58 protein-coding genes and 1 other RNA gene (2 of these 59 only partly in view) are annotated in these 54,964 nt (G+C 64.4%); 39 read left to right on the forward strand and 20 right to left on the reverse strand.

Annotated elements, in window-relative coordinates:
* From ureC to ACELLULO517_RS01560, 8 genes are all read left to right on the forward strand, one after another.
* Positions 1–405, forward strand: partial view of an urease subunit alpha gene (ureC, locus tag ACELLULO517_RS01525; protein WP_227305136.1) — the final stretch only. The gene continues 1,302 nt to the left of window position 1, outside the view; the window shows 405 of its 1,707 coding nt (coding positions 1,303–1,707); its start codon lies off the left edge, out of view; it ends in the stop codon at positions 403–405.
* A 237-nt stretch (positions 406–642) separates the two neighbouring features.
* Entirely contained in the window at positions 643–1,146 is a 504-nt protein-coding gene (locus ACELLULO517_RS01530) for an urease accessory protein UreE (RefSeq protein ID WP_227305139.1), read from the forward strand.
* Positions 1,064–1,816, forward strand: a complete 753-nt coding sequence (locus tag ACELLULO517_RS01535; RefSeq protein WP_227305142.1) for an urease accessory protein UreF — start codon at positions 1,064–1,066, stop codon at positions 1,814–1,816. The genes ACELLULO517_RS01530 and ACELLULO517_RS01535 overlap by 83 nt, the downstream gene beginning before the upstream one ends.
* Complete coding sequence (gene ureG / locus ACELLULO517_RS01540; RefSeq protein WP_227305146.1) at positions 1,813–2,439, forward strand: urease accessory protein UreG; 627 nt, start codon at positions 1,813–1,815, stop codon at positions 2,437–2,439. The genes ACELLULO517_RS01535 and ureG overlap by 4 nt, the downstream gene beginning before the upstream one ends.
* A gap of 104 nt (positions 2,440–2,543) precedes the next feature.
* The gene (locus ACELLULO517_RS01545; protein WP_227305148.1) at positions 2,544–3,122 is read left to right on the forward strand and encodes a hypothetical protein; all 579 of its coding nucleotides are present in this window, start codon (positions 2,544–2,546) and stop codon (positions 3,120–3,122) included.
* Positions 3,123–3,204: 82 nt separating this feature from the next.
* Positions 3,205–3,531, forward strand: coding sequence for a cupin domain-containing protein (locus ACELLULO517_RS01550; protein WP_227305150.1), 327 nt, complete (start codon positions 3,205–3,207; stop codon positions 3,529–3,531).
* On the forward strand, positions 3,528–4,037 hold the full coding sequence (locus ACELLULO517_RS01555) for a GNAT family N-acetyltransferase (protein WP_227305153.1): 510 nt from the start codon (positions 3,528–3,530) through the stop codon (positions 4,035–4,037). Before ACELLULO517_RS01550 ends, ACELLULO517_RS01555 begins: the two co-directional genes overlap by 4 nt.
* A gap of 28 nt (positions 4,038–4,065) precedes the next feature.
* Positions 4,066–5,364, forward strand: coding sequence for a D-amino acid dehydrogenase (locus ACELLULO517_RS01560; RefSeq protein ID WP_227305169.1), 1,299 nt, complete (start codon positions 4,066–4,068; stop codon positions 5,362–5,364).
* On the opposite strand, the gene ACELLULO517_RS01565 is transcribed toward ACELLULO517_RS01560, so the two are convergent.
* Positions 5,349–6,866 carry a sensor domain-containing diguanylate cyclase gene (locus ACELLULO517_RS01565; RefSeq protein ID WP_227305171.1) on the reverse strand — a complete coding sequence of 506 codons (1,518 nt, stop codon included), beginning with the start codon at positions 6,864–6,866 and terminating at the stop codon, positions 5,349–5,351. The two genes, ACELLULO517_RS01560 and ACELLULO517_RS01565, sit on opposite strands and share 16 nt — an antisense overlap.
* A 193-nt stretch (positions 6,867–7,059) precedes the next feature.
* Positions 7,060–7,398, reverse strand: coding sequence for a TIGR02300 family protein (locus tag ACELLULO517_RS01570; protein ID WP_227305174.1), 339 nt, complete (start codon positions 7,396–7,398; stop codon positions 7,060–7,062).
* A 113-nt stretch (positions 7,399–7,511) separates the two neighbouring features.
* Between ACELLULO517_RS01570 and aroA the strand changes: the two genes are divergently transcribed.
* The 15 genes from aroA to ACELLULO517_RS29025 all read left to right on the forward strand — a co-directional run bounded on the left by aroA (position 7,512) and on the right by ACELLULO517_RS29025 (position 19,973).
* Positions 7,512–8,873: a 3-phosphoshikimate 1-carboxyvinyltransferase gene (gene aroA / locus ACELLULO517_RS01575; protein WP_227305176.1), complete on the forward strand. Its 1,362-nt coding sequence runs from the start codon at positions 7,512–7,514 to the stop codon at positions 8,871–8,873.
* Positions 8,870–9,529 carry a (d)CMP kinase gene (gene cmk, locus ACELLULO517_RS01580; protein WP_227305179.1) on the forward strand — a complete coding sequence of 220 codons (660 nt, stop codon included), beginning with the start codon at positions 8,870–8,872 and terminating at the stop codon, positions 9,527–9,529. The genes aroA and cmk overlap by 4 nt, the downstream gene beginning before the upstream one ends.
* 301 nt (positions 9,530–9,830) lie before the next feature.
* Positions 9,831–11,516 carry a 30S ribosomal protein S1 gene (gene rpsA, locus ACELLULO517_RS01585; RefSeq protein WP_264481289.1) on the forward strand — a complete coding sequence of 562 codons (1,686 nt, stop codon included), beginning with the start codon at positions 9,831–9,833 and terminating at the stop codon, positions 11,514–11,516.
* A gap of 108 nt (positions 11,517–11,624) precedes the next feature.
* The gene (gene sppA, locus ACELLULO517_RS01590) at positions 11,625–12,539 is read left to right on the forward strand and encodes a signal peptide peptidase SppA (RefSeq protein ID WP_227305186.1); all 915 of its coding nucleotides are present in this window, start codon (positions 11,625–11,627) and stop codon (positions 12,537–12,539) included.
* 89 nt (positions 12,540–12,628) lie between these two features.
* The gene (gene ihfB, locus ACELLULO517_RS01595) at positions 12,629–12,934 is read left to right on the forward strand and encodes an integration host factor subunit beta (protein ID WP_227305188.1); all 306 of its coding nucleotides are present in this window, start codon (positions 12,629–12,631) and stop codon (positions 12,932–12,934) included.
* A gap of 6 nt (positions 12,935–12,940) precedes the next feature.
* A complete protein-coding gene (locus ACELLULO517_RS01600; RefSeq protein ID WP_227305191.1) occupies positions 12,941–13,192 on the forward strand; it encodes a hypothetical protein in 252 nt (83 codons plus the stop codon).
* A 183-nt stretch (positions 13,193–13,375) separates the two neighbouring features.
* Positions 13,376–13,738: a lipopolysaccharide assembly protein LapA domain-containing protein gene (locus ACELLULO517_RS01605; protein WP_227305193.1), complete on the forward strand. Its 363-nt coding sequence runs from the start codon at positions 13,376–13,378 to the stop codon at positions 13,736–13,738.
* 4 nt (positions 13,739–13,742) lie between these two features.
* Entirely contained in the window at positions 13,743–14,444 is a 702-nt protein-coding gene (pyrF, locus tag ACELLULO517_RS01610; RefSeq protein WP_227305196.1) for an orotidine-5'-phosphate decarboxylase, read from the forward strand.
* 5 nt (positions 14,445–14,449) lie between these two features.
* On the forward strand, positions 14,450–15,139 hold the full coding sequence (locus ACELLULO517_RS01615) for a phosphoribosylanthranilate isomerase (protein WP_227305199.1): 690 nt from the start codon (positions 14,450–14,452) through the stop codon (positions 15,137–15,139).
* A complete protein-coding gene (gene trpB, locus ACELLULO517_RS01620) occupies positions 15,136–16,371 on the forward strand; it encodes a tryptophan synthase subunit beta (protein WP_227305202.1) in 1,236 nt (411 codons plus the stop codon). The genes ACELLULO517_RS01615 and trpB overlap by 4 nt, the downstream gene beginning before the upstream one ends.
* A complete protein-coding gene (gene trpA, locus ACELLULO517_RS01625; protein WP_227305205.1) occupies positions 16,368–17,198 on the forward strand; it encodes a tryptophan synthase subunit alpha in 831 nt (276 codons plus the stop codon). Before trpB ends, trpA begins: the two co-directional genes overlap by 4 nt.
* Positions 17,199–17,236: 38 nt before the next feature.
* A complete protein-coding gene (gene accD, locus ACELLULO517_RS01630; protein ID WP_227305208.1) occupies positions 17,237–18,133 on the forward strand; it encodes an acetyl-CoA carboxylase, carboxyltransferase subunit beta in 897 nt (298 codons plus the stop codon).
* A gap of 13 nt (positions 18,134–18,146) precedes the next feature.
* On the forward strand, positions 18,147–19,454 hold the full coding sequence (locus ACELLULO517_RS01635) for a bifunctional folylpolyglutamate synthase/dihydrofolate synthase (RefSeq protein ID WP_227305212.1): 1,308 nt from the start codon (positions 18,147–18,149) through the stop codon (positions 19,452–19,454).
* Positions 19,455–19,511: 57 nt separating this feature from the next.
* The gene (locus ACELLULO517_RS01640; RefSeq protein ID WP_227305214.1) at positions 19,512–19,691 is read left to right on the forward strand and encodes a hypothetical protein; all 180 of its coding nucleotides are present in this window, start codon (positions 19,512–19,514) and stop codon (positions 19,689–19,691) included.
* A gap of 3 nt (positions 19,692–19,694) precedes the next feature.
* Complete coding sequence (locus tag ACELLULO517_RS29025; protein ID WP_227305217.1) at positions 19,695–19,973, forward strand: type II toxin-antitoxin system RelE/ParE family toxin; 279 nt, start codon at positions 19,695–19,697, stop codon at positions 19,971–19,973.
* 5 nt (positions 19,974–19,978) lie between these two features.
* Here the strand turns inward: ACELLULO517_RS29025 and crcB are convergent, their stop codons facing one another.
* The 4 genes from crcB to ACELLULO517_RS01665 all read right to left on the reverse strand — a co-directional run bounded on the left by crcB (position 19,979) and on the right by ACELLULO517_RS01665 (position 22,835).
* The gene (gene crcB, locus ACELLULO517_RS01650) at positions 19,979–20,374 is read right to left on the reverse strand and encodes a fluoride efflux transporter CrcB (RefSeq protein WP_227305220.1); all 396 of its coding nucleotides are present in this window, start codon (positions 20,372–20,374) and stop codon (positions 19,979–19,981) included.
* 20 nt (positions 20,375–20,394) lie between these two features.
* Positions 20,395–21,261: a polyamine aminopropyltransferase gene (gene speE / locus ACELLULO517_RS01655; RefSeq protein ID WP_227305224.1), complete on the reverse strand. Its 867-nt coding sequence runs from the start codon at positions 21,259–21,261 to the stop codon at positions 20,395–20,397.
* Between the two features lie 94 nt (positions 21,262–21,355).
* Positions 21,356–21,817, reverse strand: coding sequence for an adenosylmethionine decarboxylase (speD, locus tag ACELLULO517_RS01660; RefSeq protein ID WP_227305227.1), 462 nt, complete (start codon positions 21,815–21,817; stop codon positions 21,356–21,358).
* 178 nt (positions 21,818–21,995) lie between these two features.
* Positions 21,996–22,835 carry an alpha/beta fold hydrolase gene (locus ACELLULO517_RS01665; RefSeq protein ID WP_227305230.1) on the reverse strand — a complete coding sequence of 280 codons (840 nt, stop codon included), beginning with the start codon at positions 22,833–22,835 and terminating at the stop codon, positions 21,996–21,998.
* Positions 22,836–23,050: 215 nt separating this feature from the next.
* Between ACELLULO517_RS01665 and ACELLULO517_RS01670 the strand changes: the two genes are divergently transcribed.
* From ACELLULO517_RS01670 to ACELLULO517_RS01680, 3 genes are all read left to right on the forward strand, one after another.
* Positions 23,051–25,402, forward strand: coding sequence for a penicillin acylase family protein (locus ACELLULO517_RS01670; protein WP_227305232.1), 2,352 nt, complete (start codon positions 23,051–23,053; stop codon positions 25,400–25,402).
* On the forward strand, positions 25,399–25,866 hold the full coding sequence (locus tag ACELLULO517_RS01675) for an RDD family protein (protein WP_227305235.1): 468 nt from the start codon (positions 25,399–25,401) through the stop codon (positions 25,864–25,866). The genes ACELLULO517_RS01670 and ACELLULO517_RS01675 overlap by 4 nt, the downstream gene beginning before the upstream one ends.
* Positions 25,867–25,927: 61 nt before the next feature.
* Positions 25,928–26,743 (forward strand): arginyltransferase, encoded by an 816-nt coding sequence (locus ACELLULO517_RS01680; protein ID WP_227305238.1) that lies wholly within the window; start codon positions 25,928–25,930, stop codon positions 26,741–26,743.
* Between the two features lie 90 nt (positions 26,744–26,833).
* Here the strand turns inward: ACELLULO517_RS01680 and ACELLULO517_RS01685 are convergent, their stop codons facing one another.
* From ACELLULO517_RS01685 to ffs, 6 genes are all read right to left on the reverse strand, one after another.
* On the reverse strand, positions 26,834–27,298 hold the full coding sequence (locus ACELLULO517_RS01685) for a CsbD family protein (protein ID WP_227305241.1): 465 nt from the start codon (positions 27,296–27,298) through the stop codon (positions 26,834–26,836).
* A gap of 122 nt (positions 27,299–27,420) precedes the next feature.
* Positions 27,421–27,882 carry a glycine zipper family protein gene (locus ACELLULO517_RS01690; RefSeq protein ID WP_227305244.1) on the reverse strand — a complete coding sequence of 154 codons (462 nt, stop codon included), beginning with the start codon at positions 27,880–27,882 and terminating at the stop codon, positions 27,421–27,423.
* 158 nt (positions 27,883–28,040) lie between these two features.
* On the reverse strand, positions 28,041–28,634 hold the full coding sequence (recR, locus tag ACELLULO517_RS01695; protein WP_227305247.1) for a recombination mediator RecR: 594 nt from the start codon (positions 28,632–28,634) through the stop codon (positions 28,041–28,043).
* A 21-nt stretch (positions 28,635–28,655) separates the two neighbouring features.
* Complete coding sequence (locus ACELLULO517_RS01700) at positions 28,656–28,979, reverse strand: YbaB/EbfC family nucleoid-associated protein (protein ID WP_227305250.1); 324 nt, start codon at positions 28,977–28,979, stop codon at positions 28,656–28,658.
* A complete protein-coding gene (locus ACELLULO517_RS01705) occupies positions 28,979–30,988 on the reverse strand; it encodes a DNA polymerase III subunit gamma/tau (protein ID WP_227305252.1) in 2,010 nt (669 codons plus the stop codon). The genes ACELLULO517_RS01700 and ACELLULO517_RS01705 overlap by 1 nt, the downstream gene beginning before the upstream one ends.
* 91 nt (positions 30,989–31,079) lie before the next feature.
* An RNA gene (gene ffs / locus ACELLULO517_RS01710) (signal recognition particle sRNA small type) lies at positions 31,080–31,177 on the reverse strand.
* 70 nt (positions 31,178–31,247) lie between these two features.
* Between ffs and nudC the strand changes: the two genes are divergently transcribed.
* On the forward strand, positions 31,248–32,189 hold the full coding sequence (gene nudC, locus ACELLULO517_RS01715) for an NAD(+) diphosphatase (RefSeq protein ID WP_227305255.1): 942 nt from the start codon (positions 31,248–31,250) through the stop codon (positions 32,187–32,189).
* 52 nt (positions 32,190–32,241) lie between these two features.
* Here nudC and ACELLULO517_RS01720 read toward each other — a convergent pair whose 3' ends face one another.
* The gene (locus tag ACELLULO517_RS01720; RefSeq protein ID WP_227305258.1) at positions 32,242–32,832 is read right to left on the reverse strand and encodes a hypothetical protein; all 591 of its coding nucleotides are present in this window, start codon (positions 32,830–32,832) and stop codon (positions 32,242–32,244) included.
* Between the two features lie 143 nt (positions 32,833–32,975).
* Between ACELLULO517_RS01720 and lptF the strand changes: the two genes are divergently transcribed.
* The 5 genes from lptF (at position 32,976) to rsmA (ending at position 39,768) form a co-directional block, all read left to right on the forward strand.
* Positions 32,976–34,145, forward strand: a complete 1,170-nt coding sequence (gene lptF, locus ACELLULO517_RS01725; RefSeq protein WP_227305261.1) for an LPS export ABC transporter permease LptF — start codon at positions 32,976–32,978, stop codon at positions 34,143–34,145.
* A gap of 5 nt (positions 34,146–34,150) precedes the next feature.
* Positions 34,151–35,263 carry an LPS export ABC transporter permease LptG gene (gene lptG / locus ACELLULO517_RS01730; protein ID WP_227305264.1) on the forward strand — a complete coding sequence of 371 codons (1,113 nt, stop codon included), beginning with the start codon at positions 34,151–34,153 and terminating at the stop codon, positions 35,261–35,263.
* A gap of 89 nt (positions 35,264–35,352) precedes the next feature.
* Positions 35,353–37,563, forward strand: coding sequence for an LPS-assembly protein LptD (locus ACELLULO517_RS01735; RefSeq protein WP_227305281.1), 2,211 nt, complete (start codon positions 35,353–35,355; stop codon positions 37,561–37,563).
* 34 nt (positions 37,564–37,597) lie between these two features.
* The gene (locus ACELLULO517_RS01740; RefSeq protein ID WP_227305284.1) at positions 37,598–38,908 is read left to right on the forward strand and encodes a peptidylprolyl isomerase; all 1,311 of its coding nucleotides are present in this window, start codon (positions 37,598–37,600) and stop codon (positions 38,906–38,908) included.
* Positions 38,905–39,768 (forward strand): 16S rRNA (adenine(1518)-N(6)/adenine(1519)-N(6))-dimethyltransferase RsmA, encoded by an 864-nt coding sequence (gene rsmA, locus ACELLULO517_RS01745; RefSeq protein WP_227305287.1) that lies wholly within the window; start codon positions 38,905–38,907, stop codon positions 39,766–39,768. Before ACELLULO517_RS01740 ends, rsmA begins: the two co-directional genes overlap by 4 nt.
* Here rsmA and ACELLULO517_RS01750 read toward each other — a convergent pair.
* On the reverse strand, positions 39,765–40,568 hold the full coding sequence (locus ACELLULO517_RS01750; protein WP_227305289.1) for a DUF4142 domain-containing protein: 804 nt from the start codon (positions 40,566–40,568) through the stop codon (positions 39,765–39,767). The genes rsmA and ACELLULO517_RS01750 overlap by 4 nt on opposite strands.
* A gap of 212 nt (positions 40,569–40,780) precedes the next feature.
* Between ACELLULO517_RS01750 and ACELLULO517_RS01755 the strand changes: the two genes are divergently transcribed.
* From ACELLULO517_RS01755 to ACELLULO517_RS01780, 6 genes are all read left to right on the forward strand, one after another.
* A complete protein-coding gene (locus ACELLULO517_RS01755; RefSeq protein ID WP_227305291.1) occupies positions 40,781–42,673 on the forward strand; it encodes a transketolase-like TK C-terminal-containing protein in 1,893 nt (630 codons plus the stop codon).
* A gap of 39 nt (positions 42,674–42,712) precedes the next feature.
* Positions 42,713–43,726 carry a type I glyceraldehyde-3-phosphate dehydrogenase gene (gene gap / locus ACELLULO517_RS01760; protein WP_227305293.1) on the forward strand — a complete coding sequence of 338 codons (1,014 nt, stop codon included), beginning with the start codon at positions 42,713–42,715 and terminating at the stop codon, positions 43,724–43,726.
* 276 nt (positions 43,727–44,002) lie between these two features.
* Entirely contained in the window at positions 44,003–45,190 is a 1,188-nt protein-coding gene (locus ACELLULO517_RS01765; RefSeq protein WP_227305296.1) for a phosphoglycerate kinase, read from the forward strand.
* On the forward strand, positions 45,187–45,879 hold the full coding sequence (locus ACELLULO517_RS01770; protein ID WP_227305299.1) for a fumarylacetoacetate hydrolase family protein: 693 nt from the start codon (positions 45,187–45,189) through the stop codon (positions 45,877–45,879). The genes ACELLULO517_RS01765 and ACELLULO517_RS01770 overlap by 4 nt, the downstream gene beginning before the upstream one ends.
* Positions 45,880–46,012: 133 nt before the next feature.
* The gene (locus ACELLULO517_RS01775; RefSeq protein ID WP_227305301.1) at positions 46,013–46,822 is read left to right on the forward strand and encodes an exodeoxyribonuclease III; all 810 of its coding nucleotides are present in this window, start codon (positions 46,013–46,015) and stop codon (positions 46,820–46,822) included.
* Positions 46,819–47,562: an SDR family oxidoreductase gene (locus tag ACELLULO517_RS01780; protein WP_227305304.1), complete on the forward strand. Its 744-nt coding sequence runs from the start codon at positions 46,819–46,821 to the stop codon at positions 47,560–47,562. Before ACELLULO517_RS01775 ends, ACELLULO517_RS01780 begins: the two co-directional genes overlap by 4 nt.
* Positions 47,563–47,816: 254 nt before the next feature.
* Here the strand turns inward: ACELLULO517_RS01780 and ACELLULO517_RS01785 are convergent, their stop codons facing one another.
* Genes ACELLULO517_RS01785 through secD form a run of 3 tightly spaced genes read right to left on the reverse strand, consistent with a single transcriptional unit; the run spans position 47,817 to position 51,892 of the window.
* Positions 47,817–49,286: a tetratricopeptide repeat-containing glycosyltransferase family protein gene (locus tag ACELLULO517_RS01785; protein ID WP_227305307.1), complete on the reverse strand. Its 1,470-nt coding sequence runs from the start codon at positions 49,284–49,286 to the stop codon at positions 47,817–47,819.
* Between the two features lie 42 nt (positions 49,287–49,328).
* The gene (gene secF / locus ACELLULO517_RS01790; RefSeq protein ID WP_227305310.1) at positions 49,329–50,303 is read right to left on the reverse strand and encodes a protein translocase subunit SecF; all 975 of its coding nucleotides are present in this window, start codon (positions 50,301–50,303) and stop codon (positions 49,329–49,331) included.
* Between the two features lie 11 nt (positions 50,304–50,314).
* Positions 50,315–51,892: a protein translocase subunit SecD gene (gene secD / locus ACELLULO517_RS01795; RefSeq protein WP_227305312.1), complete on the reverse strand. Its 1,578-nt coding sequence runs from the start codon at positions 51,890–51,892 to the stop codon at positions 50,315–50,317.
* A 229-nt stretch (positions 51,893–52,121) separates the two neighbouring features.
* On the opposite strand from secD, the gene ACELLULO517_RS01800 reads away from it, so the two are divergent.
* The gene (locus ACELLULO517_RS01800; RefSeq protein ID WP_227305315.1) at positions 52,122–53,105 is read left to right on the forward strand and encodes a Gfo/Idh/MocA family protein; all 984 of its coding nucleotides are present in this window, start codon (positions 52,122–52,124) and stop codon (positions 53,103–53,105) included.
* Here ACELLULO517_RS01800 and lpxB read toward each other — a convergent pair.
* The 3 genes in view from lpxB to ACELLULO517_RS01815 are tightly spaced (each overlapping or abutting the next) and all read right to left on the reverse strand, a layout consistent with a single transcriptional unit that may run on beyond the window.
* On the reverse strand, positions 53,089–54,264 hold the full coding sequence (gene lpxB / locus ACELLULO517_RS01805; protein WP_227305318.1) for a lipid-A-disaccharide synthase: 1,176 nt from the start codon (positions 54,262–54,264) through the stop codon (positions 53,089–53,091). The genes ACELLULO517_RS01800 and lpxB overlap by 17 nt on opposite strands.
* A complete protein-coding gene (locus tag ACELLULO517_RS01810) occupies positions 54,264–54,719 on the reverse strand; it encodes a GNAT family N-acetyltransferase (RefSeq protein ID WP_227305320.1) in 456 nt (151 codons plus the stop codon). Before ACELLULO517_RS01810 ends, lpxB begins: the two co-directional genes overlap by 1 nt.
* Positions 54,716–54,964 carry the final stretch of a carbon-nitrogen hydrolase family protein gene (locus tag ACELLULO517_RS01815; RefSeq protein ID WP_227305323.1) on the reverse strand. The gene runs 627 nt beyond the window's last position, so the window shows 249 of its 876 coding nt (coding positions 628–876); its start codon lies off the right edge, out of view — the gene reads right to left on this strand; the stop codon is at positions 54,716–54,718. The genes ACELLULO517_RS01810 and ACELLULO517_RS01815 overlap by 4 nt, the downstream gene beginning before the upstream one ends.

Below are 54,964 nucleotides of genomic sequence, written 5' to 3' on the forward strand. Positions count from 1 at the left end.
TGGACACCGGCTTTCTTTGGCGTGAAGCCGGACATGGTGCTGAAATCCGGCACCATCGCCATGGCGATGATGGGCGACCCGAATGCGTCCATCCCGACGCCGCAGCCCGTGCATAGCCGGCCGATGTTCGGCAATTTCGGCCGCTCGCTGACGCTCTCCTCCGTGCTGTTCGTCTCGGGTGCGGCGATCGACGCCGATCTTGGGACGCAGCTTGGCCTGTCGCGGGAATTGGTCGCGGTGAACAATACGCGTGGCGGCATCGGCAAGGCGAGCATGGTGCATAATGATGCGACGCCGGATATCGAGGTTGATCCGGAAACCTATGAAGTGCGCGCGGACGGCGTTCTGCTCACCTGCGAACCGGCGACTGTGCTGCCGATGGCGCAGCGGTATTTTCTGTTCTGATGATGAGGGCTTGCCACTTCACAATCGTCATCCCTGGCCTTGTGCCGGGGATCTACCCGCCTGGGCGCCTTCACGGAGAAGCCGGGACAAGCCCTTCCTGTATCGTCACGCTCGGGCTTGACCCGAGGGTCCACTCGTACGCTTGGGCGCCGCAGCGCATGGATGCCCGGGTCAAGCCCGGGCATGACGAGATGGGGTTCGGGGATGAGCTGGCGAGCGTGACTATGGAAAAGAAAAATGCGCGCCACTGAATACCTTGCCGCAGGCTCCTGGAAACCAGCCGATGCGGCAGACGCCGTGCTGCTGGACCATGACCATCGGCACCGCCGCCGCTTTTTGCTTAAGACTTTGTCTGGTCAGGAATGCCTGCTTGATCTCGCGCAGGCCGTCGCGCTGAAACATGGCGACGGCTTGAAGCTGGAGGATGGCCGTATCCTCGCCGTGCAGGCCATGCCGGAACGTGTGCTGGATATCCATGCCCATGACGAAGACGCGCTGATGCGCATCGCTTGGCACTTAGGCAACCGGCATCTGCCGGTGCAGTTCCTGCCCGGCGAAATCCGCATCCGCTACGATCATGTGATCGCGGAGATGGTGGAGCTTCTCGGCGGCCATGCCGAGGAAAATGAAGCGCCCTTCGACCCTGAATCCGGCGCCTATGCGCCGGGTACCGGCGGCGGGCATCACCACCACCATGGCGACGACGACCATGACCATGGTCACCACCATCACCATGACTGAGCCAGCCTCCCTCAGCGACGACGGCTTTCTGAAGCTGTTGACCTGGCTGTCGCCTGCCTTCCCGACCGGCGGTTTCGCCTATAGCCATGGCATCGAATGGGCCGTGGAAACGGGCGATGCTAAATCAACCGCCGGCATCGTCGGCTGGATCGTCGATATTCTGGAGCAGGGCAGCGGACGGACGGATGCCATTCTGCTGCGCCACGCGCATCGCGCGGCGGGTGACGCCGAAGCCCTGGCCGAAATCGCAGCGCTTGCGGCAGCCCTGCCCGGCTGTCGCGAACGGCTGCTGGAAACGACCGCTCAGGGCAATGCCTTCATCGCCGCCGCGCGCGCCTGGCCGCATCCGATCCTGCAACAGCTTGGCGATGACATCGCCTATCCGGTCGCGGTCGGCGCCATCGCGGCCAGCCACGGCATTGCCGAGGAACGCGCGACCTTGGGCTTTCTGCACACTTTCGCCGCCAATCTGGTCTCGTCCGCCGTGCGCATCATTCCGCTCGGACAACAGGCCGGTTTGCGCATTCTGGCGGCGCTGGAACCCGTTCTGGTCGCGGTCTGCAACGACAGCCGCCACCAGACGCTCGACGATATCGGCAGCAGCAGCATCCGCGCCGATCTCGCGGCCATGCATCACGAAACCCAATATACGAGGTTATTCCGCACATGAGTTCTTCGCCCCACGGCCCGCTTCGCGTGGGCATCGGCGGTCCTGTCGGCACCGGCAAGACCGCTCTCATGGATGCGCTGTGCAAGACGTTGCGCGATACCTACAATATCGCGGCGATCACCAACGACATCTACACCAAGGAAGATGCGGAGTTCCTGACGCGCGCCGGCAGCCTGACGCCCGACCGCATCCTGGGGATTGAGACCGGTGGCTGCCCGCATACCGCCATCCGTGAAGATGCCAGCATCAACCTTGCCGGCGTCTCCGACCTCAACAAGCGCTTTCCCGGCCTGGACGTGATCCTGATCGAAAGCGGCGGCGACAATCTGGCAGCGACCTTCAGCCCCGAGCTCGCCGATATCACGATCTATGTCATCGACGTCTCGGCCGGCGACAAGATCCCGCGCAAGGGCGGACCGGGCATTACCCGCAGCGATCTGCTGGTCATCAACAAGATCGATCTGGCGCCCTATGTCGGTGCCAGCCTGGACGTGATGGATCGCGATTCGCGAAAGATGCGCGGTGAGCGGCCCTTCGTCTTCACCAATATCCGTGCAGGACAAGGGGTGGCCGATATCGCGGCCTTCATCGAGCGCCACGGCGGTCTTTCGCGGGCGGCTTAGTTTTTATCGCGTCATCCCCGGCCTTATGGCTGGCGGAAATTGTCAAAACCCTGGCGCATTCAGCCATTCCTCTGAGGAGCGATTCCCGTCTAGGCTCAGCCGGAATGGTCAATGTCGCCAATATCGTTGCGCGTCAGCCTTTGCTCCAGCCCACCGCCCAGGTGCTGGCCGCAGGTGCTGTGGCTGGCATTCTGACAATGGCGGTCAGCAGTTTCGGCCTGTTCGATATGCCTCTGATGGCCGGTTGCGGCCCCGGCATGCTGCAGGCGAGCCTGGCCGTCGCACTGCGCGTGACGGCCAGCATGGTCGTCATCGGCATCCTGACCGCGCGCCCTCAGATGATCTGTTCGCGTCAGGGGCTGCTGACGCTGGCCGCTTGGATTCTGGGCCTGACGGTTTTTGCCGTCCTTGATCAGCACGCAGTGACGATCAGCCTGACGCTGACCGATCCTCTCGCAGGACCGTTGCTGCGTGCGACGCCTCTGCTGGTCGGACTGCTCGCCGCTTCCCTCGCACCGCGGGGTCAGAAAATCTGCATCGCCGCAATGATCGTCATGACCCATGCCGGTCTCATGACTTGGCCCTGGATGGCCCTCTGCGCCGCGCTGACCGCCTGGACCGAGACCAGGCGCAGCCGCGAATGTGGCCTGCGCCGGTCGCAACGCCCCCGACTTTCTGTTTGAGTTTCCGCTGCTTAGACTGATCCCACCTAGGCGGATGGAGGCTGAATTGGCTGAAACGCTGAAAGCGTCTCTGGCTGCGTTTATGACGCGCCTGCCCGGGCCACCGGATGCTGTTTGGCCCGAGGGCGTGCCTTTCGCCGATGCCTTCCGACACGGAACCATGTCCGTCGAAATCTTCGCGCCCCGCGGCACCGACCGGCAAGCGCCGCATGCGCAGGATGAGCTTTACGTCGTCGTCAGCGGCCAGGCGCGTTTCGACCACAACGGCGTCGTCATGACGGCCGAGACCGGCGACGTGCTGTTCGTACCCGCCGGCGATCCGCATTTCTTTCTCGATATGAGCGCGGATTTCGCGACCTGGGTCATTTTCTGGGGACCCCGCGGCGGCGAGAAGGATGCGCCGTCATGACCGATCATTTCATCCGGGCGGAGCCGGGCGATCTGGAGTCGATCATCACCCTCACCCATGCGGCCTACCTGCCCTATACGGTCATGCTCGGTGCACCACCTTTGCCGGTCACGACAGATTACGCGCCGCGCATCGCGGCTGGCGAAGTCTGGCTGCTACACCGCGGCGACGCGGTCGGCAGCGACCCCGTCGCGCTGACCGGTCTGCTTGTCCTGGAGCTGCACGAGGATCACGGCATGATCTACAGCGTCGCCGTCGCCCCCGGCTTTCAGGGACAAGGGCATGGCGTGCGTCTGCTGCGCCATGCCGAAAAGCTGGTGCGCGACGCCGGCCATGGCGAAATCCGGCTTTATACGAATGCGCGGATGGAGCGGAACATCGCCCTTTATCAATCCTTCGGCTATCGCGAGACCGGACGCCGCCCCAACCCTCATCGTCCCGGTTGGTTCATCGTCGACATGGCCAAGCCCCTCAGCCGCCCGCCTTGGCAGGGTAATTGCACCTGATCCGCAAGCGATAGAGGGAGCATGAGCCTTGAAGCGGATTGCCATTGTCGGTGCCGGCGTCACGGGCATCACCACCGCCTATAGTCTGTTGAAGCGAGGCTTTGACGTGACGGTCTTTGACCGCCACCGCTATGCCGGGATGGAGACGTCCTTCGCCAATGGCGGCCAGCTTTCGGCCAGCAATGCGGAAGTGTGGAATTCCTGGGCGACCCTCTTCAAAGGCGTCAAATGGATGCTGAAGACGGATGCGCCTCTGCTCGTGAACCCGGCACCCTCCTGGCATAAATACAGCTGGATGGCGGAATTCGTCGCCCAGATCCCGCATTATCGCCGCAATACGATCGAAACCGTGAAGCTCGCCATCGCCTCCCGCCGTTTTCTGGATGAGACGGCCGAGACGGAAGGCATCGATTTCGACCGCGAGCCGCGCGGCATCCTGCATATCTATCGCGATAAGAAGAGTTTCGACGGTGCTGCCCGCGTCAACAAGCTCTATGCCGAAGGCGGGCTAGATCGTGTCGCTGTGACGCCCGCGGAAATCCGCGCCATCGAACCCGCGCTGAGCGGGGATTTCTACGGCGGCTTCTTTACGGAATCAGACTACACCGGCGACATCCACAGCTTCACGCGCGGTCTGGCTGCCGTCTGCGCCAAACGCGGCGCGACCTTCCACCACGATGTCACGGTCGGGCAATTGGAACACACTCAGGCAGGCGTCGATGTGACCTGGACGCCAGCCCATGCTTCCGGACCCGTGGAAAAAGAAAGATTTGACGGCATTGTGATCTGCGCCGGTGTCGCGAGCAGGCAATTCGCGGCTCAGCTGGGCGACCGCGTCAACATCTACCCGGTGAAGGGCTATTCCATCACCATCCCGCTGATCGGGCCGGAAAGCCGCCGCGCCGCACCCTGGGTCAGCCTGCTGGACGATGGCGCCAAGATCGTTTCCAGCCGCTACGAAGACCGGCTGCGCGTCGCCGGCACGGCGGAGTTCAACGGCTATAACCGCGATATCCGCGCGGACCGCATCCGCCCGCTGGAACATTGGACGCGGCAACTCTTCCCCGGCATTGATACCAGCGGTGCCATTCCCTGGGCCGGGCTCAGGCCGATGCTGCCGAGCATGCTACCGCGTGTGGGGCCGGGCCGGGCGCCAGGGGTCTTCTACAATACGGGCCATGGCCATCTCGGTTGGACGCTCTCTGCTGTGACCGCCGAAATGGTTGCCGACAGCATCATGAATAACGCCGCGCTTGGCGCTTCCCAGGCGCCGGGCATGACGATGCCCAAGCCGCGTCAGGCGGGGCCAACTCAGGCGGCGGGCTGAGAGCCAGCCAGGGTGATCCGATTGCGGCCATCGGTTTTGCTTTGGTAGAGCGCAGCATCGGCGAGCGCGACCAGCTGTTCCACCGTCGCTGCACCTCCCGGCACCGCATTCGCAACACCCACGCTGATCGTGACCACACCATGAATCGGCGCGTGCTCGATCGCCAAGGATGCAAGCTGTGCCTGGATCTTTTCGGCAATCAGCATGGCGCCATCACGATGCGTGTCCGGCAGGACGACTGCGAATTCCTCCCCGCCATAGCGCGCCGCGATATCGCCGGGCCGGCGTATCGTTTCCTCGATGCAGCGGGCAAGCATGCGCAGCACATTGTCGCCGGATTGATGGCCGTAGTGATCGTTATATTGCTTGAAATAGTCAGCATCGATCATCAGCAGCGAGATCGGCTTCAACGACCGCCGGCAACGCCGCCATTCCCGCGCGATATTCTCGTCGAAACCGCGTCTGTTCAATAGCGCTGTCAACTGGTCGGTGCGGGCAAGCTCCTCCAGCTGATGGTTCAATTCGTGCAACTGCCGATCCTGCAACAGTTTGCTGCGAAGCTGCTGAATGACGGCGACCGTCAGCGCCACCACAACCACCGCCAGAAAGCCGACCGCGACCAGTAGCACGATGGCGCGTTCGTTCCAGCCCTGGAAGATGTCTTCCTTCGAGAGACCAACGAACACAAACAGCGGCAGATCACCGACGCGGCTTGCGGTGACAAGGCGGTAATTGCCGTCTATGGCCGACTTACGCTCGTCGTGAAAAATCGCGCCGGGCTTTTGATGTTCCAATGCCGCTGGGACAGGGATCGGAAGACAGAGCTTGTCCGGCGGCAAAGGCTGGCGTGCCAGCAGGATATGGTTGGCGTCGATCAGCCCGATAATGCCACGATCCCCAAGTTTGATCTGGCTAAAGACGCCCTGAATCCATGACATGGGCAGCATAGCGATGACATTGAGGGGCTGGCCCAGTCGTGGATCGCGCACCCTACGGATCAACGCGACCTCCGGCTCATGCGGCCGCGCCTTGACGACACTGCTGATGCCGAGCCCGTTGCTGCCGAAGCTTGCCGTTGCCAGCACGTTCGGAAGAGCCCGCACATATTTGCTGGTGATTTCAGGACGGGAACTGATGAGTACCTGCCCGGTGGCATTCACGATAATGATATCGCCGGCACTTTCCCGCTCCGCGAGACCACCAAAGAGAGTCTCGGCATCCGGCAGCACGCCGTCTTGAACAGAGGGCGATGCCAGTGTGGAGACGATGTCCTGCAAACGGATATCGTAGCGGCTGATCTCGATTTCGACGGTTTGTTCGGCCAGGACGAGAATATTCTCGGCCATCAAATTGGCGCGATAAATGAGATCGGCCCGGGCTTCGAGCAGAACCAGAATACAGCCAGCGATGAGGACGACAATCGCCACGCCGATGACCGCGGCGATCCCACGAAAGGATACCAACCCGGCGGCAAAGTCAGACTTCAGCTTTGCCTCAGGCATCGCCCAACGTCTCGGTTTCCCACTCAATGCCACCGCAGCCGCCGTCATGGCATCTCAGGGCGGTCTTTATTAACGGCTTGAGAGCGCATCGCCAAATCGGCGGACGCTGATTTGGCGCGACGAGGGTCCGGAGACTGCTTTGGAGACCATGCTGCCCCGCGGATGAACCGACGAGGCAGCCGGTCAGCGGACCTTACTGGTCGCGCTCGTCCGAGTCCTTCTCGACCTCGATCTCCGTCTCGATCGCATCATCGTCATCGTCAAGATCGGCGCTCTCGTCGAGCACGTCGTCATCCTCGGCGATCTCTTCGGCCTCGACGGCCTCGACATCGCCCTCTTCTTCACGCGCAGCCGGGACCGGCTTCTTCAAGCGCCGGTCATCGACCGGCGTACCACCACGCTTCAGGCGCGGCTGTTCGGGCGGCTGTTCGGTACCGCATTTCGGGCAGCTGGGCGTCGCCTTGCCCAAATCGTAGAAGCGTGTCCCGCAGGAGACGCAGGTGCGCTTTGCGCCTAGTTCAGGCTTAACCATCGGGAGCCTCGTCAGGGTAGCCGGGTTCGGAAAGGGGGCGGCCTTGCCATCCCCGGAGCGCGCTGTCAAACCCCGTTTCTTCGCATTTGCCTTACCCGCGTCAAGAGAAGCCGATGGATCATTCCCCAAAGACCGCCCAGACAGCGGCACAACCCCTGACAAGCCGGCCGGGAACGACCCCTCTGGCGGGCCAGATTCGCGTGCCCGGCGACAAATCCATCAGCCATCGCGCCCTGATGTTCGGGGCGCTCGCCGATGGCGAGACTCGCATCACCGGTCTGCTGGAAGGCGAGGACGTGCTGCGCACCGCCGACGCCATGCGGGCGCTGGGCGCGGACGTGACGCAGCTTGGCGCCGGCCAATGGCATGTCCGCGGTCAGGGACGTGGCCGCCTGCAGGAGCCGAAAGACGTGCTCGATATGGGCAATTCCGGCACGGCGGCGCGGCTGATCTGCGGCATTCTGGCCAGCCACCCGATTTTCGCTGTGCTGACGGGGGACGGCAGCCTGCGCAGCCGGCCGATGAAACGCGTCACCGACCCGCTGTCCGGCATCGGCGCCCGATTCGCGGGCCGCGCCGGCGGGCGCCTGCCTTTGGCGATCGAAGGCACGGCCACGCCGACGCCGCTCGTCTACCGTCTGCCTGTCGCCTCAGCCCAGGTGAAGTCCGCGATCCTCCTCGCCGGCCTCAATGCCGAGGGCGAGACGGTCGTGGAAGAACCCGAGGCAACTCGCGACCATACCGAAAACATGCTCCGCCATTTCGGCGCGACCGTCTCGGTCGAAGTTCAAGGCCATGGGCGTGTGGTTCGTCTAGTCGGCAAGCCTCGCCTGACCGCCGCCGATATCGTGGTGCCGGGCGATCCGTCCTCGGCGGCCTTTCCCATCATCGCGGTGCTGATCGTGCCGGGCTCTGCCGTCACCATCGATAATGTCGGCCTCAACCCGCTCCGCACGGGCCTGTTCACGACATTGCAGGAGATGGGCGCAGACCTGACGGTCGCCAATGAGCGCATCGAAGGTGGCGAACCCGTGGGCGATCTCATCATCCGTGCCGGCGCGCTGCAGGCGGTCGAGGTGCCGCGCAGCCGCGTGCCCAGCATGGTCGATGAATTTCCGGTCCTCGCGGTCGCCGCGGCCTTTGCGAGCGGCACCAGCCGGTTCCGCGGCCTGTCCGAATTGCGGGTGAAGGAAAGCGACCGCCTGACCGCCACGGCCGCCCTGCTCTCGGTCAATGGCGTCAGTGTCGAGATCGAGGGCGACGACCTTGTCATCCACGGCAGCGGGGGAAAGCCACCCGCCGGTGGCGGCAAGGTCGAAACGCATATGGACCATCGCATTGCGATGTCGGCTCTCGTGCTGGGCCTCGGCACGGCAGCCCCGGTCACCGTCGATGACGCCGCCTTTATCGAAACCAGTTTCCCGCATTTCGCGGACCTGATGCGCGGCCTCGGCGCGGATATCGTCTCCGCATGAGCGACGGATTGCATAGCCTTGACGACCGCCCGCTGACGGTCGCGATCGACGGGCCGGCTGCCTCGGGCAAGGGTACTTTGGCCAAGCGTCTGGCAGTTTTGCTCGGCGTGCCGCATCTCGATACCGGTCTGCTCTACCGCGCGGTCGGGCGCCGCGTGCTGGACGACGGCGCCGACCCTGCCGATGCCGAAGCAGCCACGGCCGCGGCCGTCGCCCTTGTGCCGGCGGATCTCGGGCGCAGCGATCTGCGCGGGCCCGTGGCGGATGCCGCCGCCGCCAAGGTCGCCTCCGTACCCGGCGTGCGCGCGGCCCTGCTGGAATTTCAGCGGCGCTTTGCGCAGAGCGGTGCCGTGTTGGACGGGCGCGATATCGGCACCGTGGTGCTGCCGGACGCCCAGGTGAAGCTTTTCGTCACCGCCGGGCTTGATGTCCGCGCCCGGCGCCGGCATCAGGAACTGATGGCGCGCGGTGGCAATGTCCCCGATTTTGAGATGATCCGCGCGGAAATGGCCGCGCGGGACGAAGCTGACCGCACACGGGCCGCGGCCCCTTTGCGCCCAGCCGATGACGCAGCGATTCTCGATACGAGCAGCCTGGACGCGAGTGAAGCGCTGGCGCGGGCGGAAGCGATCATTCGTTGGAAGCTTGGCGTATAAGCGCCTATCGGCCGGTCGCGCCGAGATTGCAAAGGCGATGCGTCCATAATCGCGTGGCTTTTGCTTGACTCGTAGCCCACTCGGCGTATGTCTCCGCCCAAACCGCGTGCGTGGTGATTGCGCGCAGACGGTTCGCTCTTTCAACCGGTCCGCAAGATCTGCGGGCAAGCCGTGTCGGCCGGGGATCGTCCCTTAAGGCCCAGATGCGCAGACCCTGTGCGGCTCCTCCTGGTGCCGCACGCTTCTGATCAAGGACAGAAACAGCCACATGTCAGCCAGTTCCGACCTCCGCCCACGCGATATGTCCGCGGAGGAGGATTTTGCGTCCCTTCTCGATGAAACCCTCGGCCGTGACACCGGCTTCGACGGTTCCGTCGTCTCCGGCCGCGTGCTTCGCGTCACCGACGATGCCGTCATCGTCGATGTCGGCCTGAAGAGCGAAGGCCGCGTCCCCCTCAAGGAATTCGGCCCGCCGGGCCAGAAGCCGGAAGTCGCCATCGGCGACGTCGTCGAGCTTTATGTGGAGCGTTACGAGGACCGCGACGGTTCCATCGTGCTGTCCCGCGAGAAGGCCCGCCGGGAAGAGTCTTGGACGAATCTTGAGAAGGCCCACGCTGCCAACCAGCGCGTGAACGGCACGATCTACAGCCGCGTCAAGGGTGGCTTCACCGTCGACCTCGGCGGCGCTGTGGCGTTCCTGCCGGGCAGCCAGGTCGATATCCGCCCCGTGCGCGACGTCGGGCCCCTGATGGGCACCCCGCAGCCGTTCCAGATCCTGAAGATGGATCGCGCTCGCGGCAATATCGTGGTGTCGCGCCGCGCCGTTCTGGAAGAGACCCGTGCGGAGCAGCGCAGCGAGCTGATCCAGGGCCTGAAGGAAGGCATGGTGCTCGACGGCGTTGTGAAGAACATCACCGATTACGGCGCTTTCGTCGATCTGGGCGGTGTGGACGGCCTGCTGCATGTCACCGACATCGCCTGGCGCCGCATCAACCACCCGAGCGAAGCTCTGCAGATCGGCCAGCCCGTCAAGGTGCAGGTCATCCGCTTCAACCAAGAGACCCAGCGTATCAGCCTCGGCATGAAGCAGCTTGAGATTGATCCGTGGGAAGGTGTCGCGGCCAAGTATCCGCCGGGCGCGAAGTTCACCGGCCGCGTGACGAACATCACCGACTACGGCGCCTTCGTGGAGCTGGAGCCGGGCGTCGAAGGTCTGGTGCACGTTTCCGAAATGTCCTGGACGAAGAAGAACGTCCATCCGGGCAAGATCGTGGCCACCAGCCAGGAAGTCGACGTGCTGGTGCTGGACGTGGATGCGTCCAAGCGCCGTATCTCCCTCGGCCTCAAGCAGGTTCAGCGCAACCCGTGGGAGCAGTTCGTCGAGGAGCATCCGGTCGGTACCGAGATCGAAGGCGAAATCCGCAACATCACGGAATTCGGCCTCTTCATCGCGATCACCGCGGATATCGACGGCATGGCCCACATGTCCGACCTGTCCTGGGACGAAGCCGGCGAGCAGGCGATCACCCGCTTCGAGAAGGGCAATGTCATCAAGGCGAAGGTTCTCGACGTCGATGTCGAGAAGGAACGCATCAGCCTCGGCATCAAGCAACTGCGTGATGATCCGGCGGCCGGCGTGTTCGATCGCGTCCACAAGGGCGACATCGTCACCTGCGTCGTGACGGCCGTGCAGGCCAATGGCGTCGAAGTCTCGGTCGACGAAGTCCTGACGGGCTTCATCCGCCGCGCCGAACTCGCCCGCGACAAGGGCGACCAGCGCCCCGACCGCTTCGCCGTCGGCGAAAAGGTCGATGCCAAGATCATCTCGGTGGACCGTGCTGCCCGCAAGCTCGCGCTCACCATTCGCGGCAAGGAAATGGACGAGGACAAGCAGGCCGTTCAGGAATACGGCTCTGCCGACTCCGGCGCTTCGCTTGGTGACATCCTGGGTGCGGCGATCCGTCGCCGTAACCAGCAGACCGACTGACCAAGGCTAATCTCTCGACCTGGGCTCTAGGGCCTGGGTAGATAGGGGCCGCGGGTGGTGCGACAGCACTGCCCGCGGCCTTTTTCGTTTGGGTTGGATAAAACGCGCATGAGCCTGGAAACCGATCTCATCCTCGACCGGCATCGGCTGAAGCGCCGGCTGATCACCTGGCGCGTGATCGCGATCCTGGCCGTGCTATTCGCGGCTCTCGCCGTCATCGGTCGCGCCGATTTCCAACTGCCCGGCGACCGCTATGTCGCGGTGCTGCACGTGAACGGCATCATCACCGATGACGAGAAGCGCGTGCGCGCCGTCTCCCGCCTCGCCGGTGACAGTGACGTTGCGGCACTGATGGTGGAGATCGATAGCCCCGGCGGTTCCGTCGCGGGCGGCGAAGCGCTGCATGATGCCGTCGCCCGGGTGGCGGCGGTAAAGCCGGTCGTCACCGTCATGGGCGGCACGGCGGCCTCCGCCGGTTATATGATCGCGGTGCCGGCGGCCCGCATCTTCGCGCGCAATGCGACCATCACCGGCTCGATCGGCGTCATTATGGAGGCGCCGGAATTCTCCGGCCTACTGGATAAGCTTGGCATCGACGTGCAGACCCTTGTCTCCGGCCCGCTCAAAGGCCAACCCAGCTTCTCGGCGCCGATGACGCCCGCCGGCCATGTCGCACTGCAATCCCTGCTCATGGACCTGTATGACCAGTTCGTCGGCATGGTGGCCGATGGGCGCCATATGAGCGTCGATGACGTCCGCAAACTGGCCGACGGCCGCGCCTATACCGGCCGTCAGGCAATCGGGTTGCACTTGGTGGACCAGATCGGCGGGGAGGATGACGCCCGTGCCTGGTTGGCCTCGGCGAAAGGAATCCCCGCGAGCCTGCCCTTGCGCGATGTGCATCTGCGAAAGAAGGGCGTTTCGCTTTTCGGAATTCGGCTGAACGGATTAGCTAATCTCTTGTTTTCCCAGACAGTTCCGCTTGACGGCGCGGTGGCACTCTGGCAGCCTTCGACTGACTGACACGCCTTGGACGACGGGTCGGCACCGTGGCCTCGTCTTGGCGACTAGCGACGTGACGTTCCGCTGAGAAAAGGGTGAAGGCCAGCCGCATGACGAAGTCTGAGCTGATCGCCGCACTCGCTGAAGCCAATCAGCACCTCACCGCCAAGGATGTGGAAACGATCGTCGGCACCATTTTCGACCAGATCAGCGTCGCCCTGGCGCGCGGGGAACGGGTGGAGCTGCGCGGGTTTGGCGCCTTCACCGTGAAGCAGCGCGTGGCACGCACCGGCCGCAACCCGCGCACGGGCGAGGCAGTCGCGGTGGATGAGAAGGTCGTGCCCTTCTTCAAGGCCGGCAAGGAACTGCGCAGCCGCGTCAATCGCGGACCCATTCCCGGTGGCAAGGGTGAATAGCCACACTTGGTGGCGCTCAAGCGCCCTTTGGGCAAAACCGCGCGCAACGAGAAACTGAAGCTCGCGGCCAGTTTCTTCAATTCCCTCGCTGTCAGTGCGGTCGTGGCCGCTTTCGTGGTACCAGGGGTTGCGATTACCGAGCATGCTCCTCCTTATCATGTGAGCTGGTCGCTGATTTTTGTGGTAGGATGCTGGTGTGTCGTCGGTATATTCGCCCATCTCGTCGCTCAGGCGATTTTAGAAAAATTGGTCGATTGAATGTCTGCTGAGACAATCTCCTGGGTCACCCCGCTGGCATTGATCGTATTACTGGCTGGTGCTCGATGGTGGATCCGCCACCACTGAGCTGTCGCACCGATTTACCGGACCTCACCGCAATCTGACGGAAGCGTTGACTGGGGCGGAGTTTCTCATTCCGCGCTGATCGCATACACTCCCGCCATGCTCCGCTTGATCCCTGCTCTCATCCTCGTCCTCATTCTGATCGTTTTCGGCCTGTCGAACCGCGAAGCGGTGACGCTCGGCTTCTGGCCGACGAATTACGCGGCAACCGTGCCACTGTCGGTCGCGATTCTGATCGGCATGGCCCTCGCCTTCCTGCTGGGCGCCGCCATCGTATGGCTGGACCATATCGGCCTCGGCCGACGTGCCCGCCGGGCGGAGGCGCAGGTCCGCCGCCTTCAGGCCCAGCTGGCCGAGGCGGAGCTGAGGCAAAAGCCGCCGATCATCGCCACCATGCCGCCTGCCCGCATGCCTGTATTGGCCGGGACCGTCACCGGCCCTTTGCCCCCGCCTGAGGCCTAAGCCCATGACTAAGCCCGCCAATCCCATTATCGCCGCGATCGACACGACCGATCTCTCAACCGCAATGCGCTGGTCTCAGCAGCTCAACGGGCAGGTCGGCATGCTGAAGCTCGGGCTCGCCTTCTACCTCGCCCATGGCGCGGCGGGCGTACGCCAGGTCACCGAAAAGCCCGTCTTCCTAGACCTCAAGCTGCATGACATTCCGAACACCGTCGCGGGCGGTGTCACCGCCGTGCTGTCGCTGGGCGCCGCAATGCTGACGCTTCATGCCGGCGGTGGTACCGCGATGATCGCCGCCGCCCGCAATGCGGCTGAGACAGCCGGCGGCGCGCGTCCGAAACTGCTGGCGGTCACCGTTCTGACCAGCCTGTCGGCTGAGGCATTGGCGGAGACGGGTGTCGCCGACAACCCGTCTCAGCAGGTGCTGCGCCTCGCCAAGCTGGCGTTGAAATCCGGCGCTGACGGGCTTGTCTGCAGCCCGCTGGAAGTCGCCATGCTGCGCGCCGAAATCGGGCCCGAGCCGCTGCTCGTTGTCCCCGGCATCCGGCCTGCGGGTGCCGCCGTCGGCGACCAGGCCCGCACGCTCACCCCGCGCGAGGCGATCGGTGCCGGCGCCGATTGGCTCGTCATCGGCCGGCCGATCACCGGTGCCGCCGATCCCGCGCAAGCTGCGGCGGCCATCGCCGCTGACCTCGAACAGGGGTAGGCAGCATGCGTGTGAAGATCTGCGGCATGAATGATGCCGCGGCCTATGAAACGGCGGTCGATGCCGGTGCGGATTACGTGGGCTTCGTTTTCTTCCCACGCTCCCCGCGCTTCGTCACGCCCGCGCAGGCGGCTGCCATCCGCGCGGTTCGACCCGGAAGCCCGCCTGCCGTCGGTCTTTTCGTGAAGCCCGAGCTGGATCAGATCGCCGCGGTGCTGGAGACGATGCCGCTGGATATCTTCCAGATCTATGGCACGCCCGAGCTGGCACAGGCTATTCGCGCGCGTTTCGGCCGACCGGTTTGGCTGGCGCGCGGCGTCTCGTCGCGGGGTGAGCTTCCGGCGGCTGAAGATGCGGGCCAGGGACTGGACGCGTTGATGATCGAAAGCAAGCCGCCGCCGGGCGCGGATCGGCCGGGCGGTAATGCGACAGCGCTGGATTGGTCCATCCTCGCCGGTTGGACGCCCGCTCTGCCCTGGCTGCTGGCCGGGGGGCTGACGCCCGAGAATGTCGCGGAGGCCATCGCGGCCTCCGGTGCGATGGCCGTCGACGTCTCCTCCGGCGTCGAAAGCAGTCCGGGCGTCAAGGATTTGACGCGCATCAGGAATTTCATCACGGCGTCACGAAACGCGGCTCCTGGCCTTTCGGCTAGCACGGACGCGGAGTATGAGAGCACCGGTCAGGGGGTCTCGTGAACCAGCATTTCTCTCCAGGTCTAGCCGGCGGCCAGAACAGCCTGCGCAATTTGCCGGATGATCGCGGACGCTTCGGCAAGTTCGGCGGTCGCTTCGTGGCCGAGACGCTGATGCCCGTCATCCGCGAGGTCGAGAGCGCCTATCTCGCCATCAAAAACGACGCCGCCTTCCATGCCGAGCTTGACGGCTACCTGAAGAATTATGTCGGCCGCCCCAGTGCCCTTTGGTACGCCGAGCGCCTGACCGAGCATCTGGGCGGTGCGAAGATCTATCTGAAGCGCGAGGACCTGAACCATACGGGCGCGCACAAGATCAATTCCTGCATGGGCCAGATTTTGCTCGCCCGCCGCATGGGCAAGACCCGCATCATCGCTGAGACCGGCGCCGGCCAGCATGGCGTCGCGACGGCCACCGTCTGCGCGCTGTTTGGCCTGCCCTGCGTGATTTATATGGGCGCCACCGATGTCGAGCGGCAGAAGCCCAATGTCTTTCGCATGAAGCTGCTCGGCGCTGAGGTTCGTCCGGTTTCGGCCGGCGCCGGCACACTGAAGGACGCGATGAACGAGGCGCTGCGCGACTGGGTCGCCAATGTCGACGATACCTATTACCTCATCGGCACGGCCGCCGGCCCACATCCCTTTCCCGCTATGGTGCGGGACTTCCAATGCGTCATCGGCAATGAGGCCCGCGCCCAGCTGATGGAGGCCGAAGGTCGTCTGCCGGATGTCGCCATCGCCTGTGTGGGTGGTGGATCCAACGCCATCGGCCTGTTCCATCCCTTCCTGGACGAGCCCGTGCGCCTGATCGGCGTCGAAGCCGGCGGCCATGGCATCGATACCGACAAGACCGCCGCAAGTCTGGCGCGCGGCAAGCCGGGCGTGCTGCACGGCAATCTGACCTATCTGCTGCAGAACGACGACGGCCAGATTCAGGAAGCGCATTCCATCAGCGCCGGCCTGGACTATCCGGGCCTCGGGCCAGAACATTCCTGGCTGTTCGAGAACGGCCGCGTGGAATACGTGCCGATTGACGATGACGAGGCGCTGGAAGCCTTCCAGCTGCTCTGCCGCGTCGAAGGCATTATCCCGGCCCTGGAAAGCGCGCATGCGCTGGCCCATGTCACCAAGCTGGCGCCCACCCTGGACCGCGACAAGATCATCCTCGTCAATCTCAGCGGCCGCGGCGACAAGGACATCTTCACGGTCGCCGACCATACGGGGGTCACTCTGTGAGCCGGATTGCCGCACGTTTCGCGAACCTGAAGAAGGAAGGGCGCGGCGCGCTTATCCCTTTCCTGGAAGCTTTCGACCCTGATCTGGAGACCAGCCAGGCGATCCTGGCCGGGATGCCGGCGGCCGGCGCCGATCTCATCGAAATCGGCATGCCTTTCACCGACCCGATGGCGGACGGCCCAATCATTCAGCTCGCCGGACAGCGCGGGTTGAAGGCAGGGGCGACGCTCAAGGGCACGCTCACCATGGTTCGCCGCTTCCGTGAGACGGACGACCGCACGCCGATTATCCTCATGGGCTATCTGAACCCGATCGTCGCCTATGGTCCCGAGGTTTTCTGCCAGGATGCGGCAGCGGCCGGCGTGGACGGGCTGATCGCGGTCGATCTGCCGCCTGAAGAAGCCGATCTTCTCGCGCCGCATGCGGCGGCGCAGGGCATCGACATCATCCGCCTTGTCGCCCCTACGACCGACGAAGCGCGCCTGCCCTATGTGCTCGAAGGCAGTTCCGGCTTCGTCTATTACGTCAGCATCGCCGGGATCACCGGCACGCGCACGGCAAGCAGCGCCGATCTATCCGCCGCCATTCCCCGCGTGCGGAAATTCACCGACCTGCCGATCGCCATCGGCTTCGGCATCCGCACGCCCGAACAGGCGGCCAATGCGACTGAGATTGCGGATGCGGCCATCGTCGCCTCCGCCTTGATCGATACCCTCGCCCGCAACCTCGATGAGGACGGACGAGCCCTTCCCGGCACGGTCGAGATTGTGCTGGATCAGGTCCGCGCCTTGGCGGAGGCCGTGCGCGGCGTCCGCGTGGCGGCCTGATCCAAGCCCCTCACCGTTATGGAGTTGAGAGACCGCAAATGAGCTGGCTCACCGAATTCGTCCGTCCCAAGATCCGCACCCTGCTCGGCCGCAAGGAAGTGCCGGATAATCTTTGGCACCAGTGCCCTGCCTGCCAGCAGATGATCTTCCAGCGTGACCTGGAAACCAATCTGAAGGTTTGCCCGCATTGCGGCCATCATATGCGGGCGACGGCGCGCGAGCGTCTGGCCTGGACCTTCGACGACGGCCAGTTCACGCAAATCGACACGCCGCGCGTGCCGCAGGACCCGCTGCGCTTTCGCGACCAGAAGCGCTACACGGACAAGCTGAAGGACGCCCGCGACAAGACCAAGCTGGATGACGCGATCGTCGTCGGCCATGGTCAGCTCGGTGGCCGCAAGGCCGTGGTGGCGGCCATGGAGTTCGGCTTCCTCGGTGGCTCGATGGGTGCCGCCGTGGGTGAAGGCATCGTCGCCGCCGCCAAGTTGGCGGTGCTGCAGAAGGCGCCGATGATCATCTACACGGCCTCTGGCGGCGCCCGCATGATGGAAGGTGCCATCAGCCTCATGCAGATGCCCCGTACGACGATCGCCGCACAGATGGTGAAGGAAGCAGGCCTTCCCTATATCGTCGTGCTGGCTGACCCGACGACAGGCGGCGTGACGGCCAGCTTCGCCATGCTGGGCGATATCCAGATCGCCGAACCCGGTGCCATGATCGGCTTCGCCGGTGCGCGTGTCATCGAGCAAACGGTGCGCGAGAAGCTGCCGGACGGATTCCAGCGCTCTGAATACCTCTTCGATCACGGCATCATCGACATGATCGCCCGGCGCCACGACCTGCGCGATACGCTGATCCGTGTCACCAGCCTGCTGCTGCCGCCGGTGATTGTCGAGCAGCCGACGCCGTCCCCCTCCACCGAACTCGCGGCCTGAGGGGCCAGAGACTTTGGCCGGCCTCGCCATTCGCGAGCGGGAACGGAGCCAGGATCCGCGGGTTGACGGGATTCTGGAGCGGCTGCTGAGCCTGTATTCGCGCGCCATCGACCTTGATATGGGGCGGTTGCTCGATCTGCTCGGCAAGCTCGGCAATCCGCATCAAAGACTGGCACCCGTGCTGCACGTGGCCGGGACCAACGGCAAGGGCAGTACCTGCGCCTTCGCTCGCGCCGTCGCGGAAGCTGCCGGACTCAGGGTTCAGGTCTATACCTCACCGCATCTGATCGATTTCAACGAGCGTATCCGGCTGAGCAACGGCCTCGTGTCGCACCGCCGGCTGGCAGACGCGCTCGAACTTGTCGAACGGGTGAATGGTGGCGCGCCGATTACCGTCTTCGAGGTCATCACGGCGACGGCCCTCGTGCTGTTTGCCGAGGATCCTGCCGATCTCTGTATTCTGGAAGTGGGGCTAGGCGGGCGCGGCGATGCGACCAATGTCATTGCCAGGCCGGCTGCCTGCGCCATTACCTCCATCTCCATCGACCATCGGGATTTCCTCGGTGACAGCCTGACCGGCATCGCGGCCGAGAAGGCCGGGATCATCAAGCCGGGCGTGCCCGTGGTGACGGGCGCGCAGAGGCCCGAGGTGCTGGAGGTTTTTGCCCGGATTGCGGCTGAGCGCGGCGCCCCTTTGGCGATGCGTGACCGGGATTGGCGCATCACGCCGACAGCGGATGGGCTGGATTTTGCCGATTCCCATGGTTGCCTGTCCCTGCCCTTTCCGTCGCTCGTCGGGCCGCATCAATATGATAATGCCGGCATTGCGGTCGCGGCCCTCCGCGCCTCTGGTCTGATGATCCCGGACCGGGCTTTTGCGACCGGTCTGGCCCATGCCGAATGGGCCGGGCGCATGCAGAAGCTGGGTGGAGCTTTGCTGTCCTTGCTGCCAGGCGGCTGGGAGCTTTGGCTGGACGGCGCCCATAATCCTGGTGCGGGCGTCGCCCTGGCCCAGCATTTGCCCGGATGGGCGGATCGCCCGCTGCATCTCGTCATCGGTATGAAGCAGGGCAAGGACGCCGCGGAATTCCTGAAGCCGATGCTGCCCTTCGCGGCCTCCGTCTGGGCGGTGGCCGAACCCGGCCAGCATCTGGCGCTGCCGGTCGAGGATGTGATTGCGGCCTCGGGCGGCGTCGCGCGACACGGCGGCACGGTAGCGGACGCCTTACGCAAACTGGCAACAGAAGCGCCGGCGGGACCAGCCCGCGTGCTGGTCTGCGGCTCCCTTTACCTCGCGGGCGCGCTGCTGCGGCAAGTGTAATGCCCGGCGCATTTGTCGATTTTGTGCTAAGCTCTCATCGGTCATTGAGGATTTGAGATGGCAGATCCGAACCCACAATCGGTCTTTGACCTCGAAGCCGATGCGGCAGTTGAGGCTCGGCTCGATGCGGAGGCAGAGGCGGAGGTGGCTGCCGGCCAAACCGTACCGCACGACAAGGTCCGCATTTGGCTGAAGGATCTGGCTCAAGGCCGAAAGACTCCGCCGCCAACACGCTGAGGCATGCGTGTTATTTGGACTGACGCAGCGCTTCGCGGTGTCAGCCGCGCTTATGACTATCTTATTGAATTCAATCCATACGCTGCACAGCACCTGGCCGAAGGTCTGCTGAGAACGGGCGAGACCCTCAGCCATTTCCCCCATCGCGGAAGGCCCGTAACAGGCACTGCGTTACGGGAGATTGTGGTGACGCATCCCTATATCCTGCGTTACCGCGTGCAGAGTGATGAGGTTGTCATCCTTCGTGTTCGGCACGCCTCACGGAAGCCGACGACGCCGTAAGACGCCTATCGTGACAGCAGCGATGCTGTGCCGAGATAGCCGGCGGCCGACGCGATCAGGCAAATCCCGACCGAAAGCACGATATTCGCGAAGGCGGCGGCCATGCGCCCTTCCCGCAGCAATTCGAAGGTCTGCAGGCTGAAGGACGAAAACGTCGTGAAGCCGCCGCAGAAACCCACCATCAGGAAGATGCGGACTTCCGGTCCGCCGACCGACCGGCTTGAGGCGAGCGCAGTTGCCGCGACAATGCCGATGATCGCCGAACCCACGACGTTAATGATCATCGTGCCCCAGGGAAAACCCATGCCGAGCATGCGCGCGACCTGTGTGCCGACCCAGGCACGGCCGACGCTGCCCACAGCGCCACCGGCCGCGATCAAAAGATAGGTCGTCGCGTTCATCGCTGACTACCTCGCCCTCATCAGACGGGCAGATGCTCGGCGATATAGGGCGGCAGCTGGAAGGCAGAGTAATGCACTTCCGGCGTCCAATAACGGGTGTGGCCCAGAATGCCCGCCGTTTCGGCGCGCGCGCGGATGGTTGCGACGTCCACATCCGCGATGCCCGGCTGCTTGGCGGCCCAGCCCAGCGTCATGAAGCCGCCGACATAGGTCGGCACAGCGGCAACATAGGCGCCGACATGCGGGAAGAATTGGCGACGGCGGAGGCTGGTTTCACGCAGCTCATCCGCCTGCATGAAGGGCACGCCGCATTGGTTCACGATAAGACCGCCGTCCGTCAGGATACGGGCGCTGTTCTCATAGAATTCATCGGTGAACAGAACCTCGCCGACGCCGATTGGATCGGTCGAATCGACGATGATGACATCGAAACTCGCATCCGGCGCGCGGCGCACATAGTCGATGCCGTCACCGATGATGACTTCGCCACGCGGATTGGTCCAGGCGTCCCCGGCGATCGAGGGCAGAAATTCCTTCGACAGGCGCACGACTTCGCCGTCGATCTCGCACATCACCGCCTTCTCGACCGTGCTGTGTTCCAGCACGCGGCGCAGCACGCCGCCGTCACCGGCACCGATGATGAGCACACGCTTCGCATTGCCATGGGCCAGCAGCGGCACATGGGTCAGCATTTCCTGATAGACGAATTCGTCGCCTTCGGTGATCTGAATGGCGCCGTCAAGCACGAGGACACGGCCATGGCTTTCGCTTTCGAAGACCACGATGTCCTGAAAATCGCTCTGCACGCGCGCCAATTCGCGCGTCACGCGGAAACGCTGCCCCCAGCCAGGATATAGCGTTTCGTTCAGCCAGCTGTCAGTTGCCATGCCGGTGCTCCAGGTCGATAGGCGCTGGCCCGCTCGCCATGGGGATCATAGCGAACGAGACGGCCTGGTTTTCGGTAGGGAGAGGTAGAGGAAATTATTCGCCGCGGCTGCCGCGGCGCTGCTCATCAAGGTCGATGCGCGACGGCGAGAAGGCCGCTTCCAGCACCGGAATGCCGAGATTCGGATCGCAGTCACCGCACATGAACATGTCGATGGCGGCGAAGTTCTTCTCAGGCCAGGTGTGGATGGAGATATGACTCTCCGCCAGCACCAGCACGCCGGACACGCCGCCGTTGGGCGAGAAGTGGTGAAAATGCGAATGCAGGATCGTCGCACCGGAAACGGTCGCGGCTTCGCGCAGCGCACGGTCGATATGATCGGGTTCAGCGAGATTGCTCGCTCCCCACAGATCGACCAGCAGATGCATACCGGCAAACCGCTGCCCGTCGCGTTCGATCCAATAATCCTTCTGCTCTTCCGCCTGAGCGGCCGTTGCAGACATCTGGTTCTCGCTCGGGAAATCCGAGACCATCCCCAGTCGGGCAAGTGCGTTCATGCGCATGCTCCCTCAACCAGTAGACGGCCTGTTGGACATGCCACCGTAGCATGCCCCCTGGGGCCAAGGCGGCGGGTTATGCGGTCCACGGCCCCCGGGCGCAAGTGAAATTATGAGTCATGCGCTCCCCCCGGCTATGCGCTGGGGGAAGGAAGGCGTGCGCTTTACGAGGATCGGGTCAATTTTCTGCCAGGAACCCCCGTATCGCGGAGATGGTTTTGCCATCCATCAGCGCCGGCGCGTGGCCGACGTCGGGCAAGGTCAGGCTCTGGGATCCCGCCTGCTCCATCTCCAGCAGCGTCTCCTCCAGAAGAAGATCGCTCAACGCACCACGGATCGTGAAAGTCGGGATCACGATCTTTTCCCAGAACATGCGCAGATCGACGTCTGCGGGCTCCTGCGCCCGGAACGCCTCGGCGATCGCCGGATCGTAATGAAGGGTGACATTGCCGTCCGGCAGGCTGCGGCCCGAATACTCCGCCATCTCCGCCCAGCCGGCGTCGTCCGGCACGCCGAAGGACGCGTGGACGACACGCAACAGCGTCTCCAATGCCGCCTGATCAGGTAAGACAGGCGCCGGCTGCATGTAGTCGCGGATGCGCGCGATGGCGGCGGCCGGAATGAAAGGCCCGACGTCGTTGAGCACCAGCTTGGTCAGCGGCGTCTTGCTTTGGGCCGCCAGGATCATGCCGCAGATGCCGCCCAGGGAGGTGCCGACCCAATGGACCGCCGGCGGCAAGGTGGCCAGCAGCGCGCCCAGGGCCGTCACATAGGTCAGCGGCTGATAGAGGGCGGGACCGGACAGCCAGTCCGACAGGCCACGGCCGGGCAGATCCGGGCAGATAACATAGAAATCATCTGCCAAAGCCGTCGCCAGGCGGTCGAAATCCCGCCCCTGGCGGGTCAGGCCATGCACGCAGACAACCGGCGTACGATCAGGCTCTCCCCAGGCCGTATAGGCCATGTCATGAAAGCCGTCGGCGAGAAGGTAACGCACGCTCTTCTGGCTCGGTTGCATCGGAAGCCTCCTTTGTCCGGTCGGGTCACGAATGTTCCCACCCCTGTCATGCAGACTGCACTTGAATCTTCTGCGACACTCATGAACCTGACGCGCCGCTGCTTTCAATCACGGGGACCGAGACCATCGCTCAAATCGCGCCCAAGGCCGAAACGGCCGGCAAGTCCCGTCGTTTCAGGCTGGTGCCCCGGCGTTGGCGGCGGCGGCTGGCGGGCGTGGGCATTGTCCTCGGTCTGCTGGTGGTGGTGCTGGCCGCCCTGATCTGGCGCATCCTGCCGCCGCAGGACGATACGCTGCAACTGGCCGCCGTGACCGACCCTGTCGGCGTCACCTTCGACAGCAACGACATTCCCTTCATCCGCGCGTCGTCCGATACCGATGCCGCGGCCGCCCTCGGCTATATTCACGCGCGCGACCGCTTCTTTCAGATGGATCTGATGCGCCGCGCGGCGGCCGGCGATCTGGCAGCGTTACTCGGCTCTGCCGCGCTGCCGAATGACCGCGAAATGCGCATGCTCGGCATCCGCGAGAGTGCCGAGGCCGATCTGCACGATCTCTCCCCCACCGCTCTGGCCGAATTGCAGGCCTATGCGGATGGGGTGAATGCCTGGTTGCGGAAGCGTGGCCGTTTCACCGCGCCCGAATACCTGCTGCTCGGCAAGCCCGCGCCTTGGACCGTGGTCGACAGCCTGCTGTGGGGCAAGACCATGGGGCTTTGGCTCTCGGGCAATTGGGGCACCGAACTGTCCCGGCTTGCTCTATCCGGAAAGATGTCGCGGGCGAAGATTGACCAGCTCTGGCCGGCCGCGCATGGCAACGTGCCGGCGGCCGACGAGGTGCAGGCCGGCCTGCCTTACCCGAAGGCCCTGGCCGCGCTCGCGGAAAACGCACTCAGCCGCATCCGGCATTTCCCGCAACCCTTCACCCAACCGGCCCAGGCCTCCAATGAATGGGCAGTCTCCGGCGCGCATACCGATACCGGCCAGCCTCTACTGGCGGGCGATCCGCATCTTGCCTTCGGCTTTCCCGGCATCTGGTATCTGGCGCGGATCGACACGCCGGAAGGCATGCTGGCAGGCGCGACCGTGCCCGGCCTGCCCTTCGTCCTGATCGGCCATAACGAGCATGTCGCCTGGACCTTCACGACGACCGGCGCCGATACCCAGGACATCTTCATCGAGCATGTGACGGCAGACGGGCAGCATTACGAAACGCCCGACGGGCCGCTGCCCTTCGGTCATCGGCGCGAGGTCATTCATGTTCGCGGCGCGGCCGATGTGGTGATGGATGTGCGAACGACCCGCCATGGGCCGGTGATCGCGGATGGCCCCGAGGCCCATACCGTGCTGGCGGTCGAGATGGGCAATCTCGCCCCGCATGATACCGACGCCGATGGGCTGATGATGCTCAACCACGCGCGCTGGGTCTCCGATGTCGGGCTGGCGGCACCGCATATCACCAGCCCCGTGCAGAACCTGATGACGGTCGATACCGCCGGCAATATCGCCCTCTACACAACCGGGCGCGTGCCGATCCGCCGCAGTGGCGACGGCGCCTGGCCGGTGGATGGCGCGGACGGCCGCCATGACTGGACCGGCTGGGCTGCGGGCGATGCCTTGCCGCAAAGCGTGAACCCGCCCTCCGGCGTGCTCGTCAATGCCAATGAGCCGACCGTTCGCCCTGGCTTTCCCGTCAATCTCGGTCGCGACACCTACGGCGATTGGCGCGGGGCGCGCATCCGCGACCTGCTGGCCGCGCAGCGCCCGCAGACCCTGGCGCGTTTCGCCGGCATGCAGATGGATGTGGTGAGCGTCTATGCGCGACGGCTCATACCGGCGCTGACCGCCGTATCGCTGCCCGCGAACGATCCTGCGGCACCGGCCGCCACGCTGTTGCAGCACTGGGACGGCAGCATGGCCCGCGATCTGCCGCAGCCGCTTGTCTTCAATGCCTGGATCCATGATTTCGGCGAAGCCGTGCTGAAGGCCAATGGGGTGGACCCTGACGATGCACCGGTCCTGATGGACAGTTTCGTCCAGTCGCTGCTGCGGCCCGCCCCGGCTGGTTCTGCGCCCGATAAGGACGGCCCTGTCGCCTTGTGGTGCCAGGGCGATTGCCAGCCTTTGTTGAAACAATCGCTGGAGCATGCGGTCGCAGATCTCAAGCATTTCTACGGCAGCGACCCGAGTGACTGGCGCTGGGGTGCGGTCCATGCCGCGCTTTTCGCCCATCCCGTGCTGACCCGGCTGCCCGTTCTGGGCTTCCTGGGCCGGACCGAAATTTCGGTCCCCGGCGATGCCACCACGGTCGATGTCGCGGCCCCGGGCTTTCTGCCGCGCCGCCAGCAATTCACCGCCCTGCACGGCCCCGAACTGCGCGGCGTCTATGACATCTCGAACCTCGACCGCAGCCTGTTCGTGATCGCGCCGGGCCAGTCCGGCGATATCCTGGACCCGCATGCCTTCGATTTCCTGCAACGCTGGCGCGCGGGCGGGCGCGTGCAACTCGGACCGGAGCCGAATGTTGTTTCCCGGCAGATCAGGATCATGCCAAAGTCACATCCGTGACAACGTTCAACGCCATGCCGATCGACGATGACAGCCTGACCTGGGGCGTGCCCAGCCGTCGGGTCGGGGCGTTCCTGATCGACGGCTTTCTCATCGGTCTGCTGACGCTAAGCTTGTCCGTCAGTTTTGCGATCCTCCATGTCATGAGCCTCGGGCTGCTGCATGGGCCGGCGCATCTCATCCTCATCGTCGGGCTTATCTACGAATCCTGTTTCATCGCGAGCCCGGCCATGGCCACGCCCGGCGAGATGCTGGTCGGACTGCAGATCCGCCGGTCGGACGATCTGGGGCGGCCGACGCTGCTGCAAGGCATTGCCTTCACGGCGCTGCTGTATCTGACGCTGGCGGCAGGGGTGATTTGGCTCGGCGTTGCATTTTTTACCCATCGCCGCCGCACGATCCATGACATGATCTCAGGATTGGTCGTCGTGCGGGCCGGGGCGCTTGCACCGCGCCGCTGGTGATGACGCATTAGCTGGGGATTTGGAAAAGCGTGGCGCCTGAGGCGGGAGGCTTAAAGCGGCGATGAACTACCGGACGATCCGCCGACCGAATTTCTTCTACACGACCGCGCCTTTGCCCTGCCCCTACCTGCCGGGTCGCACCGAACGCAAGGTGGTCACGGAACTCACCGGTCCCGATTCGGAAGCGCTGCATGACCGTCTTTCGCGCGCCGGCTTTCGCCGCAGCCATAATATCGCCTATGCGCCGGTCTGCCCAAGCTGCAAGGCGTGCGTGCCGATCCGCATTCCAGTGGGATTGTTCGAGCCTGATCGCGGGCTGCGCCGCATCGCGCGCACCAATATCGCGCTGACCGGCCGCGAAGTGCCGGCCATTGCAACCGTCGAGCAGTTCCAGCTGTTTCAGCGCTATCAGCGCGCGCGCCATGGCGACGGCGATATGGCAGCAATGAGCTTTTACGATTATCGCGCGATGGTCGAGGATACGCCGATCGAGACCTTCCTGACGGAGTTTCGGGATCCGGCCCAGCGCCTGGTCGGCTGCTGTCTGGTGGACAAGCTGGGCGACGGCCTCTCGGCGGTCTACAGCTTCTACGAGGCTGACGGCGCGTTCAAATCTCTCGGCACCTTCACCATCCTCAATCTGGTCGAGCAAGCCAGAGCGATGGGCCTGCCCTTCGTCTATTTGGGCTATTGGGTCGCTGAGAGCCGCAAGATGGCCTACAAGACGCGCTTCCAGCCTTGCGAAATCCTGTCCGGCGGTGCCTGGCGTCCGATGATGGCGGACGGATCGGTGGCGGAGGCCAACAAGGACGAGGCAATATTCAGCGAGGCAGTCGCCAGCATCCTGCCTGCCGAAAGCGAAATGCCCGAGGCCTGATGGCTGCGTCGGCCCGCTGCTTGCCCGCACAAACAGGTAGGCCCGCGGACTAAATCCGCGGGCGACTCAAGTTAACAGTCAGACTTCGTCTCAGCTCCAGCGGCGAATCGCGCGGCGGTAGCGCGGCTCCGGCTCGGCCGTGAAGGGGCTGGACGGCGAGTGCAATAGATAGCCGGCCAGATAGCCAATGGCCGCGACACCGATGAGGGTGAGCAGCGGCTGTTCCTTCACCGTGCTGGCAATGGTCTGCCCGGCGCTCGAACCCGCCTCATAAACTTTGCTGCCGACCTGGCTCGCCGTCGCCTTCACGGTTTCAGCCGTGTCGCGAAATTTGCCGTGGGCCTGGCTCGTGGCTTCCGAGAGGGTTTCGGCCGCGTCGGCAGCCACGGAATCAATGGTGTCGCGCGCATCGCCCCAGGCCTGCTGGGCGCGGCCCGCGACCTGATCGACCTTGCCCTCGGCTTCGGTCTTGGCATCGCCCGTAAAGCTGCCGATGCCTTCCTTTATGGTACCTTTCGCTTCGGAAAAGGCACCTTCGACATGGTCCTGGTTCATAGTGCAGCCCCTTCTTCTGGTTGCATCGCCATGCCTGTCAGTCGGCACAGCCTCATTGCAACTTAGATGGGGGCGTTTTGCGCGGAGGGAACTCCCTCCGCACATTAAAGCCGTTTTACCGGTTAGTAGCCGTAGCCGGTCACGATGCCGTTGCCCTTGGAGGTCATGCACTGGGCATAGGCATTGTTATAAATCTGCTGCAGGCCCTGCCCCGCACGCTGCGTCTGGCTGGCACCGACGGCCGAACCGCCGAGCAGACCCGCGCCGGCACCGATCGCTGCACCGGCACCCGCATTGCCCGCGGCCGCACCCAGCAGAGCGCCGGCGGCAGCACCAAGGCCGGTGCCGATCGCGGCCGTGACCACGCCGTTTTGCTGGGTCCTCTGCGTCGCCGCCGGATAGGCGACCGCCTGTTGCGCATAATTGCGGCAGGAGTAATCCTCGTTCTGGAACAGCGTCAGATTTTTGCCCGCGGGCGGGACAGAGGTAATGGTCGGCCCTGTCGGCGTCGGTGCCGCGCAACCGGCGAGCAAGGCTATCGCTGCCACAGGCACCGCAAGCCGGATAACGTTAAGCCGCTTCATCTGTCGTCTCCCTGAAGGCCTTGGCCAAGCTTTTGGCTGGGTCTGAAAAGCAGATCAACCTATTCATTGTAAAACACATTAACACAGCGAAGGATTTTGCTCGCGCCGCATTTAACGCAGTCCCACGCGGGTTTCCCCCTCGATCCGATGACAGACGATCATGCCGGGCGCCGCGCGCGCAAAGCGGTCGACAGCGTCCCGTCATCCAGCACTTCCAGCGCGCCGCCGATGGGCACGCCCTGCGCGACGCGGCTGACGATGACCCCGCTTGGCCCCAGCCGGTCGGCCAGAAAATGCGCGGTCGCCGCACCGTCGACGGTCGCACCCAGCGCCAGGATGACCTCCTGCACCGCGCCATCCGCCAGACGCGCCAGCAGAGCCTGGATATTGAGATCCTCGGGTCCGACTCCACCGAGCGGCGACAGCACGCCACCGAGCACGTGGTACAGGCCGCGATGCGCCGCCGCGCGCTCGATCGCCCAGAGGTCGCCGACGCCTTCGACGACGCAGATCAGTGATCGGTCGCGATGCGGATCGCCGCAAATCGCGCAGGGGTCCTGCGCATCCAGATTGCCGCAGGTTTGGCAGATACGAACGGCGCGGCCGGCATCGACCAGCGCCTGCGCCAAGGGCAGCATCCGCGTCTCCGGCTGCTGCAACAGCTTCAGCGCGGCCCGCCGCGCGCTGCGCGGACCCAATCCCGGCAGACGGGACAGAAGTCCGATCAGCCGTTCGACTTCAGGACCACCCACGCGTGAACCCTCGAAGCCGCCTCAGAACGGCAGCTTCATGCCCGCCGGCAGCTGCAACCCGCCGGTCGCCTTCTGCATCTCTTCGGCCGCCATGGCATCGACCTTGCGGCGTGCATCCGCATGGGCTGCGAGGACGAGGTCTTCCAGCATCTCGGTCTCATTCGGATCGGCGAGCTTGGCGTCGATCTTGATGCGCTTCATGTCGCCCTTGCCGCTGAGCACGACGGTCACCATGCCGGCGCCCGCCTGGCCTTCGACCTCGGCACTCTCAAGCGCGGACTGCATGTCCTGCATCTTCTGCTGCATCTGGGAGGCCTGCTTCATCAGGCCGGCGAGGTTTTTCATCACTCAATCTCCATGTCAGTGTCGTCCGTCAGTTCCGCATCCGGCGGCGCGAAATCCGGCAGGTCATCGGGCAGCAGGGCGCCGGACGCGGACTCCGTCTCGGCATCGGCCCCATGATCGTCAGTCACCACCATCGGCGGCAGGCGGTATTCATCGGCCATCGGATCGCGCACGCCTTCAAGCTTGGCACCCGGAAAGGCATCCATGATTGCGAGCACGAGGGGATGCTCCGAGGCTTCCTGTTCCCGCTGATTATCGGCCGCCGTGCGTTGCTCATCGATCGTCGCCTCGCCAGCTGCGGTCGAAATGGCGATGGTCCAGCGCTGGCCCGTCGCTTCCGCCAGCAAGCCAGCCAGCCGAGATGCAACGTCGCGCGGGGCATCGGGCTTCGGCCTGATCTCGATGACAGGGGCCGCAAACCGCACAAGATGCACGGAGTGCAGAAGATGGCCATACAGGGTCATCTCCTTCAGCTCGCGCACGAGGGAGATGACTTCGCGGAAGCTCGCCGGCGCCACGACGACGGGCGTGGGCTCCGTCGGTTCGGGCATCGCTGCCGGTGTTACCAGCGCCTGCGGCACGGCCGCGGGCATAACGTCGATCGGTGAAGCATCCGGCACCGCGCGGAGCATGGCCATGCCACCGCCACCGCCACCGCCGGCCATGACGGCACGCGGCCCGTCGCCGCCGCTCGGCAGCGCGAGGCTGGGTGCTGCCGGGCGCGGCAATTCCCCGCCGGAGGTCAGCCGCTTCACAAGATCGCCAGGACTTGGCTGGTCGGACAGATAGCAGAGGCGGATCAGCACCATTTCGGCCGCCGCCCGACGGTCCGGCGCCTGTTCCACCTCCTGCACGCCCTTCAGCAACATCTGCCAGGCACGGCCGAGGACGGGAATGGAGAGCCGGTCGGCAAGCTCGGCACCGCGCCCGCGCAGGATCTGCGGCAGGTCCGGGCTGTTCCGCAAAGCGAGCGAGGCCTTGAGCCGGCTGAGATTATGGGTGAGCGACAGCAGATCCTGCAACACAAGACCCGCATCTGCCCCGCGCTCATGCGCCTGATCCAGGGCGGCAAGGACGGATGCCGCGTCGCCGGTCATGATCCGCTCGAACAGGTCGAAGACCAGGCCCTGGTCGGCAAGGCCGAGCATATCGGCGACCGCATCGGCGGTGATCGGCTGGGGCGCCCCCGACCCATCCTGGACCGAGCCCATGACGATCGCCTGATCGAGAAGTGACAGACCGTCACGTACCGAACCATCGGCCGCACGCGCGATGATCTCCAAAGCTTCGGGGGAAACCGACACCTTTTCGGTTGCCGCGATACGTCCGAAATGCGCGGCCAACTCGGTCGTCGAAACACGGCGAAGATCGAATTTCTGGCAGCGCGACAGAACCGTGATCGGCACCTTGCGCAACTCGGTCGTCGCGAAGACGAATTTCACATGCGGCGGCGGCTCTTCCAGCGTCTTCAACAGCGCATTGAAGGCGTTGCGCGACAGCATATGGACTTCATCGATGATGAAGACTTTGACCCGTGCTTCCATCGGACGGAAGCGGGTCGCCTCAATGATCTCACGCACGTCGTCGACCCCGGTGCGGCTCGCCGCATCCATCTCGATCACGTCCGGATGGCGGTCGGCCATGATCGCCCGGCAATTGGAGCAGACACCGCAAGGGTCGGCGGTCGGGCCGCCCTGCCCGTCCGGGCCGGTGCAGTTGAGGCAGCGGGCGATGATGCGGGCCGTGGTGGTTTTGCCGGTGCCGCGCACGCCCGTCAGCATGAAGGCATGGGCGATACGCCCGGTGGCGAAAGCGCGACGCAGGATTCGCACCATGGCGTCCTGGCCGATCAGATCCTCGAAGCGACTCGGCCGATAGGTGCGGGCCAGCACACGATAGGGGGCCGCCTTGGCCGGCAAGGCGGGCGCAGGCGCGTCGCCGAACAGGCCAGGGCCAATGGCCGGCGGTTCCGGCAGCAGGTCAGCGGAGGAAGGATCGGTTTCGGTCACGCGACCTTCTAGACGATAGGAAGCCCGCCAAAGCAAGTGCAGAAGCCATTGCGCCGACGGCGGGCCTGTGTGCGATCACGATTTTGGGAAAAGCGGGGGGCCGGACACCGACCCGAGCGGAACTCGTTGCGGCTGCTTCCTTCCGGACCTGACCGGGTTGGCAAGGCGCTCGTCCGTTGCCGACCCCCCTGACGCGGTTCTCTACGCGTCCAAACCTGCTCTCGCAAGCACCATCACGACTTGTCCAGGCGCGCCGGCCATGCGACGAACGCTTGTGCCCCAGACATCGCCCTTCTCCCGAATCAGTCCGACCCGCGCCAACGTCTATACCGGCAGCCCGCTTGACAGGGTCGCCGAGAGACGTGGCGATGACGGCTATATTGCCGCCGCACTCGCCGCCCCGCAGGCCCTGGTCGCCCCCATCTGGCGCGCGCAAAGCCTGTTCCGTGCCGAAGGCGTGCGGTTCTTCTCGCCCGCGGACACGGTGGGCTGGGGCATCACCGAGCAGCACTGGATTTTCCTCGGCCTCTGGCATGAGCGCCCTGTCTTCACCCTGGACCTTAATCATCTTGAGGACCCGCTGACCGTGCTGGCGGCCCCAGGCGCCGAATTCGCCGATATCCGTCATCGCGGCGGATTGCTGACGCCGGACGAGGGCTCGATTCTCGCCCATGCGCGGGGTCTCGTGCATTGGCAGAGCCGCACCCGTTTCTGCGGCGTCTGCGGCAGTGCGTGCGTTCCGCAAAGCGCCGGTCACGTCATGCATTGCACGGGTTGCGGCACCGATCATTTTCCGCGCTCGGACCCGGCCGTGATCATGCTGGTGGTTCGCGACGACCGCGTGCTGCTCGGTCATGCCTCCCGCTTCAAGGAGGGCATGTATTCCACCCTCGCCGGGTTCGTGGAGCCGGGTGAAAGCCTGGAAGAGGCTGTGCGGCGTGAGGTTTTCGAGGAGACCGGGGTGAAGGTCGGCGCGGTCGGCTACCACTCCAGCCAGCCCTGGCCTTTCCCCCAATCGCTGATGCTCGGCTTCTACGCGGAGGGGCTTTCGGAAGAAATTACGTTCCATGACGCCGAACTCGCGGACGCGCGCTGGTTTACCCGTGCGATGTGCCTGGACCCGGAGGCCCATGGCTTCCTGCTGCCGGGACCGGACAGTATCGCGCGCCGGCTGATCGAAGATTGGCTGACTGCGGGCTGAGCCTTAGCTCGCCGGATGCCGGTCCGGCGGGACGATTTATTTTATCAAAATGTTACCGCCAACGGCCGAGACGCGTGAGCAGCCGGACGCGGATCGCCGCCAGCCGGCGGCCGCTATGGCGCGCGCCAGGCTCCACCGGACCAATGAGCAAGCCTGCCCGCACCCGTCGCATGGCCCGCCTGATGTGTGACAGCGGTTCCCGCATCCGTCCCATCGCCCAGTGACGGGCTGCCTCAACCTTGCCATGCACCCATGCGAACCATCGGATCGTCATCAGGGCAGGACGGCAGGCTTGATAGATCCAGAGTGCAATCAGAAGTCCGACGCCCTTGATCAGAACAGCGACAAGGGTCGCGGCCAGGAATTTGCGCTGGGCGAGCAGATAGGTCGCATAGAATCCGCCGATATGGCTCATCGCCTCGGGGATGATGAACAGCGGCAGAATGGCCCAGGGCGGCAGCCGGCCAATCGTCGCCTCCAGCAGCCGAACCGGCCGCCAGCGGCGCAGCAGCCGCGCGCCGGCCTGAAGGCCGATCTCGAAGGCAACGAGGAGCAGAGCCAGGGGAAGGAGCAGCGCATCGCGCAAACGCCGCCCAGGAGACCGAACCGGCGTCCTGGCTGGGGGCGGCTTCGTTTTTGTCATGTGTTGCCTATAGCCGGAACCGCTCAGGGATGGCAGGCGTCCATGAAGCGTCGGGGGTCTTTTTGTGAAATCCGGCAGGCTCCGGTACAAGCGCGCCCTTCGGGTGGCGTCGCCGCGTCGAAACAAGGATATGATCACTGCTGATGGCCGCCCCTTCCCTGTTCCGTAACCCGCTGACGCGGCTCAATCGCTATATTCTGCGTCAGATTCTGGGCGCGCTGGTGGCGGTGACGCTGGCGCTCGTCGCGCTGATCTGGCTGACGCAGTCGCTCCGCTTCGTCGAGCTGATCGTCAATCGCGGCCTGTCGCCCTTCGTCTTCCTGCGGCTGACGGTGCTTCTGGTGCCGAGCTTCGTGGCCGTCATCCTGCCGATCACGATGTTCGTGGTCGTGCAGTTCATCTATCAGCGGCTCTCCGGCGACCGCGAACTCACGGTCATGCGTGCAGCCGGGCTGTCCCCCTTCGCGCTCGCCAAGCCGACGCTGATACTGGCGACCGGCGTGGCCGTGCTCTGCCTCTGGCTCAATATCTGGATCGTGCCGGCCAGCTTCACGGCCTTTCGCGAATACCAGTTCGAAATCCGCAACCGCATTGCGGCCTTCCTGATCCAGGAAGGCGTGTTCACCACAATTTCAAACAATCTCACGGTCTATGTGCGCAAGCGCGACCCGAGCGGCGATCTGCACGGCATCATGGTGGATGACGAACGCAACCCCGCCAATCCAGCCACGATCATCGCTCAAAGCGGACGGATCGAGCCCGGCCGCACCGGGCCGCAGGTGATATTGTTCAACGGCGCCCGGCAGGAAGTGGACAAAAAAAGCGGTCGCCTCAATCTGCTGACGTTCAGCGAAAACACCATCAACCTGTCGTCGACCGCCAGCGACGACGACGAGCGCTTCCGCGACGATTCCGAAGTGTCGCTGCATGACCTGTTGCACCCGGCGCCTGGGGAACTGTTGCCGCAGGACGTCCCGAAATGGCGTGCAGAGGCATACCGGCGGCTGTCCGAGCCCTTCACCGTGGTATCCTATGCCCTTGTCGCATTGGCCTCGGTCCTGACCGGCGCCTTCCGCCGCCATGGCGGGTTTGCCCGCCCCGCAATCGGCGTCGCCATCACGGTCGGTCTGGTCGCGCTCGGTCTGAGCGTGGGCAACCTCGCGGCCCGCAACAGCGCCCTGCTGCCGCTCGTCTGGATCCACGCGATCCTGCCGGGGGTGGTCGCTGCCTGGCTGCTGTTCCGGCCGGAGCGGATCCACGTGCCGCGTGTCGATGAGACCGCGACGCCCACCGCCGGCAAGGCCGAGGTCTGACGCCCGTGTTCCTATCCCGCATTCTCGCTACCTATATCAGCCGGCTTTTCATGCTGTCGGTCATCGCCATGCTCGGCGCGCTGACCGGGCTCGTCTCTCTGTTCGACTTTCTGGAGCTGCTCCGCCGCTCGGCAACAAGACCGGACGCGAGCTTCGGGCTGGTTGTGGAGATGGCGCTGCTGCGCATGCCCTGGGCGATCCTGGAAATTTTGCCCTTCGCCGTGCTGCTGGGCGGCATCTGGGCCTTCTGGCGCCTGGCCCGTTCGTCAGAACTTGTAGTCGCGCGGGCCGCCGGCCTCTCGGCCTTCCAGTTTCTGCTCGGCCCGATTTTCTGCGCCTTCGGCCTTGGCGTCTTCGGGGTGGTCGCGGTAAGCCCGGTATCCGCCATGCTTTTTGCGAAGGCGAATGCGCTGGAGGAGACTTTCCTGGATGCTGGCGGTGGACCGCTCGCTCTTAACGGCGGCCAGCTCTGGCTGCGCCAAGGGGATGAAACGCGGCAGCATGGCGGCGTCGCCATTATTCATGCGAACGGCGTGAAGATGAGCAACAAGGTGCTCACGACGGGCCCGATGACGGTCTTCCGGATCGGCTCGAACGACAAGATGATCGACCGGATCGAGGCGCAGAGCGCGCGGCTGACGCCGGGCGACTGGCTATTGGCCGATGCCCGAGTCCTGATCCCGGGCCAGGTGCCGACAGCCCCGCAATCCCTGTCGCTGCCGACGGAATTGAACGTGAACCGCATCCAGCAAAGCTTCGCGGCCCCGGACGCGCTGTCCTTCTGGCAGTTGCCGGGCTTCATCCGCATCCTGCAGAAAGCTGGATTTTCGACGGTCGCGCATCGCCTGCGCTTCCAGGCCTTGCTGGCCTTGCCCCTGCTGTGTGCGACGATGTCTCTGGTCGCCGCTGGATTTTCGATGCAGACGAGCCGCCGGGGCGGTATTGCCCGCATGATCGGTGGTGGCGTCGCGTCCGGCTTCGCTTTGTTCATGCTATCGCAGGTCGCGCAGCAATTCGGCCAGTCCGGCGCGCTGCCGGTGGTGCTGGCCGCCTGGGCGCCGGCGGCTGCCGGTCTCATGCTTGCCTTGTCGTTGCTCCTGCACCTCGAAGACGGTTGAGGGTCCGCCTAATGTCTCAGACTTCTCCCTCCAAGCGGGGGCGCAAGACCCGAACCCTTGCCGCCCCGCGTCGTCCACGCGGACAGGCGATGCGTTCGGCCGTCTGGCGGCAGGCGCTGCTCGGCGCCGTGTCGCTGATCAGTCTGACGGCGCTGGCGCCGCATCTCATTCAGGGTGCGTTGGCCGATGCGTCAGGCCCGACCTTCGACCGCAAGCAGCCGGTCACCTTCAAGGCCGACCGGATCGACTACAACCAGAAGACGAATATCGTCACGCTGTCGGGTCATGTCGAAGCCTGGCAGGCAGGTCACGTACTGTTCGCGGACCGCGTGCTGTTCGACCGCAATACCAATATCGCGGATGCGGTCGGCCATGTGGTGCTGGTCTCGCCCGACGGTCAGGTCGTCTATTCCAACTACGCCGAGCTCAGCCAGGACATGACCAATGGCGTCATGAGCGCGATGAACATCAGCTTGCCGCAAAATGCCAAGCTCGCCGCCAACGGAGGCCGGCGCACCGAGGGCAAGGTCAATGAGCTGAGCCGCGCCGTCTACACGGCTTGCGACGTCTGCGACAAGCATCCGAACAGCTACCCGCTCTGGCAACTCACGGCCCGTTCCGCGACGCAAGACGTCGAGCACCATATGATCGAATACAAAGACGCGACGATGGAACTCTACGGCGTTCCATTCTTGTGGCTGCCGTATTTCGCGCATCCCGATCCGACGTCGCCGCGTGTCAGTGGCCTGCTGATCCCGAGCGCGGGCTATAACAGCCATATCGGCGCCTTTGCGGAGATTCCGTATTATTGGGTGATCGATAAATCAACCGACGCCATCATCACGCCCATCCTGTCGAGCGACGAGGGCATCGCTGGCGACGTGAAATTGCGCCATTCGTTCAATTTCGGCGATATCAACGTCAATGCCTCATCCGGCTTCGACAAAGGCAACCTGCAGGGTGCCTTGTTCGCCGATGGTACCTTCGATCTGGATAGCGCCTGGCAGGCCGGCTTCAACGTATCCCGCGCCTCTTCGGTCGCTTACCTGAACGACTATTCGATCCTGCCGAATACGAATGAGCTGGAAAGCGAGCTCTACCTTCAAGGCTTCGGCCACGGCTCCTACGCGCGCATCGAATCGAGCTTCTACCAGGGCCTTGTCGGCAGCGTGACCGACAGCGAGCTGCCGCTGGTCCTGCCCTATGCCGCCTATGCCTATAAGGGCGACCCGGACGGCTGGGGCGGTACCACCTCGATCGATGCCAGCGCTTTCAACATCCTGCGCACGTCGGGCACCAATACGCAGCGCGCCGCCATCAGCGGCACCTATTCGCTGCCCTTCCAAGACAGCATCGGCGAACAATGGAGCGCCGACCTGCATGTCGATCTCGCCGGCTATAACGCTGATAACATAAACGAATTCCCGAACTACGACACATCGGCCACGCATGCGTCCGAGCTGCGCGGCCTGCCCCAATTCGCCATCAACTACCGCTATCCGATCATGAACGAGGCGGGTTCGCTCGGTTCGCAGCTCTTTGAGCCGATCATCCAGCTGATCGCGGCGCCGATCATCAGTAACGACGTCAATGTCACGAACATTCCGAACGAGGACAGCTACGACTTCCAGTTCACGGACGCGAACCTCTTCGGATTCAACAAATATCCCGGCATCGATCGGCTGGAAAACGGCATGCGCGCGAATGTCGGATTCGAGAGCGCATGGTATTTCAACAATGGTTCGCGCCTCGACGGATTGATCGGCCAATCCTACCGCGCCCATACCGATGATACTTTCGCGCCGGATTCCGGCCTGAACGACAATGTCTCGGACGTCGTCGCCCGCCTGACTTATACGCCGGCAAGCTGGCTGGACTTCACCTATCGCACCAGGCTCAACCACAAGAGCCTGCAGGACGAATATACGGATACCTTCGTCTCTGCCGGCGTTCCGGCGTTGCGCGTGACCGCGGGTTATCTCTATTCGGCGGTCGACCCTTATTACTATTACGACGGCAGCCCGCCGCCGGCTGAATATTACGTCCCGCGCAGCGAGGCGACCTTTGGCCTGACCGCGGTGCATGGCGGCTGGAACTTCAACGGTGCCGTTCAGCAGAATATCCAGAGCGGTCAGCTCGACAGCACCAATGTCGGCATCGGCTGGCAGAATGACTGCCTTGGCCTCAACCTCAGCTACATCCACAGCAATACGACCATTGCCGGCGAGGACGGGTCCACCACCGTTCTCTTCACTGTCACCTTCAAGACAATCGGCGCCATTGGGTTTAACGCACTCTAATATGCCTAGGTTTTCGGGAGCTTCGAACGCAGCCATGTCCTTCCGCCTGAAATTTCTTTGCCTGGCGGCGGTGCCGGCATGGCTCGCGCTGGCTGGCATGACCTTGCCCCGTGCCGAAGCGCAGACCGCCTCGATCGCTGCCGTGGTCAATGGCGACGTCATCACCAATGACGACGTCGATAACCGCGCCCGCTTCTTCGCACTGGCCACCGGCCAGCAGGGCGGCGCCGATGTCGTCCAGCGCCTAAAGCCGCAGATCCTGCAGCAGCTCATCAACGAACGGCTGGAACTGCAGGAGATTCTGCGACGCGGCATTGTCGTCAACGACAAGCAGGTCGCCTCGGCGCTCGGCGAGATCGAGAAGAACAACAATATGGGACCCGGCGTATTGCAGCAGAAACTGCGCGCAATCGGCGTCGACCCTGGCACGCTCATCGCCCAGATTCGCACGCAGATCGGCTGGAACCAGGTGCTGCGGCAGGTCGTGGGCGGTATGGGCCGTCCGACGGATGCCGATATCAACCGCCAACTCAAACTGATGACGGATAAGAAGGGCCAACCGCAATTTAACGTGGGTGAGATCTTCATCCCCATCAATAGCCCGGCGGCCGCACCGGGCGCCGATCGCTTCGCCCAGTCTGTGATCCAGCAGCTGCGCGCTGGCGCGCCCTTCACGATCATCGCCGCCCAGTTCAGCCAGGGCCAGACCGCTCTGCAAGGCGGCGCGCTCGGCTGGGTCGGCGCCGACCAGCTCGATCCGGCCGTCGCTCAGCTTGTCACGCAGATGCCGATCGGCGCCATCAGCAATCCCGTGCCGGTCGCGGGCGGCATTGTCATCGTGCAGATGCGCGGGCGCCAGCAGGCCGGCCAGACCGACAGTGGCGCCGGCACCAACATTGTCCTAAACGTCCGCCAGGTTTTCCTGCCCTTCTCCTCGCCCTTGAACGAGCAGAACCCGACACAGCAGCAGCGCGACACCATGGTGAAGCTGCATGCGATCGAGACCTCGGCCAAAAGCTGTGACGATATCGAGGCTGCCAACAAGGCGGCCGGCAATGTGAAGCCGGCCAATCCCGGCCCGGTCAATCTGGCCCAGGTGACGCCGGCAGCGTTCCAGACGCTGCTGTCCAATCTGCCCGTCGGCCGGGCGAGCCCGCCGTTGATCGCCGATAACGGCGTCTCCGTCGTCATGATCTGTTCGCGCGACACCCAGGCGGCCGCCGCGCCGACGCGGGATCAGATCTCCGACCAACTGTTCCAGAACCGCGTCGGTCTGGCCGCCCAGCAGACGCTGGACGACCTCCATCGCCAGGGTTCCATCCAGATCATGCAGAATCAGGGATGAGTGAAGCCAAACCTTCGGTGACTGGGGTGTCCCCGACCCTGCCGTCGCTGAAGGACGTCATCTCCCGGCATTCCTTCCGGGCGAAGCATGCTTTGGGTCAGCACTTCCTGCTTGACCTCAACCTGACCGCGAAGATCGCCAGCATTGCCGGCGATCTGACCGGGCGGCATGTGATTGAAGTAGGACCGGGCCCCGGCGGCCTGACGCGGGCCTTGCTGGACTCACCGGCCGAGACCGTCACCGTCATCGAAATCGATCAGCGCGGTGTGGCGGTCGCCGAGGAACTGGCGGAATTTTACCCTGGTCGGTTGAAGGTCGTGAGCGGGGACGCGCTGAAGATGCGCGCCGCCGATCTGACGCCTGCGCCCCGGCAGGTCATCGCCAACCTGCCGTACAATGTCGGCACACCGCTTCTGATCGGCTGGCTGCGCGATATCCGCGCCTACGAGCAACTGACCCTGATGTTCCAGGAGGAAGTTGCCCAAAGGATCGCGGCCGCCCCCGATACGGATGCCTACGGACGGCTGTCCGTGCTCGCGCAATGGACCTGCCGCACGGTCCTGGCCATGAGCTTGCCGCCCGAGGCTTTCACCCCGCCGCCCAAGGTCAATTCGGCCGTCGTGCGGATGATACCCAATCCTGTCCAGCCTGAGCCGACGCTGTTCGCCGCCATGGAGAAGGTGACGCAGCACGCCTTCGGCCAGCGCCGAAAGATGCTGCGCGCCTCGCTTAAGCCGTTGGGCGGCGAAGCGCTGCTGCGCCGTGCGGAGATCGAACCGACCAGACGGGCCGAAACCCTATCGGTCGCGGAATTCGACACGCTGGCCCGGCTGGTCGCCGAGCCAGCGCGAGAAGCTTAGGACTGGCTATTGAACTGCAGCACCCGGCCATTCAGCTGATCGGCCGAGGTGTCAGGATTGCCTGAGACCTGCGGGTCGACGACCGAGGACGGCGGCGGCACCTGAACCGGAGCCGGCGTCATGGATGCCATGGCCGGCCCCTGCATGGGCATCGGGCTCATGCTCTCAGCAAGCTGGAGATGGTTTTCCAGCGCCGGCAGGGTCTGATGCGCATAGGCGCGGAGCTGCTGGCTCTGGCCTGTCATCGCCTCCTTACGGAATACGGCTATGGCATGCTGATGAGCACGGACCATGGCGTGATTGAATTCCATATCGAACTGATCGGCTGGTACCGCCTGTAGATGCTGCAAAAGCGCGGTCTGCATGGGGCTGAGACCCGGAGAGGTCTTCAGCATCAGCGTATCCGCGATGGGGGTCAGCGCCTGCTCGGAATTCATGTGATCAGCTTCGAGCATTTTACCGAAATTCTGCTCGTTCGGAGACTGTCCACGCGCCTGCGCCAGTTTGCCGAATTCGACCTCAGCCTGATTGGTGGCGGATGCCGCCCAGACGAAATGCGCATCCTGCGTGGACGCACCAGGATTGCCGGCAGTATCGGCGGGCATCACGGTCGGCGTTCCCGCTTCCTGACCCGGCTTGAGCTGGATCACCTGTGTCGCGGCACCGGAACCCTGCGGCGCCGTCGCATCACTTGTCGGCACATTCTGCGCCAGGGCAGCCGAGCCGGACGCCGTCAGCAAAGCGAGGCCGCAGGCGGTGGAGAGAAGCCAACGATTGGGGTTAGACTTGCCATTCCTCATGGAATTACTCCTTTTTAATTTTGGTCGCGTCGTCTTGCGAAAGACGGTGCGGTGTCCTGCATTTTGGCGGCGTGCTTTGGCTTCAAAGTCCGGGTCGCGCGAAGGTGAGGCCGCTCGCGAAGCCGTGCGATCGGCCGGCGGGACTTGCTCATCGGTTGCACACGGCTAAAAACCCTCATGCGACGCGCCCAAAAGACCGGTGAGGAGGCTTGGTGACCCGTCTGGCGGATATTTTCGCCCGGAAGGTCCCGCAGGGGGCGGAGCCGACTCCGCTCGCCCAACTCCGTCAGCCTGAACGCCAGCTTCGCATGGCGGAAACAGTGCGCACGGTTCTGATTGCGCGGGCTGCCATGCCGGTGAGCGAGGCCGGCAGCCAACCGATACCCCCCGAACTCATCGTCGCTGCCGAAACGGGGCAAAGCCCTGTGGTCGATGTCGCTACGACGCTCTGGACCCGCGTGCTGCGCTTCGACGCTGCCGCGACCGCCTGGGCGGATCGCGACCGCGTTGTCGTCTCCTGCCGGCAGCAGGCGCAGATCCTGCGTGTCATTCTTGAACTTTGCGGTATCGAACCAGCCGAACTGGCCCACGGCATGCCGGGCGTCGATCAGGTCCTCGGCATCCCCGGCCAGGCTTTGGCCTTCGCGGTCGGCGAAGCCCTGGCGGAACGCATGATGGCGGCCCGCTTCGGCAAAAGCCTGGTCGATCATCGCGTCTGGCTATGGTCCTCCCTCGCCGACCTTGGCGGCGGGCTGAGTTACGAAGCCGCTTCCCTCGCGGGCGACCTGAAGCTCGCCAAGCTTGCCGTGATGGTGGAGGAACCGCCGGCGGCCGAGGCCGAGGCTGTCAACGCTATGCTGGAGCGGTTCGCGGGCTGGGGCTGGGCGACCAAACGCATCGCGGCTCACGACCCTGTCGCCGTCGCGTCTGCGCTGACCATCGCGCTGCGCGCACGCAAACCTTTGCTGATTTCCTGCCGCCGGCCGACGGTGCCGCCGAAATTACAGGAGCGCGCCATTGCCGAGGACGTGCGCGAAGCCTGGCGGGCCGCTGGATCGCACAGCACGACAGCACGGCGCGGCTGGCTGAAACGCCTGGCCCGTCATGCGCAAGCCTCGGAATTCGAGCGCGTGCTCGCGGGCCGGCTGCCGGACGGCTGGCGCGACGAGGTTCGGGCCGAGCGCGTGCGCATGGCCGAGATTACACAGCCGCTGTCGCCGCTTGCCGCCGGCCGGCTTTGCGCGACCGCGATGGCCAGCGCGATCCCCGATCTGACCGGGGCTGCCCCCGGCAAATCGGCCGAGCCGATCGAGGGGATGACGGCCGTCGATGCCGCGGATTTCTCCGGCCGCCATATCGCGCTGGGTACCGCCACCACTGCCCTGCCTGGCGTGCTGGCGGGGGCGGCGACCCATGGCGGACTGACGCTGGTCGGGGAAACCAAATCGACGGGCGCCGACAGCCTGCCGCAAACGCTGCGGTCGCTCGCCCGCGACGGCAGGCGTGTCATCCACATCCTGTCCGAGGATCATAATGACCCCGCAGCGACGGCGGCCCTGCCCCTCGCCTCGCTTCGCGCGATTCCCAACCTTCTCGTTTTCCGCCCGGCCTGTGCGATCGAAACCGCTGAGTGCTGGGAACTCGCCCTGCAGCGGGACGACGGGCCCAGCGTGCTGCTGCACACCGCCAAGCCGGTGGAGCGCTGGCGTCAGGACACGACAGAAAACGCATGCGCGCGGGGCGGCTATGTCGCGGCGGGCTTGTATGATGCGCGCGCTGCGACTTTGATCGCGAGTGGCGCGGAACTGGCGGTTGCTATGGAGGCCCGGCGTCTTCTCGCTGACGCGGGAATTTCGGTTGCAGTCGTCTCCTTGCCGTGCTGGTCCCTATTTGCCAACCAGAACGACGCTTACCGGGCCGATATATTGGGCGATGCCCCACGTCTGGCGGTGGAGGCCGGTTCAGATTTCGGCTGGGGCCGCTGGCTTGGCGAGCGCGGACAGTTTATCGGAGCGGCAAGCCTGGGGCTATCGGCCGCCCGGCCCGGTGAATATTTCGAGGTCACGGCGGAAGCGCTGGTGATCGCGGTAAAAAAGAAGCTTTGATGCCCCCGAACGGGCAAGCAACATGAGGAGAAGCAGACTATGGCAGTGACGGTAGCGATCAATGGTTTCGGCCGTATCGGGCGACTGGTTCTACGCGCGCTGATCGAAAGCGGCCGCACCGATGTCACCCCGGTGCTGATCAACGACCTCGGCTCCGTCGAGGCGAATGCCCATATGTTCCGCTACGACAGCGTCCATGGCCGCTTCCCCGGCGAAGTGAAGGTCGAAGGCGACAGCCTCGTCATCACCCATAACGGCCGTACCTATGCGCCCATCAAGGTCTCCGCCGAGCGCGATCCGTCCAAGGTGCCGCTGCAGGGCGTCGATGTTGCGATGGAATGCACGGGCATCTTCACCAGCAAGGAAAAGGCGCTGCCGCTTCTTGAAGCCGGCGCGCGCAAGGTGATCATCTCGGCCCCGGCCGATAACGTCGACGCAACGATCGTCTATGGCGTCAATGACAAGACGCTGACCGCCGACATGACCGTCATCTCCAACGCCTCCTGCACCACCAACTGCCTGGCGCCGGTGGCCAAGGTCCTGAACGATAATTTCGGTATCCTGCGCGGCTATATGGTCACGATCCACAGCTACACGGGCGATCAGAAGACGGTCGACACGCTGCATAAGGATCTGCACCGCGCCCGCGCCGCTGCTCTCTCCCTGATCCCGACCTCGACCGGTGCGGCCCGCGCCGTCGGCCTCGTGCTGCCGGAACTGAAGGGCAAGCTGGACGGCACCGCCATTCGCGTGCCGACGCCGAACGTGTCGCTGGTCTCCCTCGACGTGAACCTCGCCAAGAAGGCCACGAAGGAAGAGATCAACGCGGTGATGAAGGAAGCCTCGGAAGGCTATCTGAAGGGCATCCTCGGCTATAACACCGAGCCCCTGGTCAGCTCCGACTTCAACCACAACCCGGCGTCCAGCACCTTCGACGCGCCGCAGACCGCGGTCGTGGACGGCGAAATGGCCCGCGTTCTGGCTTGGTACGATAACGAGTGGGGCTTCTCCAACCGCATGTCGGACACGGCCGCCGCCTTCGGCGCCCTCTAGAGCAGATCCCGGTCAGATGGAATCATCTGGCCGGGTGAAGATGCTCGCAAAAACGATAATCTAGAGCGGCGCCTGTGAGCGTAAGCGAACAGGAAACGCTCTAGAGTGTGATCATGTCGGATAGAGCAGCACCGCTTCTATCCGACACCTGCAACACACTCTGGATTGTTGATGTTGGGCCTGATTCACGGTGTGGATTGGGTCGTTTTCAGCGATGCAAGCCACACCGACCAGGCCCTAATCGACACTGCTCAACTGAGGCTCAAGGGACGCGCCATGACTTTCAAGACGCTCGATCAGGCTGATGTTGCGGGGAAGCGCGTGCTTGTGCGCGCCGACCTCAACGTGCCTATGCGGGACGGCCATATCAGCGACATGACCCGTGTGGAGCGTGTCGCGCCGACGATCCTGGACATCGCCGACAAGGGCGGCCGGGTCATCGTCCTCTCGCATTTCGAGCGGCCGAAGGGCAAGCGCGTCCCTGAAATGTCCCTCGCCCCGCTGGCCGAAGCGCTGGCGGAAGTGCTGCGCAAGCCGGTGGCTTTCGCGGATGACTGCATCGGCCCGGAGGCCGAGGCCGCCGTGGCGAAGATGCAGGACGGCGACGTGCTGCTGCTGGAGAACACCCGCTTCCACAAGGGCGAGGAAGAGAACGATCCCGCTTTCGCGGCTGCTCTTGGCAAGCTCGGCGACGTTTACGTCAATGACGCTTTCTCCGCCGCCCACCGCGCCCATGGCAGCACCGAAGGCGTTGCCCAGCATCTGCCGAGCTATGCCGGCCGGTTGATGCAGGCGGAGTTGGATGCGCTGGGAGCGGCCCTCGCCAACCCCGAGCGGCCGGTGATGGCGATCGTCGGCGGGTCCAAGGTTTCGACCAAACTCGACCTGCTCGGCAATCTGCTGGACAAGGTCGACGTGCTCGTCATCGTCGGCGCCATGGCCAATACCTTCCTGGCCGCCAAGGGCATGCCGGTCGGTCGGTCGCTGCAGGAGAAAGACCTGCACGAAACCGCCCGCACGATTATGGCGCAAGCGGCAAAAGGCTCCTGCGAGATCCTGCTGCCGGTGGATGGCACGGTCGCCCAGGAATTCAAGGCGCATGCGCCGACCGAGGTTTTGGCGGTCGACGTCGCGCATGACGGCATGGCGCTCGACGTCGGGCCGGCCTCCGCCGACCTCATCATCGCGCGGCTGCAGGAGATGAAGACGCTGGTCTGGAACGGCCCGCTGGGCGCGTTCGAGATCCAGCCCTTCGATGCCTCGACCATGAAGGTCGCCAAGGCCGTGGCGGACCTGACGCAGGAAGGCAAATTGCGCAGCGTGGCGGGTGGCGGCGATACCGTCTCCGCGCTGCGCCAGGCGGGCGTGATCGACGAGCTGAGCTATGTTTCCTCGGCCGGCGGCGCGTTCCTGGAATGGCTTGAAGGCAAGACACTTCCTGGCGTGAAGGCGCTGAGCCGATGACCGATTATGTGATCCCGGCGCCCGCCATTCCGGCGGTGCCCGTGCGTGGCGGCGGGGCCTTCCCCGTCCGCCGCATTTTCTGCGTTGGCCGCAACTACGCGGCCCATGCGCGCGAGATGGGCGCGGACCCGGACCGCGAGCCGCCCTTCTTCTTTACAAAACCGGCGGACGCCATCCTGACGGGCGGCGCCGACATGCCTTATCCGCCGCAGACGTCCGATCTTCATCATGAGGTCGAGCTGGTGGTCGCCATCGGCACCGGCGGCGCGAATATCCCTGTCGAGACTGCCAAGTCCCATATCTGGGGCTATGCCGCCGGGATCGACATGACCCGCCGGGATCTTCAAGGAGCCGCTAAAAAAGCCGGCAAGCCTTGGGACATGGGCAAGGGTTTCGATCATTCCGCGCCGATCGGGGACCTTGTCCCGGCCAAGGAGTTGGGCCCCAAATATGGTGAGGACGGCCATGTGCTGCTCCACGTCAATGGCGCTGAGCGGCAGTCCGGCGACTTGGCCGATATGATCTGGAGCATCCCGGAGATTGTCGCGACCCTCTCGACCTTCGTGACGCTCGCGCCGGGCGACCTGATCATGACCGGCACGCCGGAAGGGGTTGCGGCCGTCAGCCGCGGCGACAAGCTGGAAGGCATCATTTCCGGCCTGCCACCGGTGAGCGTGACGATCGCCTAATTACGACCGTCGCCCGGGCTACTAAACACGGGTCATCCGCGCACTCGTTGCGCGGACCTACCCGGCATAAAGCCGGGCAAGACTGGTTATCCAGGGATTTCCCTCTGCCGTCGGCCGGGCTATCCCTTTGATCATGCCCAAAAGCTTGCGAATCCTCACCTGGAACATCAACTCGGTCCGGCTTCGGCAGGGCTTGCTGAAGGACGTGGTCGACAAGCTGTCGCCGGACGTCGTCTGCCTGCAGGAAACCAAATGCCCGGATGAGCTGTTTCCCCAGGACCTGTCCCAGGTGCTGGGTTTCAAACATGTCCTGTTCCGCGGCATGAAGGGCTATAACGGCGTCGCCGTATTCTCCAAGCTGCCGATGCGCCAGCATGTGGACACGCAGGATTGGGTGGGCAAACAGGATTGCCGCCATCTGGCGGTGGAGATCGACGCGCCCGGCGGACCGATCATCGTCCATAATTTCTACGTTCCGGCCGGCGGCGATATCCCCGATACCGAGGTCAATCCGAAATTCGCGCATAAGCTCGACTTCGTCGCGGCCGCGCGAGACCATTTCGCCAAGACGCCCAAGCTGACGCGGTCTGTGCTGGTCGGCGACCTCAATATCGCGCCGCTGGAACATGACGTCTGGAGCCATAAGCAGCTTCTGAAAATCGTCTCCCACACGCCGGTCGAAACGGCGCTGCTGACGGAATGGCAGGAGACCTGCTGGCATGACGGGTTGCGGCATTTCGTGCCCGCCGATCAGAAGCTCTATACGTGGTGGTCGTATCGCGCCAAGGATTGGGAAGCGGCCAATAAAGGCCGCAGGCTGGATCACGTCTGGGTCACGCATGATCTGAAAGGCGCCCTCAAGCGTCACGAAATTTTAAAAGAGGCACGAGGCTGGACCCAGGCCTCAGATCACGTGCCCGTTCTGGTGGAGCTCGCCCTATGAACCGTATTTGTCTCGTCACCGGTGCCGGCAGCGGTGTCGGCCGTGCCGCCGCCCTCGCTTTGCTTGGTGACGGGGACACCGTTTATCTCGCCGGGCGGCGGATGGAGCCGCTGCAGGAGACGGCGGCGATGGCGACAGGCGGCACAGCCATTCCGGTGACGGCGGATGTCACCGACCCAGCGAGTGTGGGTGCCATGTTCGACCGCATCCGCTCGGAAAAGGGCCGTTTGGACGTGCTGTTCAACAATGCCGGCATCTCCACCCGTTCGATCAATTTCGGCGACCTGACCTGGGAGCAGTGGCGGGACACGCTGTCCGTCAATCTTGACGGCATGTTCCTATGCGCCAGTGCGGCCTTCCGCATGATGCGCGATCAAGCCCCACAGGGTGGTCGTATCATCAATAACGGCTCCATCTCCGCCCATGCGCCGCGTCCGGGTTCGGCGCCTTATACTGCCAGCAAACATGCCGTGACGGGCCTGACCAGGTCGATCTCGCTCGACGGCCGCGCGTTCGGCGTCGCCTGCGGGCAGGTCGATATCGGCAATGCCGCGACGGCCATGACGAAGGTGATGACCGCCGGCGTGCCGCAGGCTGACGGCCGCATGGCCGTGGAGCCGCGCATGGATGTGGACGATGTCGGCCGCACGATCCTGTTCATGGCGAGCATGCCGGCGGACGCCAACGTGCAGTTCGTGACGGTGATGGCGACGAACATGCCCTTCATCGGCCGCGGCTGAATCGCGTTTTCATGCGAACCGGCTGAGCCTCGTCATCCGCGCACTTGTTGCGCGGACGACAGACTTGGGGCGCTTTCGTTCGAATGTGATAGCCTTTAGAGTTTGTCTGATTTTAACTGAAGCTTGTCCCTAAAATCGTCATGCCCGGCCCCAGAGCCGGGCATCCATTCGTTGGGGCGCCCAAGGACTGGATGACCGGGTCAAGCCCGGCCATGACGGGGTAAGGGGTCGTTTCCACCTAAACCTGACGGACTCTAACCAGCCATCAGTTCCGCCGCGACGGCCGCCAGCGGCTCGTCCCAGCGCGCCGGGGCTTGTTGGCGGAACAGACGCAGGGACGGGTACCAGGGGCTGTCCGTCCGCCCCATCAGCCAGCGCCAATCGGGCGTGAAGGGCAGCAGCACCCAGCCGGTCTTGCCGACAATGCCGGTGAGATGGGCGACCGAGGTATCGACCGTCACGACCAGATCCAGCGCTGCGATCGCAGCCGCCGTATCCTCATAGGTTTCGAGATAAGGGGCCGCGTCAAACAGTGGCGCGGTCCCCTGATACCCGGCCAGATCGGCCGCGCGGTCTCCCTTCTGCAGGCTGACCAGGGCGATGCCGGGCAGATTGCCGAGCGCTTGCGCGATCGTCGCGAAGGCGATCGAGCGGTTGCGGTCATTCTTATGGGTCGGCCGGCCAGCCCAGACGATACCGACGCGTTTCAGACCTGCGGGCAGGCTGTCATTCAGACGCCCGGCCCAAGCCTCGGCCCGGCCCTGGTCCAGCGGCAGGGGCACGATGGCGGGAATGGTATCGAGACGCGTGCCACGCAGGCGCGGCAGGCCGGAAAGCGGGGCATAGGCCGCGAAATCCGCGCAATCGGCCCAGCGCGTCCGGATATCCAGATCCGGAAACATGCAGCGGATCGCCGGCGCCATTTCCTTGCTGGTCGCGAGGAAGGTCGGCTGTCCGCGGCCGACGGCCCAGGGAATATAGCGGCTGAATTGCAGAACATCGCCGAATCCCTGATCGCCAATCAGCATCAGCGACCCGGACGGGAGATCGCCGCCGCCCCATTGCGGTCGCTCCCGCCGGATTGCCGGCGGCATCAGCGGGGGCACCCCCGCCATGCGGAAGCGCCACTCGTATTCCTCCCAACCCTCGGCGAATTCGCCGAGCAACAGCTGCGCCTCCGCAATCGCGAAATGGGCGCCGGGCATATCATGCTTCAGCGCGGATGCCCGGCGGGAACTGGCGAGCCCTTCGGTGATCTGCCCGCTTTCATGCAGGATGACCGCCTGGTTGTGATAGCTCACCGCATCGTCAGGCTTCAGCACGATGGCACGGCGCGCAGCGCCGAGCGCATCCTCAAGCCGCCCGGTGACGCGGTACATTTCGGCGATATTGCGGTAGTAGAGCTGGTTGTTCGGCTCCCGCTTGATGGCTTGTTCCAACAGCTGGATGCCGAAAGCCTGGCGGTTGCCCCGGAAAGCGATGATCGCCGTCAGATGCAGCACACGACCGTCCTGCGGCACCGCGCGCAGCAGGTGGGAGGCGATCGCCTCGGCTTCCTGGGCACGCCCCGCCTCATGCGCACGCATGCCAACCTGAAGCATGAGGCCGAGCGGCATGGGGACCATGATATCGGGCGGGCGCGCAGCCTGTGCGGGCGCGGCCGGCTGGGGCGCCGCCGCCAGGTCAGGATCGCTATCGGAATGCGTAATCGGTTCTGCGCTCATGGGCACCAGCTTAGCGCCGGAGCATGATTGCAGATAATAGGCTCAGCGGGCCCGCGCCTGAACTTTCTTCGGATCTTCCGATTTCGCCGGACGCGTATCGCGCCGCAGCCGCTTCTCGCCCAGGAACAGCAGAATGGGGGCCGCGATGAAGATGGAGGAGGAGGTCCCGACGACGATGCCGAACAGCATGACGATAGCGAAGTCCTCGATCGACGACCCGCCGAAAATCGCCAGCGGCAGGGCGGCCAGGAAGACCGTCATGGAGGTCCCGAGCGTTCGGTTCAGCGTCTCGTTGATCGACATATCGATCAGCTCGCGGAGAGGCATCGATTTGTATTTGCGCAGATTTTCGCGCATCCGGTCATAGACCACCACCTTGTCGTTGGTGGAATAGCCGAGCACCGTCAGGATCGCCGCGACCATGACGAGATCGAATTGCAACCGGGTGATGACCAGGAAGCCGATGGTCTTGGTGATGTCGAGCAGCAGCGTCACCACAGCACCCACGGCGAACTGCCATTCGAAGCGGAACCAGATATAGATCAGGATCATGAGCAGCGAGAGGCCAAGCGCCATCAGGCCCTGGCGGAACAGCTGGGCCGAGACCGAGGCACCGACGGCGCTGGTGCTCAGCACCTGATTGCCGGGCGAGACCTGATCGAGCGCCGCATGAACACGGGCGACCGCTGCATCCGTCGCCTGTGCGTTGGCGCGGCTTTCCAGCCGGATCATGACCTCGTTCTTGCCGCCGAGCGCCTGCAACCCGGCATCCGGCAGATCATGGCCCGCGAGCGCCGCGCGCAATGCCGGAAAGCTGGCCGGCTGCGCGGTGCGAACTTCCATGACGACGCCGCCCTTGAAGTCGATGCCGAGGCGCAGGCCCGGATAGAAAAACAGCCCGATCGAGGCAAGGGACAGCACGGCTGAGACCATGAGCCCCGCGAAGCGGCCCCGCATGAACTTGATACGGGTGCCATCCGGCACCAGGCGGAACAGCGGCCTGTAGAAGAAGCGCATCGGGGTCGTCCTTAAACCGGCAGCGCGGTGGGGCGCCGGCTTACATACCAGCGCGAGGTGAGAAGCCGCGCGAAGACCGTCGCCGTGAACAGCGTCGTCACGATGCCGACCGTGATGGTGACGGCGAAGCCGCGCACCGGGCCGGAACCGAAGATGAACAGCATGACGTGGGCCAGCAGCGCCGTCACGTTACTGTCGATGATGGTGCCGTAAGCACGCTTATAGCCCGCTTCCAGCGCCTGCAGCGGCGAACGGCCGTTCTTCACCTCTTCGCGGACACGCTCGTTGATCAGGATATTCGCATCCACCGCCATACCGAGGGTGAGCAGGATGCCCGCCATGCCGGGCAGCGTCAGCGTGGCGCCGATCAGCGACAGAATGCCCATCATCATGATCAGGTTGGCGACGAGCGAGATATTGGCGAACCAGCCGAACAGGCCGTAAGCGCCGGCCATGAAGAAGATGACCAGCAGAAAGCCGACGATCAGCGAGATGGCGCCCGCGCGGATGGAATCGGCCCCCAGTTCCGGCCCGACGCTCTGCTCCTCGATCACCGTCAGCGGCGCCGGCAGCGCGCCGGCGCGCAGCAGCAAAGCCAGATCGGTCGCGGCCTGCGCATTGGCACTGCCGCTGATCTGGGCGCTGCCGCCGGTAATGGCCTCGCGGATCACGGGGGCGCTGATGACCTCGTTATCCAGCACGATCGCGAAGGGATGGCCGACATTGGCGCTGGTGACATCGGCGAACTGGCGGGAGCCGAGACTGTCGAAGGTGATGTTCACCACCCAGCCGCCCGTCTGCGGGTCTTGCCCGGCCTGGGCATTGGTCAGATCCGCGCCGTCCACCATGACCGCCTGCTGAATGGCGATCTTGTTATTGGGGTCGCCCTGCATGGGCAGGAAAGCATCGCCGATCGGCGCCGGGCCGCCGCCATTGGCGTTGGCACTTTCATCGACGAGATGAAAGGTCATATGCGCCGTCTCGCCCAGCAGCTTCTTGATATGCTGCGGGTCGGTAATGCCGGGCAGCTGTACCATGATGCGGTTGTCGCCCTGCTGGGCGATCTGCGGATCGACGATGCCGGTGCTGTCGATGCGACGGCGGACGATTTCGATCGACTGCGTCACCGCCGCCGTGGCGCGCGCCTGCATGGCGGGCTTCGACAGCGTGAGGATGAGATTGGTGCCGTCCCCGCTGACATCGAAATCAGCCAGGCTGCCGGGGCCGTTGGGCGGGACCAGCAAATCGTTCAATGCCGTGATGGCGGCCTGACGCTGGGTCGGGTCAAGCAGCCCTATCTGCACCTGATTGGCCGCGACATCGGCGGCCAGACGCGTGTAGCCGATATTGGACTTACGGAAATCCTGGCGCACCTGATCGACCGTGCTGCCGAGCTTTTCCTTCGCAACCGCATCCATATCGACCTGCATGAGCAGGAAGCTGCCACCGCGCAGATCGAGACCCAGATGGATCTGTGGCCAAGGCATCCCGTTCTTCGGCGCAGGCCAGAAATTGGGCAGGCACAGCAGGATGCCGATCAGGCAGGCCCCGAACACGGCGGCGGCCTTGAGCCGGCTGAAATAAAGCATAGCGGCGGAAGGCCCCCGGTTATCAGACTCTTGCTAGACTATATTTGGCGCGGAGGTATGGCGGCCTGATGACAGCATGGCAAGTGCCGGCGATGTGCGGGCTGATTTCTGCTAGGATGCTCCGTTTGGCTAGCGGCACGATTGGTTGACGGATAGCTGTCAGGTGCTAGTCCTGCGGCCCGACGTCACCGGCCCCTGGCGGCCTCATGCGACTGGACGGATACGACCAATGGAAACCGTTAAACTTGGCGTTGCCGGGGTCGGACATTTCGGGCGCTACCATGCTTTGAAGGCAGCGGCGGCGCAGCGGGCACAGCTGGTCGGGGTCTATGACCGTGACCCCGAGCGGGCCCGCACGGTGGGCTGGGAAGCGGGCGCGCCGCCCTTGCCTTTGGAAGAGCTGATCGCCGCGGCGGACGCCATTATCGTCGCGACACCGGCCGAAGCGCATTACGAGATCGCGGCGCGCGCCATTCGCGCCGGCCGCCATGTGCTGATCGAAAAGCCCATCACCTCGACCCTGGCAGAGGCGGACAGTCTTGCCGCCCTGGCGCGGGAGCATGACGTCGTGCTGCAGGTCGGCCATCTGGAGCGGTTTTCGGCCGCCCACAGCGCCGTCTCGGCCCGCATGGGCAAGCCGCTTTATCTGGAGGCGGTGCGCGTCGCGCCCTTCAAGCCGCGCGGCACGGACGTCTCGGTCATCCTCGACCTTATGATCCATGACCTCGACCTCATCCTGGCGCTGGTCGACGCGCCGATCGAAAGCGTGGATGCGGTGGGCGCGGCCGTGGCCAGCGCGCATGAGGATATCGCCAATGCCCGCGTGCGCTTCACCAATGGCTGTGTGGCGACCATCACCGCCAGTCGCATTTCGCTGAAGACCGAACGCCGCATGCGCATCTTCGCGCAGAGCGGCTACCTTGCCGTCGATTTCGCAGGCCGCAAGCTGACGGCCATCGTCCGTGGCCAGGGCGGGGGCTTCCCGGTGCCCGGCATGCCGGATTTCTCGATCAAGGAAATGGCTTGGGAAGACCATGACAGCCTCGCCGCCGAGCATGAGGCCTTCTACGCCTCGGTCCTCGACGGGGCAGCCGTGCTGGTGGACGCGGCAGCCGGGCGCCGCGCGCTGGCGGCCGCCATTGCCGTGAAGGAGGCGATGGACCGCTCCAACGCTCTCGTCACCGCCTCCGGCCTGTTTAACCCGGCGGAATAGCCTGCCGCTCCGCCATAAGGGCGAGCACGGCATCCGCTGCCGCTTCCGAAGGCAGGCCGTGCGGCGGCGTCAGGCTTTGCATGACCGCAGCGAAAGCTGCCTTCTGCGCCTCGGCAGCCCCGGTATCATTGAGAAGTCGGGAAATCTCATCGGCCAGACGGGTCGGCGTGCAGGTCTGCTGGATCAGTTCCGGCACCACCTCCCGCCCCGCCAGGAGATTGACCATGGCGGCGTAGGAGACTTTCACCACGCGTTTGACGATGGCGGCGGTGATCGGGTTGACCTTGTAGGTCACGACCATCGGCACGCCAGCGAGTGCGAGTTCCAGCGTCGAAGTGCCGGATTTCGTCAGCGCCACGCGGGCGGCGGCGAAGGCGTCATGCTTGTCCCCCACATCCGTCACCAGGATCGGCTTGATCGGCCAGGCAGCAACCGCCGCCGTCACCTTCGGGGCAACATAGGCCGCGACCGGCATGACCGGGACCAGATGCGGGAAGCGCGCAGCCAGCATGGCCAGCGCTTCCGCGAAGACCGGCATCAGGCGGGTAATTTCCGTCACGCGGCTGCCCGGCATCAGGATGACGGGCATCGCCTCCGGCGCCAAATTATGGGCCGCCCGAAACCGCGCGCCGTCCCCCGTATCGGCACCTGATTCCAGCACCGGATGGCCGACGAAATCCGCCGGCAGGTTGTGGCCTGCAAAGAAGGCCGGCTCAAAAGGCAGCAGGCATAGCAGCTTGTCCCAGAGACCGGGATATTTGCGGACGCGCTTCTCGCGCCATGCCCAGACCTGCGGAGCGACGTAATGCGCGCGCGCCAGACCGAGCGGCGCGATGCGCTTCAACAGCCGCAGCGTGAAGCCGGGACTGTCGATGGTGACGACGACATCGGGCCGGCGAGACGCGACATCGGCCACCGTCTCCTCCATCCGGCGCTTGAGCTGCCGCAGCTTCGGCAGCACTTCGGCGAGGCCCATCAAAGCAAGCTCATGCATCGGAAACAGGCTTTGGAAGCCCAATTCCGCCATGCGCGCGCCGCCGATACCGGCGAAGCGGGCGTGAGGCATCCGTGTCTTGATCGCCCGCATCAGGCGAGCGCCGAGCACGTCGCCGCTCGCCTCCCCCGCCACGATATAGATGAGCGGACTATCGCTGCTCATCAGAGCGCCTTTTCCATAAACAGGCTCAAGGGGTCGTCCTGATAGGTGCCGAAGGGCGCGATGCGGCGAAAGCCGGTCGCTTCGTAAAGCCCGATTGCTTCCGGCTGGCGGATACCGGTCTCCAACCTCAGAAGGGAAAGCCCCTGCTTGCGCGCCTCCGCCTCAATCGCGGCGAGCAAAGCGCGTGCCAGGCCGAGTCCCCGCGCAGCGGGAGCGACGAAGAGGCTTTTGACCTCGCCATAACGCTCATCCACACGCATCAGCGCGCCGCAACCGCACGCCGTGGTGTTGTTGCGTGCGACGAAGAAGGAAACATCCGGCAGTTCCAGCGCACTCTCATCCAGGTGGTGATTGCTCTCCGCCGGATAAAGCGCGCCCGACAGCGCCCAGGCCGGTTCCAGCAGCGCCCGCACCGCTGGCTGATGGACGGGTTCGCGGGCGACGGTGACTGTCATTCGAAGGTAACGACACGGCAACCGTTGGGCGCCGGCGGCCAGTCACGATGATTGCGCACGCCACCATTCTCGCGAATATTTTCGATCAGGCCGGGGTCGAGCTCCGCAAAGACAAGGCCGGGCTCATCCAACTGGCCTTTCGCGATAACACCGTCATCCGGAAAGCCGCGATCGCAAGGACCGAAGACCCCGGCATAGCCGCGATTGACGTCAAGCGTCGCGGACCAGGGCGCAACACCCACGGT

This window comes from Acidisoma cellulosilyticum, assembly GCF_020621385.1.
In the GTDB taxonomy this organism is placed as follows: Bacteria; Pseudomonadota; Alphaproteobacteria; order Acetobacterales; family Acetobacteraceae; genus Acidisoma; species Acidisoma cellulosilyticum.

What these genes read in the sequence shown, in the direction of transcription:
- ACELLULO517_RS01530 (WP_227305139.1), top strand. Translation starts at nt 643, where the DNA reads ATGCGCGCCACTGAATACCTTGCCGCAGGCTCCTGGAAACCAGCCGAT.
- ACELLULO517_RS01535 (WP_227305142.1), top strand. Translation starts at nt 1,064, where the DNA reads ATGCGCCGGGTACCGGCGGCGGGCATCACCACCACCATGGCGACGACG.
- ureG (WP_227305146.1), top strand. Translation starts at nt 1,813, where the DNA reads ATGAGTTCTTCGCCCCACGGCCCGCTTCGCGTGGGCATCGGCGGTCCT.
- ACELLULO517_RS01545 (WP_227305148.1), top strand. Translation starts at nt 2,544, where the DNA reads ATGGTCAATGTCGCCAATATCGTTGCGCGTCAGCCTTTGCTCCAGCCC.
- ACELLULO517_RS01550 (WP_227305150.1), top strand. Translation starts at nt 3,205, where the DNA reads ATGACGCGCCTGCCCGGGCCACCGGATGCTGTTTGGCCCGAGGGCGTG.
- ACELLULO517_RS01555 (WP_227305153.1), top strand. Translation starts at nt 3,528, where the DNA reads ATGACCGATCATTTCATCCGGGCGGAGCCGGGCGATCTGGAGTCGATC.
- ACELLULO517_RS01565 (WP_227305171.1), bottom strand. Translation starts at nt 6,866, where the DNA reads ATGCCTGAGGCAAAGCTGAAGTCTGACTTTGCCGCCGGGTTGGTATCC.
- ACELLULO517_RS01570 (WP_227305174.1), bottom strand. Translation starts at nt 7,398, where the DNA reads ATGGTTAAGCCTGAACTAGGCGCAAAGCGCACCTGCGTCTCCTGCGGG.
- aroA (WP_227305176.1), top strand. Translation starts at nt 7,512, where the DNA reads ATGGATCATTCCCCAAAGACCGCCCAGACAGCGGCACAACCCCTGACA.
- cmk (WP_227305179.1), top strand. Translation starts at nt 8,870, where the DNA reads ATGAGCGACGGATTGCATAGCCTTGACGACCGCCCGCTGACGGTCGCG.
- rpsA (WP_264481289.1), top strand. Translation starts at nt 9,831, where the DNA reads ATGTCCGCGGAGGAGGATTTTGCGTCCCTTCTCGATGAAACCCTCGGC.
- sppA (WP_227305186.1), top strand. Translation starts at nt 11,625, where the DNA reads ATGAGCCTGGAAACCGATCTCATCCTCGACCGGCATCGGCTGAAGCGC.
- ihfB (WP_227305188.1), top strand. Translation starts at nt 12,629, where the DNA reads ATGACGAAGTCTGAGCTGATCGCCGCACTCGCTGAAGCCAATCAGCAC.
- ACELLULO517_RS01605 (WP_227305193.1), top strand. Translation starts at nt 13,376, where the DNA reads ATGCTCCGCTTGATCCCTGCTCTCATCCTCGTCCTCATTCTGATCGTT.
- pyrF (WP_227305196.1), top strand. Translation starts at nt 13,743, where the DNA reads ATGACTAAGCCCGCCAATCCCATTATCGCCGCGATCGACACGACCGAT.
- ACELLULO517_RS01615 (WP_227305199.1), top strand. Translation starts at nt 14,450, where the DNA reads ATGCGTGTGAAGATCTGCGGCATGAATGATGCCGCGGCCTATGAAACG.
- accD (WP_227305208.1), top strand. Translation starts at nt 17,237, where the DNA reads ATGAGCTGGCTCACCGAATTCGTCCGTCCCAAGATCCGCACCCTGCTC.
- ACELLULO517_RS01640 (WP_227305214.1), top strand. Translation starts at nt 19,512, where the DNA reads ATGGCAGATCCGAACCCACAATCGGTCTTTGACCTCGAAGCCGATGCG.
- ACELLULO517_RS29025 (WP_227305217.1), top strand. Translation starts at nt 19,695, where the DNA reads ATGCGTGTTATTTGGACTGACGCAGCGCTTCGCGGTGTCAGCCGCGCT.
- crcB (WP_227305220.1), bottom strand. Translation starts at nt 20,374, where the DNA reads ATGAACGCGACGACCTATCTTTTGATCGCGGCCGGTGGCGCTGTGGGC.
- speE (WP_227305224.1), bottom strand. Translation starts at nt 21,261, where the DNA reads ATGGCAACTGACAGCTGGCTGAACGAAACGCTATATCCTGGCTGGGGG.
- speD (WP_227305227.1), bottom strand. Translation starts at nt 21,817, where the DNA reads ATGAACGCACTTGCCCGACTGGGGATGGTCTCGGATTTCCCGAGCGAG.
- ACELLULO517_RS01665 (WP_227305230.1), bottom strand. Translation starts at nt 22,835, where the DNA reads ATGCAACCGAGCCAGAAGAGCGTGCGTTACCTTCTCGCCGACGGCTTT.
- ACELLULO517_RS01680 (WP_227305238.1), top strand. Translation starts at nt 25,928, where the DNA reads ATGAACTACCGGACGATCCGCCGACCGAATTTCTTCTACACGACCGCG.
- ACELLULO517_RS01685 (WP_227305241.1), bottom strand. Translation starts at nt 27,298, where the DNA reads ATGAACCAGGACCATGTCGAAGGTGCCTTTTCCGAAGCGAAAGGTACC.
- ACELLULO517_RS01690 (WP_227305244.1), bottom strand. Translation starts at nt 27,882, where the DNA reads ATGAAGCGGCTTAACGTTATCCGGCTTGCGGTGCCTGTGGCAGCGATA.
- ACELLULO517_RS01700 (WP_227305250.1), bottom strand. Translation starts at nt 28,979, where the DNA reads ATGAAAAACCTCGCCGGCCTGATGAAGCAGGCCTCCCAGATGCAGCAG.
- nudC (WP_227305255.1), top strand. Translation starts at nt 31,248, where the DNA reads ATGCGACGAACGCTTGTGCCCCAGACATCGCCCTTCTCCCGAATCAGT.
- ACELLULO517_RS01720 (WP_227305258.1), bottom strand. Translation starts at nt 32,832, where the DNA reads ATGACAAAAACGAAGCCGCCCCCAGCCAGGACGCCGGTTCGGTCTCCT.
- lptF (WP_227305261.1), top strand. Translation starts at nt 32,976, where the DNA reads ATGGCCGCCCCTTCCCTGTTCCGTAACCCGCTGACGCGGCTCAATCGC.
- ACELLULO517_RS01735 (WP_227305281.1), top strand. Translation starts at nt 35,353, where the DNA reads ATGCGTTCGGCCGTCTGGCGGCAGGCGCTGCTCGGCGCCGTGTCGCTG.
- ACELLULO517_RS01740 (WP_227305284.1), top strand. Translation starts at nt 37,598, where the DNA reads ATGTCCTTCCGCCTGAAATTTCTTTGCCTGGCGGCGGTGCCGGCATGG.
- rsmA (WP_227305287.1), top strand. Translation starts at nt 38,905, where the DNA reads ATGAGTGAAGCCAAACCTTCGGTGACTGGGGTGTCCCCGACCCTGCCG.
- ACELLULO517_RS01750 (WP_227305289.1), bottom strand. Translation starts at nt 40,568, where the DNA reads ATGAGGAATGGCAAGTCTAACCCCAATCGTTGGCTTCTCTCCACCGCC.
- gap (WP_227305293.1), top strand. Translation starts at nt 42,713, where the DNA reads ATGGCAGTGACGGTAGCGATCAATGGTTTCGGCCGTATCGGGCGACTG.
- ACELLULO517_RS01765 (WP_227305296.1), top strand. Translation starts at nt 44,003, where the DNA reads ATGACTTTCAAGACGCTCGATCAGGCTGATGTTGCGGGGAAGCGCGTG.
- ACELLULO517_RS01770 (WP_227305299.1), top strand. Translation starts at nt 45,187, where the DNA reads ATGACCGATTATGTGATCCCGGCGCCCGCCATTCCGGCGGTGCCCGTG.
- ACELLULO517_RS01775 (WP_227305301.1), top strand. Translation starts at nt 46,013, where the DNA reads ATGCCCAAAAGCTTGCGAATCCTCACCTGGAACATCAACTCGGTCCGG.
- ACELLULO517_RS01780 (WP_227305304.1), top strand. Translation starts at nt 46,819, where the DNA reads ATGAACCGTATTTGTCTCGTCACCGGTGCCGGCAGCGGTGTCGGCCGT.
- ACELLULO517_RS01785 (WP_227305307.1), bottom strand. Translation starts at nt 49,286, where the DNA reads ATGAGCGCAGAACCGATTACGCATTCCGATAGCGATCCTGACCTGGCG.
- secF (WP_227305310.1), bottom strand. Translation starts at nt 50,303, where the DNA reads ATGCGCTTCTTCTACAGGCCGCTGTTCCGCCTGGTGCCGGATGGCACC.
- secD (WP_227305312.1), bottom strand. Translation starts at nt 51,892, where the DNA reads ATGCTTTATTTCAGCCGGCTCAAGGCCGCCGCCGTGTTCGGGGCCTGC.
- ACELLULO517_RS01800 (WP_227305315.1), top strand. Translation starts at nt 52,122, where the DNA reads ATGGAAACCGTTAAACTTGGCGTTGCCGGGGTCGGACATTTCGGGCGC.
- lpxB (WP_227305318.1), bottom strand. Translation starts at nt 54,264, where the DNA reads ATGAGCAGCGATAGTCCGCTCATCTATATCGTGGCGGGGGAGGCGAGC.
- ACELLULO517_RS01810 (WP_227305320.1), bottom strand. Translation starts at nt 54,719, where the DNA reads ATGACAGTCACCGTCGCCCGCGAACCCGTCCATCAGCCAGCGGTGCGG.